Here is a 57,671-nt window from a genome sequence, read left to right as displayed (position 1 = left end):
TTTGTGAGACGTATTTTGCAAAATATTCAGAAGGTTTTTTCTTACTGCTCTATGATTTTGAAAATGAGTATTCATTTAAAATTGATTTTAATCTCCAAAAATACTGAAATTGAACGGAAGATGGAAGATGGATGATGGAAGTTTTTTATAAAATATTCTTAAAGTTTTTTTGTTGTTTTAATATGTTGAAAATCAATGTTTTGATGACTGTTTTTGTACGAAAAAAATATGTCAATTTTTTAACTTCTGACTTCTGACTTCCTACTTCCAACTTTTTTTAACAAACTTTAACCAAAATTTGGCATTAATTGTGTTGCCAATTCCTTGAAAATCGTGAAATTTACAGTCTAATTTTTCAAAAAATTATGCAAGAACTTAATCAAGCCGAAGATATTAAACAACTCACCGAAAAAGTAAAAGAACAGAACGTTTACTTTTCACATTTGAAAAAGGAAATTAACAGAGCAATTATCGGACAAGAATACATGGTAGATAGACTTTTGATTGGTCTATTGGGAAATGGTCACGTTTTGCTGGAAGGTGTTCCTGGTTTGGCAAAAACATTAGCCATTAAAACCCTTTCAGAAGCAGTTCATGGAGCGTTTTCTAGAATTCAGTTTACGCCAGATTTATTGCCTGCAGACGTTATCGGTACGCAGATTTATAATGTGAAAGAAAACGATTTTTCCATCAAAAAAGGTCCTGTTTTTGCAAATTTTGTTTTGGCGGATGAAATCAACCGTGCTCCTGCAAAAGTGCAATCTGCACTTTTGGAAGTAATGCAAGAAAAACAAGTTACCATTGGTGATGAAACCATGAAATTGCCAACACCATTTTTGGTTTTAGCGACCCAAAATCCAATTGACCAAGAAGGAACTTATCTTTTACCGGAAGCACAAACTGACCGTTTTATGCTGAAATGCAAAATTGATTATCCAGAATTTGAAGAAGAAAGGCAAGTCATGAGAATGGTTTCTACTTCGGATATTCCTCAAATAAAACCTGTGATTTCTTTGGAGCAAATTGTGGAAGCCAAGAAAATCATTAATCAAATTTATCTAGACGAAAAAATAGAAAAATATATTCTCGATATGGTTTTTGCAACCAGATTTCCAGAGAAATATGGACTTTCTGAACTGAAAAATTACATCAGTTTCGGTGCTTCTCCAAGAGCTTCTATCAATTTAGCGATTGCTTCCCGAGCTTATGCTTTCTTGAAAGGTAGAGCTTTTGTAATTCCTGAAGATGTAAAAGCGATTGCAAAAGATGTTCTTCGTCACAGAATTGGTTTAAGTTTCGAAGCGGAAGCAGAAGATGTAGATGCAGACGCAATTGTAGATAAAATTTTAGGAAAAGTTTCTGCTCCTTAACGTTGAATTATGATTTGGGAAAAAATCAAAACGGACATTTATTATTCTGATGGTTCTTTAAGAGATATCTATGTACTTGATTCCACAATTGAAGATTGGAAGAAATGGATTGATTTTATTAACGAAAATTATCAGGTGAAATTTGAATATTTTGATAATCAGGGAAATAAGAAAATTGAGTCTAAAATTAATTTTTATGAAGTCTCAAAATATTGGAACAATTATGAAAATTCAATAAGTGCAGAATTTTTAGTTGGAGAAGTTTTATTGAAATGTTATTTTTTCTCAATTGATGAAATTGAAAATGATTTCTTTCCAGAAGAAGTTAAAACTATTGAGCAACATAATTTAATAATAGAATATTTAAAATCAATTTCAAAAATTTTAAACAAAGAAGTTATATTAACTCCAGAAAATTATAGTGAAGGTTTTAGAAAATTAATCACTATTAATGTTTTTGATGTTTTAAATGAATGTTAAAGTGCAAATAAAAGATATCGTCAAAAAAGTAAAACAAATAGAAATCCGTACTCGAAAGAGAACGGAAAATACTTTGATGGGGCAATATCACAGTGCTTTTAAAGGTCAAGGAATGGCTTTTGCAGAAGTTCGTCCGTATCAATTTGGAGATGATATTCGCAGAATTGATTGGAACAAAACCGCACGTTTCAAAGAACCTTATGTAAAGGTGATGGAAGAAGAACGTGAACTCACCATGATGATTTTAGTAGATATTTCTGCATCTATGAATTATGGAACAAAAATTCAACTGAAACGAGAATTGGTGGCAGAAATTTCGGCAAGTTTAGGATTTTCGGCGGCAGGAAATAATGATAAAGTGGGACTTATTTTGTTTGCGGATAAAGTGTATAAAGTAATTCCGCCACAAAAAGGCAGAAAACATATTTTAGCGATAATTTCTACGATTTTGACCGCAGATTATGTACAGGCAGAAACCAATATAGATGCGGCTTTAGAATACATGATGCATGTATTCAAAAAGAAATCTCTAGCGTTTCTTTTTTCTGATTTTGCAGATGAATTTGACGAGAAATTATTGAAAATCGCTTCCAAAAAACATCAATTACTAGGTTTGAGAGTTTTTGACGAAAAAGACAATGAAATTCCAGATGTAGGTTATGCTTTTTTTAGAGATATAGAAACAGGAAAACAAATTTGGGTAAATACGTCTAACCAAAGATGTCGTTACAATTATGCAGAAGCTCAGAAACAAAAAATAAGACATCTGAGAGAAGCTTTTGAGAAAAGTTCTGCAAGTTTTGTAGAAGTAAAAGCAGAGGAAGATTATACCAAAATTTTGTATAATTATTTTCAGAAAAAATAGAAAATAGCAATTAATGAAGAAAAATTTTTTAAAAATTTTCAATCAATATATAGACAGACAACTCGATAATGTTTCGCCAAATCTAAAAAGGTTCAAATGGCCTTTTGTTGCTTTTGGAGTGATTAAAAAATTGGCTTTGTTGTTTGTTTTTGTTGCTCAATGTTTTTCTGCGCAGACGCTTTCTTCTAATTTGTCTAAAGAAAAAATTGCGCTTGGCGAAAAAGCAACTTTTCGAGTAACCATCAATGGTTTAGAAGGAAAAGATGTGATTTCTAAACCTAAAAATGAACTCTTGCCTTTTCACTTAGAAGAAACCAAAGACGAAATCAATAAAACATACGATCAATACACCAGAACTATTGATTTTCAGGTTTTTGAAGAAGGGAAATTTACCATTCCAGAACTGGAGTTTTCGATAAATGGAGCAGAAACCATCAAAACGATTCCTTACGAAATTACGGTTTATAATCCTGTGAATGCAGATGATCAAATCAACGATATTATGAACAATAAGCAAGTTGATTTGGGTTTCAGTGATTATTGGGAAATGTATAAATGGTATATTTTAGGAGGTTTGGTGATTTTTACTTCCCTATTTTTATTTTTAAGTTTCTTTAAAAATGGCGTTTTCAGAAATTCTGGAAAAGAGAAAAGTCCAATTCATAAAACATTACAGGATCTGAAAAATCTAGAAAAGAAAAAATACGCAGAAAAAGGCAATTACAGAATGTTTTATGTAGAATTGATAGACATAACCAGAGCGTTTTTGGTAAAACAGTATCATATTCCTGCAGATGTTTTACTGACCGATGATTTAATCGATGTGATGAAACATACCAATAAAATTTCGCCTGAGAATGAAAAAATAGTGGAAGAGGTTTTTCTGAGAGGAGATTTGGTGAAATTTGCCAAAATCCTTCCAAATCAAGAATTAATGGAGCGTGATTTTTTAGAGATTTATGAATTTGTAGAGCGTTCGGTTACAGATATTGAAGCAGAACATTTAAGAGAAGTGCATTAAGATGAATTTTGAGATAGATAGTCCATATTTTTTATTGCTCTTTTTGCTTTTTATTCCACTTTTGATAAGGGATTTTAGCAAGAAGAAAAATTCGGGAATCAATGTTCCTACTACCGAAAATATGTCTATAGCAGGAAGTTTTTCTTGGGTTCAAAAATTTTTACAATTTTCTAAATACATCATTCTTTCTGCGCTGATTATTGCTTTGGCAAGACCTAGAACTTACACCATTTTTAGCGATAGAGACGAAACCAAAGGGATTGATATTTTCTTAGCGATTGACATTTCGCCAAGTATGTTGGCCAAAGATTTAGAGCCTGATAGAATTACAGCTTTGAAAAAAATAGCAACGGATTTTGTCAAAAAAAGGGAAGGCGATAGAATAGGAATTGTGGAATATTGGGGAGAAGGAATTACAAAAGTTCCGCTCACTTCTGACCATCAAGTGGTTTTAGATGAAATTAGAGACATGAGTCCGAGTGAAGAACTTACAGGAACAGCAATTGGAGAAGGACTTTCTGTAGCGGTAAATCATTTGAAAGACAGTAAATCGAAATCTAAAATCATTATTTTAATGACTGATGGTGTAAATACGGTTCCGAATGCGATGCCACCACAGTTTGCAGGTGAATTGGCAAAATCCTACGGAATTAAAGTGTACACGATAGGAATCGGAACGAATGGTTTTGCGCTATTTCCGCAGATTACATCTTTTGGAATACAATTTTTCGAACAAGAAGTGCAAATTGATGAAGCTACGCTTTCTGAAATTGCGACTTTAACAGGTGGAAAATATTACAGAGCCACTTCTAATACGAGTTTAGAAAATGTATATAACGAGATTAATTCTTTAGAAAAATCGAAAATTAAAACCAATAAAATTTACAATTACGAAGAATATTTCAGGGTTTTTCTTTGGATTGCCTTGGCGTTTTTATTGATAGATGCAGTTTTACGATGGAGAATTTTCAGAATTTTTAATTAAAAATAGAAATGGATTTTACTCTAGGAAATATTTGGTATTTATTGTTGTTATTGCTTTTGCCAGTAATAGCGTGGCTTCTTTTTGGTTTCAAAAAATGGAAATCTGAAAGGAGAAATATTTTTGCTGAAACTCAATTTCAAGAAGATTTGTTTCCGAAAAATCATCAATTTTCTAAATTTTTTCCAGTTTTATATTTGTTGGGTTTTGTGTTTTTGATTTTAGCAATGGTAGATTTTCTGGGAGGAAAAGAAGAGATGAAAATCCAACAAAAAGTGAATTCTGTAATTTTTTTGCTAGATGTTTCTAACTCTATGAATGCGCAAGATGTGCAACCTTCTAGATTAGAACAAGCCAAAAATATTTTGATCAATACCATACAAAATTTGGGTGATGATAAAGTAGGAATCGTAGTTTTTGCAGGAGATGCACAATCTATAATGCCTTTGACTACAGATTATTCTGCCGCCGAAACGTATATTGGAGCGATAGAAACCACTACGATTGGGAAACAAGGGACAGATTTTCTAAAAGCAATAGAAGTAGCTACAGAAAAATTTAAAAATGTTCCAAAAGGTGCTAGAAAAATCGTATTAATTAGCGATGGCGAAGACAATGAAGGAAATGACAAAGCGGCGATAGATGAAGCATTGAGACAAGGAATAACCATCAATTCCGTAGGAATAGGAAAAGATGATGGAGCGCCAATTCCTATTTATGAATTTGGGCAATTAATGGGCTATAAAACCGATATTCTCGGCGAAACGATTATTACCAAAAGACAAACAGAAGCATTGATGTCTCTCGCTTTTGATACCAACGGAGAATATGTAGACGGAAATGATATGGAAGCAGCAGTCAATAAAATTGTTTTGCAACTCAGAAACCAGAAAGGAGCTTCGGAAACACTGGTAAATACGCAATCTGCGGTGCATTATTACCAGTGGTTTTTAGGCATTTCGCTTTTTATATTTGTGATTATTTTTCTTTTTAATCCTAAAAAAGATTTCAATTTTTAAAAATGAAAACTTTAGAAAACGCAAAACCTTGAATTTTAGTTTCAAAAAACTACTTTTTTATCAATTATTTAACATATCTAGGATTTAATTTTAACAATTAAAGCGATATTTTTGTACCAACAAATGTTGAGAAAGTTTTTTGTACATATTAGCTTATTTTTTCTTGGTCTAATTGCCGTTAAGGCCCAAGAAAGTTTAAACACCTTAATCTTCAGAGGAAACCGAAGCTTCGACAAACAAAAGTATGGCGAAGCTACTTCCACATTTTCGGAAGCGGTGAAAAAAAATGAAAAAGATTTTGGTGCGCATTATAATTTGGGCAATTCTTTGTATAAAATAAAAAAGTACGACGAAGCGATTGCCGAATATCAAAAAGCTCAAAAAAACACCAATAATAAAGATGAAAAAGCTGCTTCTTATTACAACGAAGGAAATGCTCATCTTCAAAATGGTGATGGCGAAAAAGCAGTTAATGCTTATAAGAATGCTTTGAAATTCGATCCAGATAATGAAGCGATTTTAAAAAATTTACAAATTGCAAAGAAGAAGCAAAAGCAAAAAGACAATAAACAAAATCAACAAAACCAACAGCAAAATCAACAAAATAAGCAAAATAAAAACCAAGATAATAATCAAAATCAGCAAGGAGACCAAAATCAAGAAAATAAAAATAACAATACCAAAAATCAACCGAACGGTAATATAGGCGATCAAAATAAAGGAAAAGGAAATCAAGGAGCGGAAAAGCAAAACCAGAAAAACGAACCGCAAGATCCTAATGACCCAAATAAAATCCCTAAAGATTTGCAAAAATTAATTCTGCAAAGAAGTGCAAATCAAGAAAGAGAAACCGCCAAAAAATTACTCAATAAAAATGGTTACTATTCACCAGAAAGCAATACAAAAGACTGGTAATTAATGCAAAAAATTCTCAACATATTATTTTTTGTAATGTCTGCAATTTCTTACGGACAAGTTACCGTTTTGACTGATGTCAATACCAAAGAACCGAAGCAAAATGAACCCGTTGTTCTCACCATTGTACAAGAAGTGGTAGGCGAAAACATGGAACAGCAAAGTCCGCTTCGTCTTCCTGATTTATCAAAATTCGATATTGTAGGAAGTGCTTCCGAACAAAATACTTTCATTGACCAAAAAAGGGGAATTAGAGTAAACCAAATCATTTATCAATTATATCTTCAGCCAAAAGTTACGGGAAAAGTAAAAATCGGCTCGGCTTTACTTACCGTAAATGGTAAAATTTATAAATCAGAACCTTTTGATATTTTGGTGAAAGAAACGTCACGAGCTGAAACCGAATATCTTTCTAAAGATGTGTATCTGAATGTAGAAGTTCAAGACAAGGAGGTTTATGAAAATCAGCCAACTGTAGCGGTTTTGAGAGCTTATAGCAAGAATTATGATAACTTCAGAAAGTTAGAAAATATAAAATTTCCGCAACAGAATAACGCGAGAATTAAGCCTATCAGTTACAAAAAACAAGACATAGAAAATGTAAATGGCGAAATGGCTTCGCAAGTGATTGCTATGTTTATTATTTTTCCAGAAGAAGCGGGTAATGTAGAAATAGAGCCAGTTTCGGCAATGGTGAAAACTCCAGAAATCAGTAAAATTGTTTCGAATAAGGTTAAAATTAATGTAAAAACTTTGCCGAAAGATTCTCCAGAGAATTTTAAAAATGCGGTAGGGAAATTTCATGTTTCCATTAAAGAAATTCCAAAAACAGAACCTCTGGAAGTAAACAAACCGATTGACGTTTTGGTGAAAATTTCAGGTTTAGGAAATTTAGACGAAGATAAATTGCCGAAATTAATAGAATCTAAAGATTATACTTTTTTCAAACCTCAGATTATAAGCAAATTATCTACCAATAAAGAAGGAGTGAAAGGTTCAATTACTGCAAAATATGTGGTGATTCCTAAGCATGAAGGGAAAATCAATATTTCTACTGAACCATTTTCGTTTTTCAATCCAGAACTGAATCAGTACATTGATTTGGGTGTGAAAAGTATTGTGTTGAATGTCCTAAATTCAGCTCAAATTGCAGCGCAGAAATCAACTATTGATATTGTGGATGATTATACTGCTAATGTTTTAAATAGCGTTCCTTTACCTGTTATCGAAAAAGAAAAACATACACAGTCTTACCGTTTTAATTTTAAAAATTTATTTTCTGGTTTGGCAGTGCTTGTAATGGGAACTTTCCTTTTCTTCTTGTGGATTAGACCAAAGAAAAAAGCTTTGGTTACTGTTGAAAATAAACCAATAACTACAATTAGAGAAGAAGAAGAAAAAATTAAAAATCTTCTAAAACCAGGCTTTGAAGCGAATTTAGAATATATGAAAACGCTTTTGTCTAACAGAGACTATTCAGCATTTTTTGCTACTTATGAAGAGTTGCAACAAGATGCAGAACAGCATATTCAGCAAAAATTTGGAATGGGATTGAAAGCTTTTTTAGAAAATTACAAAGGTTCTCAGTTCACCGAAGATTTCAGAAATTTAGAGCAACAAATTTCAATAGAAAAATACTCGCCTATTCATGACGACTCACATTTAGAAGAGCTTTACAACTCTATAACTGCGATGTTTTCTGAAATTATGGAATAATAAAAGTATTTCATACTTTTGTGAAAATAATAAAAAAATCACACTATGTTAGAATCGTTTTCTTTTAAAGAAACCTTGACTTGTTTTATGGTTTTGTTTGCAGTAATTGATATTTTAGGTTCGGTTCCTATTATTGTTTCTCTTAGAAAGCAATTCGGGCATATTGATGCAGAAAGAGCATCGATTGTTTCTGGAGCATTGATGATTGTTTTTCTTTTTGTGGGAAAAGAAATGCTAAAATTCATCGGGATAGACGTGAATTCGTTTGCGATTGCGGGAGCTTTGGTTATTTTTATTATTGCTTTGGAAATGATTTTGGGAATAGAAATTCACAAAGTGGAAAACGTGAAGGCAGCTTCTATCGTTCCAATCGCTTTTCCTTTAGTAGCAGGAGCTGGAACATTGACGACTACCTTATCACTTCGTGCAGAATTTCATGTAGTGAATATAATTTTAGGGATTTTGCTCAATACCATTTTGGTTTACATCGTTCTAAAATCTGCCAATTTCTTAGAAGAAAAAATAGGAGATGCTACGCTGATGATTTTCAAAAAAGTTTTTGGAATTATCCTTTTAGCGATTTCTATTAAATTATTTACCGCTAACTTTGCGCAGTTATTTTCTACTTATGTAAATTTTTAAAATTATCAATATTAAATCATAAATCTCATACCAATGACAACGTTTTACAAAGTTTTTTTAGTGCTTTTTATTATATTTTTAGGAGTTAATCTTTATGCAATCGACTGGAATTTAGGTTTTATGCATTCAGAAAATAATAAATTCTTATTCTCTATAGTCGCATCTATTATAGGAATTTTAGTTACTCTGGTTATGAATACTTGGAAAAAACTTTCACAGAAAAATAGTTAATGAAAAATCCGCTTCTAAAAGCGGATTTTTTTATTGTAAATGATGAAGAATAGCTTGAGATTTTAGTTCGGTTTCTCGCCATTCTTTTTCTGGCGAAGAAAGTGCCGTAATTCCGCCACCTGCAAAAGCGATTACTTGATTTTTGTAAATTTTTGCACATCTAAGATTCACAAAGTAATAAATTTCTTCCTCGGTTTCTATTTTAATGTAACCTGCGTAAAATTCACGGTTATATTGTTCGATTTCTATAATTTTTTCTTTGCAAAAATCTTTTGGAATTCCACAAACTGCAGGAGTAGGGTGGATTTCTTCAATTAATTCTTCAAGTCTATTATCTCCAATTTTTGCAGTGAAATCAGTTCTGAGATGCTTAATATTCCCCGAAATATGATTGTATGTTTCAGACTCTTCGACTTCGCTCAGAGTGACATATTTTTTTAAAATTTCAGAAATATAATGGGTAACAGGTTTTTGTTCTTCGATTTCTTTCTCGCTCCATTCTTCATCTACGGGAAGTGTTCCTGCCAAACTCATGGTGAAAAACTCATGTGTTTTTTTATTGAATTTTCCTAAAATTTCTGGTGTTGCACCGATCCAAATTTCTTCATCAGTAATGAGAAGATAACAAAGTGTATTTGGGTATTTTTTGCAAAGTAGTTGGTAGGTTTCTTCTAAATTGATAGAAGAAATTTCTTTAGCAATAGGTCTAGAAATAACCAGTTTTGGCAAGTTGTTTTTCTTGATGATTTCAATCGCTTTTTCTAATTTTTGGAGATATTCCTCATGCTGAGGAATATTTAGTTCAGCATTATTTTCAGGAAAATTTTCTACCTCAAAAAAAGAAGATATGAGCTCTTCTGAAGTACAGATTTCTAGATTTTCTGCTTGTAAATGAATGGCTTTCCCGTTAGTAAAAGGAAAAAAAGAAGCTACATTTCTTGCAGCTTCATGATGATGTATTAGGATAAATTTTTCTTCAAAAGGCAATCTGAAAATAGCTTTCATTACTTTTCTATTTTTCGGTTAATCACCATATTCGTCATCGTAGAATGACACAGTAAACTTCCGTTTTCGTCTTTTATTTCTATTTCTAAAAAATGGAGTGTTTGTCCTTTTCTAATCATTCTAGCTGTTCCTGTAACGGTTCCTTTGGTTTTACTTTTCAGGTGATTAGAATTGATATTGGTTCCTACAGCAGCTTTTCCTTCGTGAGCTACCAAAATATTAGAAAGACATGAGCCTAAACTTTCTGCAAATGCAATATTAGCACCACCATGCAATAAACCTAATGGCTGATGAACTCTAGAATTTACGGGCATAGTTCCTACCAAATAATCGTCTCCTAAATCGGTGAAAACGATTTCTAAAGTTTCCATTAAAGTGTTTTTATTCCAAAGGTTGAGCTGTGCTAATTTTTCTTCGTTGGTCATCATAAAAATTCAACTTTTAGATTAGTAGATTTTTGGATTCCACTTTTCTGGATATTTTGGAGTAATTTTTTTGTAATATTCTTGTAATTCTTCCATGATGCTTTCGTAGCTTCTGGTCTGAATGTCTTCTACTGAAATTTGTTTTCCTAAATGAATACTTTTGGTTTTAAAATCTCCAGCAGCAATAACGATAGGAACGTTTGATTCTTTTGCCATGTGATAGAATCCTTTTCTCCATTTGTTAACAAGACTTCTGGTTCCTTCTGGTGTAATTACTAAACTGAAATCATCTTTTGCAAATTCATTTTTTACAAAATTAACCAAGTCATTTCTTTGGCTTCTATCGATTCCAACTCCGCCCAATGCTTTTACGATAAAACCGTACCAAGCCTTTGTGTGAGCATCTTTTATGATTACTTTTAGTTTCTTGTCTAAAACCCAATAAGCTAGATTTCCTAAAATGTATTCATCATTGGCAGTATGTGGAGCTACGACTAAAATGCATCGGTCTAAATTACTTGCGGGACCTTCTAACACAATCTTCCAACCCCAAACCCAAAGGATAAACTTTGCAATAATTTTCTTAATAAATTTCATATTTTTCTCTTTAAAAAACAAAACAAGTAACCCTAGCAAAAAGGTTACTTGCAAATATAATTATTTTATAGATTATAATCTTTCTAAAATAGACTGCTGATGAACTCCATTATTTTCATCACGATTTCTAAGACAAATTGTATCATAATTTCAAGTGTTTTTTGTTTGTTTTATGTGAGTTTCATTCACTTAGCGAAGTTATTAATTATTTTTAATTTTAAAATATTTTAAATGTTAAAATTTTATAAAATCTTGAAAAATATCTTTCACTTCGGCTACTTAGTTTCTAGTGTAGGGTTGCGGAAGTTTCTGTTGTTATCATCAGCAACCCAACTAAACTAGAACTATTTATTTTTGGTGTTAATTTCTATCTTAGAATCGCCATCTTTAATTGAAATATTAAGGTCTTTTAAGTTTTCTAAATCTTTTAGACTGTTAATATTTTTGATGTCTTTTTCTAAAATGCTGTCTGCGACTTTTTTAGGATATTTTTTTCCGTTGATAATTACACTGTCAGCATTTTCAGAATCATATTCTATCGTAGTTCCGTTGATGTTTATTTTATTTTTTTCAATAACGATATCTCCATTTTCATTGTTGTTATTTTCTTCGTCATCATCTATTCCGTTTGCATTTAGGTCACCATTTACATTCAGATGTTCGTTTCCTTTTGCAACTTTCATGTCTTTAGGAACCACCAATTCATAATCTACACTGTAATGTCTGAATCTGTATTGGTAAGGATAGCTTACGAAATTTGGTAATAAAATTTTGTTGCCTACCACTTCTACAGGAACATTAAGTTCTAGAGGTTTGTTATAACCTTCCGCATATTTTTTGATGATGAGGTAAGGCTGAGTAATATTAGCATTTCTTACTACTTCTACGTTTGGATAATCTTCTTCGAAAACCATTTTCTTGTCAGAAAAAATATCATCATCATAAGCAGTATAATTCGCTGGGATATTCACTTGTTTTTTGTCAATGATAAGGCTGTCAGTTGGCTGAACATTGATAGAAATATTTTCGGTTTCTTCTTTGTCGCCTTTATAAGACATATCTATTTTTGCCATGTTTACTCCGAAATAAGTTCCTAAAAGAACAATTGCTAAAAATAAACCACCCAATACATATCCTAAGTTTCTTAATTTAGTTTTAGGAGATAATAATTTGATGCTGATTAAGCTGAAAAGAACTGCTGGGAATAATGTTAGGAGTACAATGAGTGAAGAAAGGATATATTTCATTCCGCCATCGTCAAACAAAAAGTTCATTTTGCTTACACCAGGAAAATCAGGATTTCCAAATAAATTGAAAAAGAAGAATAAAAAGATGATTACTCCAAGTGCTAAGAAAGCGAAAATAGCACCAAAAAGAACTCTTAAAACGTTTAGCAATCCACTACCAGCAGAAGTTACTACAGGTTTAGCTTCATTGTACATTTCACCCACTTTTGCAGTAGATTCATTGGCAAATTTTACGATATTGCTAGATTCTTCTTTTAAGTTGTCAAAATTCAAGGGTTTACCTTTCATTTTAAGGAAATCTGCTGCAGTTTCTGCTTTTGGAAGGATAATCCAAAATACTAAATATAAGAATACGATGAGGGTAGTAGAGATTCCAGCGGTGAACAATCCTAAAAATGCAACACCAAACCAGATCACTCTCATCCAAGTTACATCCATCCCGAAATAAGCAGCCAGACCAGAGCAAACACCTGCTAATTTCATATTTTCTGGATCACGGAACAGTTGTTTTTGCTGTGCCGAAGAAAATGAAGGTCTTGATTTTTTATTGGCAGTTTTATCAGAGAAATAAGCTTCTTCTTGTTCTTCTATTACTTCTGGTTTACCAATTTGGGCAATTACTTTTTCTATATCATCATCATTTACCACTTCTCTTTTTCCCATGTTATCTTTTAGAATTTCTACAATTCTAATTTCGATATCATGCATAATTTCGTCTGCTTCTGATTCCTCTAGAGAACTTCTCAGTGCAGTGAGGTAGTCACTCAGTTTTATGTATGCGTGTTCTTCTATTACGAAAGAAAAACCAGCAAGTCCTATTGATAATGTTTTGTTCATAGTTTAGTTTTTATGATGTTTTGGTGATTTGGTTTACAGATTCTGTTAATTCATTCCAAGTATTTTGTAATTCTGCTAAAAAGGTTTTTCCTTTTTCAGTGATTTGGTAGTATTTTCTTGGCGGTCCACTGGTAGATTCTTCCCATCTGTAAGCAAGAAATTCTCCATTTTTCAATCTTGTAAGTAGCGGATAAAGAGTTCCTTCTACTACATCTAGCTTTCCTTTTTTGAGTTCGTCTATTAAATCAGAAACATACATTTCTTTATTATTGATTAGGCTCAAAATACAGAACTCTAGAATTCCTTTTCGCATTTGCGCTTTGGTATTTTCTGTGTTCATGTTTTTTAGTTATTAGTGGTTTTTATAATTTGTTGTAACATTCATTTTACGAATTTTTTTCTGTTGAACAAAAATAGGTATTTTTTAGTAATATGCAATGCAAAGTAGTAATGCAAAAAAATATATTACTATTTTCTTTCTTCGAAGTAGTGAATCGTTCTCGTTTTTGGTAAAAATAACCAAAGTAAAAAATAGACGAATACGACCATAAACGTAGAAATTCCCGCCGAAAATATTCCGAAGAATGCCAGTAAGAACCATGCAACTCTTACTAAAGAGACATCTATCCCGAAATATCTTCCAAGTCCTGAACAAACCCCAGCGATTCTTCTATTGTCTCCATCGCGAGTTAGTTTTGCTCTGCAACCAGTGTAATATTGGTTTTCATTTTGTTGATAAGTTTTCATTTTAATGATTTTTGTGATTTTCTTATGCAAAGATATATATAAAATTTAGTATTATGCAATACAAAGTAGTAAATATTTTTTATTAATTTAGTTAAGTTGTTGATAATCAGTTATAAAAATTTCAAGTGTAAATTTTAATAATTTTTGTTTTTGACAAAAATCACTTTTTCATTGTAACATCTGTTACCGAAATTGGTGAAAACCAACCGTAAGTTTGCAGTATCAATTTTGTTTCACTTTAGAAATGAAGTTTTTTAATCCATTAAAGATTTATAGATGAAAATACTAATAGTAGGAGGAGTTGCAGGAGGCGCAACAGCAGCAACCAGATTAAGAAGACTCTCAGAAGAAAACGAAGTCATAATTTTTGAAAAAGGACAATATGTAAGTTTTGCGAATTGCGGTTTGCCTTATCATATCAGCGGAACGATTGACAAGAGAGACGCTCTTTTATTACAAACACCAGAATCTCTTAAAGAAAGATACAACTTAGATGTAAGAGTTTTTACAGAAGTTTTATCTATTTATACAGTCGATAAAAAAGTTTCAGTAAAAAATTTACAAACCGGCGAAATTTACTTAGAAAACTATGATAAACTATTGCTTTCACCAGGTGCAGAACCTATAAAACCACCTTTTGAAGGAATTGATTCTGATAAAATTTATACGCTCCGAAACATTCCAGATATGGATAAAATCGTGGCAAAAACCAAAAATGCGCAGAATTTTGTAGTTGTAGGTGGTGGTTTCATTGGTTTGGAAGTTGCCGAAAACTTGATTGAAGCTGGAAAGTCTGTGAAATTGGTAGAATTGGGCAATCAAGTAATGGCGCCTGTAGATTTTGATATTGCCAGTTTCGTTCACGAAAAAGCCAAACAAAAAGGGCTTGAATTGTTGTTAAACGTTGGCGTAGAAAAATTTAATGACAAAGGCGAAACCATAGAAGTATTCTTAAACAATGGAACTTCTTTAGAAACAGATGCGGTAATTCTTGCAATCGGTGTAAAACCTGAAACCAAATTAGCAATAGAAGCGGGTTTGGAAATCGGGGAAACTCGTGGAATTTTGGTGAATGAATTTATGCAAACCTCTAATCCTGATATTTATGCAGTTGGAGACGCAATAGAAGTAGCGCATTACATCAACAATAAAAAAGTGTTGATTCCTTTAGCTTGGCCAGCGAATAGACAAGGTAGAATAGTAGCTGACAATATCGTTCTAGGAAATCAATACAAATATACAGGAAGTTTGGGTTCATCAATTTTGAAATTTTTCGAACTTTCTGTGGCTTCAACTGGACTCAATGAAAAAACTTTGAAAAAATTCGGAATTCCTTATAAAACTGCCATTGTAACTCGCGGTCATCACGCAGGTTATTATCCTGGTGCTAAAAATATAGTTCTAAAAGTTATTTTCGATGAAAATGGTAAAATTTTCGGAGCGCAGGCTGTTGGCGAAGCTGGAGTTGATAAAAGAATTGATGTCATTGCAACGGCTATCAAAGGAAATCTCACGGTTTATGATTTACCAGAAATTGAAATTACTTATGCTCCGCCTTTTAACTCTGCGAAAGATCCTGTAAACATTGCTGGTTATGCTGCGGAAAATATTTTGAAAGGGGATTTAGAAATGTTGAATTATGATGAATTTTGGGATTTTGTGAAAGAAAATGATGCAGTAATTTTAGATGTAAGAACTTCCAAAGAATTTTCAGGAGGAGCAATTGAAGGAGCAATTAATATTAACGTAGATGATTTACGAGCAAATCTCGAAAAATTAGATAAGAATAAAATGTATGCCATTTATTGCCAAGTTGGTTTGCGTGGTTATTTAGCGAATAGAATTATGAGAAATAACGGTTTTCGAGCCGTGAACTTAAACGGAGGGTACAATCTTTGGTCAAAAGTTCAATCATAGTAATAGTTTTTTGTTAACAAGAAGGCTTCAATTTTTATTGGAGCCTTTTTCATTTAAATAATTGTTCAATAATAATATGATTTTAATCACAAATCTCCAAAACATGACAAATGTATGCTTATAAAACTCAAAGTTCTTATGCGTTAATTAATAAATTTGTTAATTGAACTTTTGTGACCAATCTTTTTTAAAAGTCACTTTTTATAAATGTAGATAACATCAAATAAACACATAAAATGAGTTTTATTAAAACGGATTTAACCAAACTTGCAAACCTTAATAAAAGCAAGGGAACTGGTTCTATTAGGAAAAGTAAACCAGAATACGTTGATTTTTTTCCACCTTGTAATAACGCTTGTCCAGCTGGCGAAAATATTCAGGCTTGGCTTTCTCTGGCTCAAGAAGGAAAAATAGAAGACGCTTGGAGAAAATTAACCGAGCAAAATCCTATGGCTGCGATTCATGGGAGAGTTTGTTATCATCCTTGCGAAAATTCTTGCAACAGAAAAGATTTAGATTCTTCGGTGAGCATTCACGCTGTAGAAAGATTCTTAGGAGACGAAGCACTTAAAAATAATTGGCAATTTTATCCTCCGAAAACGCTTACTGGTAAGAAAATTATGATTGTAGGTGCAGGTCCTTCTGGACTTTCGGCGGCATATCATCTTAGAAAATTAGGCCACGAAGTCACTATTTTCGAAGCTGGCCCAGTTGCTGGTGGAATGATGAACTTTGGGATTCCTGCTTACAGAATGCCTAGAAATATTCTTCAAGCTGAAATTAAAAGAATTGAAAATTTCGGAGTGAAAATTGTTTTGAATTATAAAGTTCAAGATATTCTCAAAGAAAAAGAAAATGGTGGTTTTGATGCGGTTTTTGTAGCTATTGGAGCACATTTAGCCAAAAAAGTAAATATTCCAGCTCAAGAAGCGAGTAAAATTTTAGATGCGGTTTCTTTCTTGAAAGAAGCTGATGAAAATAGCGATAATAAACCACTTTTAGGAAGAAGAGTCGCCATTTACGGAGGTGGAAATACTGCAATGGATGCAGCGAGAACTGCGAAAAGATTAGGTGCAGATGAAGCCATGATTATTTACAGAAGAGATCGCGAACATATGCCTGCTCACGAATTTGAAGCAGATGAAGCTTTAAGCGAGGGGGTAAAAATCCATTGGTTGAGTACCATTAAAAATATGGAAACTTCTTCTATCACCGTAGAAAAAATGCAAGTGGTTAATGGAAAAGCCGTTCCAACTGGTGAATACGAAACTTTGGAAGCTGATTCATTAATTCTAGCTCTTGGACAAGAAGCAGATACCGATTTCTTAAAACATATTGAAGGAATTACCTTCAAAGAAGACGGAACTACAGTTGAGGTAAATCCTTCAATGATGACAGGTTATCCTGGAATTTTTGCAGGAGGAGATATGGTTCCTAGTGAAAGAACGGTAACGATTGCTACTGGTCATGGTAAAAAAGCAGCAAGAAATATTGATGCTTGGCTTAGAAATACCACTTACGAAAAACCAGCCAACAATCCTTTTGTTACCATTGAAAAACTACAAATTTGGTTCAAAACAGATGCTGAAAAGAAAGCACAACAACATTTAGAAATTGAGAAAGCAGTAGAAACTTTTGATGAAATTGTTGCAGGTTATACTACTGAAGAAGCAGTTTACGAAGCACAACGTTGTCTTTCTTGCGGTAATTGTTTCGAGTGCGATAGTTGTTATGGAGCGTGTCCGGAAGGTGCGATTTCCAAAAACGGAAAAGGTGAGGGTTACACCATCAATTACGATTTGTGTACAGGTTGTGGCGTTTGCGCAGAACAATGTCCTTGTCACGCTTTAGATATGGTTTTAGAACATTAATCAATTGAAAAAAATGAAAAATCAAAATAAAATAATAGCAACCATAGACGGCAACGAAGCTGCAGCGTACATCGCGTACAGAGTAAACGAAGTTTGTGCCATTTATCCTATTACGCCATCTTCCACAATGGCAGAATTGGCAGACGAATGGGCGTCTAAAGGAATTAAAAATATCTGGGGAAACGTTCCCGAAATTATAGAAATGCAAAGTGAAGGCGGTGCAGCAGGTACTGTTCACGGTTCACTTCAGGCTGGTGCGCTTACAACCACTTTTACCGCATCACAAGGGTTGATGCTCATGCTTCCGAATATGTACAAAATTGCAGGGGAGTTAACCAGCGCAGTTTTTCACGTAGCAGCACGTTCTTTGGCAGCGCAAGCTTTGTCGATTTTTGGTGACCATCAAGATGTAATGGCAGCCAGAACTACTGGTTTTGCGATGCTTTCTTCTGCAAGTGTTCAAGAAGCACACGATATGGCGCTTATTGCCCAAGCTACCACTTTGAGAGCGAGAATTCCCTTTATTCATTTCTTTGACGGTTTTAGAACTTCTCACGAAGTGAACAAAATTAATCTTTTAAATGACGACCAAATTCGTGCAATGATAGATGATGAATTGGTGATTGCACACAGAAATAGAAGTTTAAATCCTGATAAACCTTTTGTAAGAGGAACTGCTCAGAATCCTGATGTTTATTTCCAAGGAAGAGAAACTTCTAATCCTTATTATGCTAAAATTCCTACCATTTTAAAGGAAGAAATGAAGAAATTCTCTAAAATTTCAGGTAGAAATTATGCTCCTGTAACGTATTTCGGACATCCAGAAGCAGAAAATGTTATCGTAATTATGGGTTCTGGCGTAGAAACCGTGATTCCAACTTCAGAATTTCTGAATAAAAATGGAGAAAGAACAGGTGTTCTGAAAATCTCGTTGTTTAGACCATTCCCAAATGAAGATTTTATTTCGGTTTTACCAAAATCAGTGAAAAAAATTGCTGTTTTAGACAGAACCAAAGAACCTGGAAGCAATGGTGAACCAATGTATCAAGATGTTCTGGTTTGCCTTACAGAAGCACTCACCAATGGAACTTTAGAAAAAATGCCAAAAATTATTGGTGGTAGATACGGACTTTCGTCTAAAGAATTTACACCAGCTATGGTAAAAGCGGTTTATGATAATTTAAAAACCGAAAATTCTAAAAACCATTTTACGGTAGGGATTACAGATGATGTAAGTTTTACTAGTATTAATGTAGATTATAACTTCAAATTAGATGATTCTGGATGGAACCAAGCGCTGTTTTTCGGTTTGGGAGCAGATGGAACGGTTGGCGCGAATAAAAATTCAATTAAAATTATTGGAGAAAACACGGAACTTTCTGCACAAGGATATTTCGTTTATGATTCTAAAAAATCTGGAGCGAAAACCGTTTCTCACCTTCGTTTCGGGCACGAACCGATTGAGGCGCCTTATTTGATTTCAAAAGCAGATTTCATCGCTTGTCATTTCTTCAAATTTTTAGAAAATGAAGATATGCTCAGTTTTGCTAAAAATGGAGCTAAATTTTTATTGAACTCGCCTTATTCTAAAGATGAGGTTTGGGATAAATTGCCTTACCAAGTTCAGCAACAATTGATTGAAAAAAACATTAAATTTTTCGTTATAGATGCCAATGAAGTTGCCGAAAAAACAGGAATGCGAGGCAGAATTAATACCATTATGCAAACGTGTTTCTTTAAGCTTTCGGGAGTTTTATCAGAAGAAGAAGCAATTAAACAAATCAAAAAAGCGATTGAAAAAACATATATCAAAAAAGGGCAAGCTGTAGTAGACAAAAACTTTGAAGCGGTAGACCAAACTTTGGCGAACTTGTTTGAAGTTAAAATTCCAACTGCGGTAACTGCCGAAAAAGGAGAGGAGCAAACTGTTGACGAAAATGCGCCAGATTTTGTGAAAAATATCACTTACAAAATGATGATTGGCAAAGGTGATGATTTACCTGTAAGTGCTATTCCTGCTGATGGAACGTATCCAAACGGAACTACAAAATGGGAAAAACGTAATATTTCTGAAAAAGTAGCCCATTGGGATTCAGACATCTGTATTCAGTGTGGTAATTGTAGTTTTGTGTGTCCTCATTCTGTAATTCGTTCTAAATTTTATCACAAAGACTTATTGACCGAAGTTCCAGAAGGTTTTCAATCAGCACCAATTAATGCAAGAGGTTTCCCTGAAACCAAGTTCACGCTTCAGGTATATGAAGAAGATTGTACTGGTTGTAAATTATGCTACGAAGCTTGTCCTGTAATCGACCAAGAAAATGAAGAATTGCGTGCGATTAATATTTTACCAAAAAATCCAGACCTTAAAAAACATAGAAAAGTGATTTCTTATTTCGAGAAATTGCCAATTCACGATAAAAATATGGTGAATTATTCCACAGTTCACGGCGTACAATTTTTAGAACCAATGTTTGAGTTTTCTGGAGCTTGTGCAGGTTGTGGAGAAACACCTTACATTAAAGTTCTCACTCAACTTTTCGGTGATAGATTAATGGTAGCTAATGCAACGGGCTGTTCATCTATTTACGGAGGAAATTTACCAACTACACCTTGGAGTTCTAATTCTAAAGGAAAAGGACCGGCTTGGAGCAATTCTCTCTTCGAAGATAATGCCGAATTTGGTCTGGGAATGAGACTTTCAGCGGATAAGCAATTGCAAATGGCTCATTATTACGCCGAAAAATTAAAACCAGAGTTGGGCGAAGATTTTATTAATGAAATTATCCATGCACCTCAAAAATTAGAAAGTCAAATCATCAAACAAAGAGAAAGAGTAGAAATTCTAAAAAATAGATTGCAATTTTCTGAAAATCCAGATGCAAAACATCTCTATTCTTTAGCAGATCACTTGGTTCACCGTGCTGTTTGGCTTATTGGTGGCGATGGTTGGGCTTATGATATTGGAAGTGGAGGTTTAGACCATGCACTTTCTACAGGTAGAAATATCAATGTTTTGGTTTTGGATACCGAAGTTTACAGTAATACAGGTGGACAAAGTTCTAAAGCAACGCCTACAGCTGCTTCTGCGAAATTTGCAACTGCAGGAAAACGTGTTGGCAAAAAAGATTTGGCGATGCAAGCTATTTCTTATGGAAATGTTTACGTAGCAACCGTGGCGATGGGAGCAAATCCTCAACAAACATTATTGGCAATGCGTGAAGCAGAAGCTTATGACGGACCTTCATTAATTCTAGCGTACAGTCATTGTATTGCACACGGAATTGATATGGAAAAAGGTTTGAACCAACAAAAAATGGCTGTAGCAAGTGGTTATTGGCCATTGATTAGATTCAATCCTGTGTTGAGAAAAAACAATAAAAATCCGTTTATCTTAGATTCTATTCGTCCTACAATTCCTTTTGAAGAATATGCGTACAACGAATTGCGTTACCGAGTTCTAAAACAAACGCAACCGCAAGATGCAGAACATTTGATGCAATTGGCACAAGAAATAGTTGACCTAAGATGGAAAACGTATGAAGATATGGCTTCATTAGGAGCCGAAAACTTCCAACCGACTTTTTAAGTTGAAAATTGAAAGTTGAAAATTGAAAATGAAAACCTCCCGAATTTTGGGAGGTTTTTCGTTATTTTGTCTTTTTAGGTTTTTCTTTGGCAAATAAATCTGCGGTGTATTTTTCATAGAGTTCAAAAAGAAACTCCATGCGTTTTGCTTCTGTAGTGAAGGTTTGTTTACTGTAGGCGGAATCTACCGCTTTATCTAGCTCGTTGTGTGCTTTTACTAAAGCTGGTGGCATAGTAAGAGGATTGTATAAATCAGCCAAAGAACTGTTAGGGAAAGAAGCTCTAACATCTAAAACTTTTTGTGCTTTTTCTTCTATCAGTTGTATCTGTTTTTCGGTAGGATTTTCTGGCCAAGGATAGTTATTGTACACAATATCTTTTGAATATCTGTAACGACTTTCTAATCTACCGCAAGTAGTTTTAACCCAAGCCATATGCATGGTTGACATTAAAATTCCAAAATGGAAAAGTTTTGCATCTGGCATTATTAAATTACCATTTGTAGAAATTGTATTTTTATCAATAAAACCCATTGGGATATAATTTCTTCTCTCTGAAGAAACTACTGGGATTACTAGACAAGAATCTGGATTATTGGTTTCTCTAAATAAAGTTGGTGTCATTGCTAATTTCTGCATTGACTTATCTCTACTTGTTAGCCTATCAGCCTTTACTCTATTAACCCTTTCAATAACCAAAGGCATTTTTCTTAATTCATCTGGAGGGCAATCAACCAACCATAAACAGAAACGTTTTTTATTGTTAATAAACTCATCTGAACCAATTAATCTTTTTATGTATTTTTTTGAGTTAGGTTCATTTTTTATAAGAGATTCTAAATCATTTTCTTCAATAATTAATCCTTCACTTTTTGCATAGTAATTACCTTTTAAAATTCTTGGTACATCACACAAAGGTTTAGTTCTTTTAGTTACAAATATATCCTTTGCATCCACTAAATACGGATTTATATTTTTAACTTTTAATTCATGGGCTTCACCTCTAATATCTTCATAATCAAAAATACGTTTATTTAAAATTTCAAAATTTGTAAATCCAATAATTACACAATCAACACCTGCATTCCCCTTTGCTTCATTACTCCATTTAAATGTTCTGTGAGCAAAATGAATTTTAATTGCGTATTTATTAATCATTTGTCCCCATAAAATACTGGTTTGTTCTCCTTGAACAATTGAATTTGTAGAAACAAAAGCTACTTTTATTTTGGTGTTTTGAATATATTTTGCTGCTTTTAAATACCAACCCGTTACATAATCTAAAACTCCACTTCCTTGAATATTATCAAATTCTTTTATAATTTGATTTCTTTGAAATTGACTCATAATATTTGAACCAATGAATGGAGGATTGCCAATAATATAAGAAAGTTCATTTTTAGAAACTACTTCTTCCCAATTTACTTCAAGAGCGTCACCATGCACAATTTTAGCAGATTTTTTTAATGGTAAACGCGCAAAGTATTGTCCGAATTCATTACTAATGAGCATGTTCATTTGGTGGTCGATTAACCACATGGCTACTTCGGCTATTCTTGCAGGAAATTCTTCGTATTCTATACCGCACATCATATCCACATCTAGCCAAATAATATCGCTCACGTCTAAAACGCCTTGTCCGTTTTTATAAGTAGCACGCAGAATTTCTAATTCTAGCAAACGCAGTTCTCTGTAGGTAATCACCAAGAAATTACCACAACCACAAGCTGGATCTAGAAATTTCAGTTGGCTTATTTTTTTATGAAATTCTGGGAGTTTGTTTTTATTGCCTTTGATGCTTTCAAATTCTGCCCAAAGTTCATCTAAAAACAGTGGTTTAATGAGTTTTAAAATATTGGTTTCGCTAGTATAGTGTGCTCCTAAGTTTCTGCGTTCTTTAGGATTCATTACGCTTTGGAACATAGAGCCAAAAATAGCAGGCGAAATTTTACTCCAATCGATGTAACAACAATCGAGCAGTGCCAATCTCATTTTGCTATCAAAACTAGCCATAGGTAGAATTTCTTCAAATAACTTACCGTTTACGTAAGGAAATTCATTCAGTTGTTCGTCTAGATTTTTAAATCTTTTGTCTAGAGGAGTATTGAGAACCTGAAATAGTTCTTGTAGTTTAGAAGCCAAATCACTGCCATCTTCGGCAGTTCTTTGTTCTATATAATCTTGAAACTGTTGTTTATTGAAAATAGTAGTATCTTCTGCAAAGAGACAAAATAAAATCCTTACCAAATATACTTCAAGAGGATGTCCTTCATACCCTATTTCTTCTAATCTGTCATGAAGTTTTCCCATTAATTCTGCCGCTTTTATATTGGCGGGATCTTGTTCTTTATAAGTTTTCTTTTGGTAGCCCAATAAATAACCGAAACTTTGTACATGGTTTACCAATTCGTCTAGGGTAAATTCTAGAGTAGATTGTTCTTCGGTATCATATAATCTAAAAATATGGAAATCAGAGACTAATACATATTTTGGGAGTTCGTTTTGTTTAAGACCATGTGTATAATCTATGGCTTGATTGAAAGCTTTGTCTAGGTTTTTTCCTCGGCTTTTCATTTCTACCAGAATAGTACCTTTCCAGAGCAAATCTATGTAACCGTCTGCTTCAGAAAGTTTTTTTACTCTGTGTTCGAAAGTTCCTATTTTTTTTCTTGTAATCCCAAAAACATCAAAGAATGCATCTAAAAAAGGTTTAGCATCTGCTTCTTCATTGGTTGTATTTTTCCATTCTTTTGAGAATTGTAGCGCTCTACTTTTAATTTCGTTCCAGCTTAATGGCATTATTAATTTTTTTAAGATTTAAAAATACAAAATTTAGGCGTAAATCAAAAATCCCCACCAATTTCTCGGTGAGGATTTAGATAATAATTAAAATTATTTATTTAGATAAAAATAATTTGAGTGCCTTCTCCAGCTGCTCTTGCGTAGAAATCTCCTACGGTTAAGATACCTTCCACTTCTGGAGTTAAGTCTTCTTCTTTTAAATCAAACATTTCAAAAGCCAGTTTACAAACCCAAAGTCTGCAACCAGAAGCTGATAAAATTTCTATAAATTCATCAATTGGCGGAATGTCTAATTTTTCCATTTTAGATTTCATCATTTTGGTAGCAAGAGCTTCCATTCCTGGTAAACCTCCTAACATGGTAGGCATGTGCATTGCAGGATTTCCCACAGTAGCCACATGAATGTCTTTTAGTCTGTCTTTAATTACAGCATCTAGTCCGAAGAAAGTAAAGAAAATTTCTGCTTCCATACCTTCCATTCTCGCACCGTTTGCCAAAATAAAACCTGCGTAAACACTTTCTAAAGTCCCTTTAGAAATGATTACCATTACTTTTTCTATAGGTTTTAGAGATTTATCTAAATCTGCTAATGGATTTTTTAATAATGTAGTTTCCATATTTTTTGTTTTATTTATTGAGGGATTAGGTCTTTAGTATTTGAAAAAAAATCAATTTACTAATCCCTTCATCCTAATTCCTAAATCCTTTTTAAATACAAGATTTTGGTTTAGAAATTCCTGCCAATCTACTAGAGATTTTTAGTGGTCCTTTTGGGAACAATTCATAGAATTCTTTAATATCTACTACTCCAGATTTTCCCACGCCTCTTATGGTTAATGCTACATCTTTTTTCTGTTGGTCTCTTAAATATTCTAACACGTCGAAATGTCTGTTTCCTAATTCTAAACCGTCTTCTTTAGCCATTTCTTTAGCTACTTCGTGATTCCATTGGTTCATGTCTGTAAGGTATCCCTCGTCGTTTACATTGATTGTAAAACCTGCATAAGTTTTTTCCATTTTGATAATATTTTTTTGTTAATTTTTTTTAAATTTTAGAAATTCACCGTTCACAGCCCAGCGAATTCACTATTCACTTTTATACTGTTTCTTTGTCAAACTTCTTTCCTGCTCTGCTCATTGTAGGCGTTACGAAAGGTATTTTTCTAGCTGGAAGAAGCATATTCCAATACACCCATTTGAAAGCCATTTTTCCGAAGTGGTTGAAAGCACTTTCTTCTAATAAATTAAGTGGACCGATTCCAGCAAATGGGAATTTTCCTTTTAATGGTTCTACATCATAATTGAAGTCAATCAATAATGCTTTTCCTTTTCCTGTTTCTATGAAACAATTGGCATGACCGTCAAATTCTGGATTAAGTGGTTTTCCTTCTATATATTTTAGAATATTTTCAGTAAGAATTTCGGCTTCGAAATGTGCTACAGAACCAGCCTTAGAAGCAGGAACATTCGTAGCATCACCGATTACGAAGATGTTTTCTTTTACTTTACTTTGTAAGGTATTTTTATCAGTAGGAACATAGTTTAGATCATCTCCAAAACCTGAACGAAGAATACATTCATCTCCCATATTGGTAGGTATGGTTACTAATAAGTCAAAATCTACCACTTCGCCACCGTAATCGAACATTTTTCCGTTTTCTCCTTCTATATGTTCTACTGCGAAATCTGGAACAATTTTTATATTTTTTTCCTCTAATAAATAATTGAGCGTTTCAGTAGTTTTAGGCTTTGTAAATGCGCCAGAAAGTGGAGTAACGTAAGAAATTTCTACTTTGTCTCTCATTCCTTTTTTGGTGAAGTAATCATCTGCTAAAAAAGCAAATTCTAGCGGAGCAACAGGACATTTTATTGGCATTTCAGTAATGTGAACTACTAATTTTCCTCCTGGCCAAGTTTCTAATTTTTTAGCCAAAGCACAACTTCCCTCGAAAGTATAGAAATCGAAAATATTTTTTTGCCAAGTGTCTCCTTTCATTCCCGGAACTTCTTCTGGAGCGATTTTACAACCTGTAGCAATGATGAGAATGTCATATTTTACATTTCTTCCGTTTTCTAAAATAACGGTATCTGTATCTTTATCTATTCTGTCGATTTTTTCACGAATAAGTTGAATTCCTTTTGGTAAAAATTCATCAATCGTTCTTTTAACATCTTCTGGTTGATAGGTTCCAAAAGGAATAAATAAAAATCCTGGCTGATAGTAATGAGACTTAAATTGGTCTACCAAAGTAATTTGCCAATCTTTTTTATTCAGTTTTTTTACTAGGTGATTCGCCATCATGGTTCCGGCGGTTCCTGCTCCTAAGATTACTAAATTTTTCATATTTTCTAAGTTTATAAGAATGAGTTATTCTTAATTTTCTTGTACAAATTTACATCAGCGCAAAATGGACTTGTGTAACTTATATTACACAACCTCAATGACTTTTGTCATTAAAATCGAAATAAAATCCGTTATTTTTATTTGACTTAAATTTGTAAAAAATTTGAAAATGTACTTAGAAAAAGAGATAGAGTTCATCCTTACTTTAGACCAACTTAAAAATGTAATCCGTAGAAATTTTAATCATGACAATTCCCGTAGAGAAAATACAGCAGAACATTCTTGGCAAGTGATTGTTTTTGCACAGATTCTCTTTCCTTATGCTCGAAACAAAGAAAAAATAGATTTAGGAAGAGTGATTAAGATGCTTTCTATCCATGATGTGGTAGAAATAGATGCAGGAGATACTTTTTTCTATGATGAAAAAGCAAATGAAGGAAAATTCGAGCGTGAATTGGCTTCTGCTGAAAGAATTTTTGGAATTTTAGCAGAACCTATGAAATCAGAATTTATGAACCTTTGGTTAGAATTCGAAGCTGGAGAAACAGAAACCGCCATTTTTGCAAGTGCTGTAGACAGAATGATTCCTTTTGTGATGAATTGTTTTAACAATGGTTTAAGTTGGATAGAAGCTGGAGTAGAGTTCGAGAAGGTGCAAAAAATGCTTCGTCCGAGAATAGAATTGGCTTCAGAAGATATGCTCGATACCTTTGATGTGTTGATTAGAAAGGCTTTTGACGAAGGGAAACTTTTATAGCAGTTATTCAATAAATTTCTTTATTTTCGCATCCCGGAGATTAACGATTAATTATTTAAAAATGAATAAAATTCCTAGCGTAGATTTACGCGATTTTCTTTCGGGAGACGAAACAAGAAAACAAAAATTTGTAAACGAAATTGGTAAAGCATACGAAGAAATAGGTTTCGTAGCGCTAAAAGGTCATTTCTTAGACCAAAATTTAGTAGACCAATTGTACGCCGAAATCAAAAACTTCTTTAGCCTTCCTGTAGAAGTAAAATCAAAATACGAAATTCCTGGAATTGGCGGTCAAAGAGGTTATGTAGGCTTCGGAAAAGAAACTGCAAAAGGCTTCAAAGCAGCTGATTTAAAAGAGTTTTGGCATTTCGGACAATATTTACCAGAAGGTTCTAAATATTTAGCAGAATATCCAGAAAATGTAGAAGTTGCAGAAGCGCCAGAATTTAACAAAGTAGGAAAAGAAGCCTATAAAATGTTAGAAAAAACTGGAATTTATGTATTGAGAGCTTTAGCATTATATGTAGGTTTAGATGAGTTTTATTTCGATAAATTCGTAGCAGAAGGAAACAGTATTCTTAGACCAATTCACTATCCACCGATTACGGAAGAGCCAAAAGATGCAGTAAGAGCAGCAGCTCATGGTGATATCAATTTAATCACTCTTTTAATGGGAGCTCACGGAAAAGGTTTACAAGTGAGAGACCACGAAGGAAATTGGGTAGATGCAATTGCGCAACCAGACGAATTGATGATTAATGTAGGCGATATGCTTTCTAGACATACCAATAATAAACTGAAATCTACGATTCACCAAGTGGTAAATCCAGAGAGAGAATTATGGGGAACTTCTAGATATTCTATTCCGTTTTTCATGCATCCAGTAAGCGAAATGCCGTTAAACTGTTTAGAAAATTGTATTGACGAAGACCATCCTAAATTATACGAAGACACCACTGCTGGAGAATTCTTGCACGAAAGATTAGTAGAATTAGGATTGATTAAATAAAATTTAATAAAATCTTAGATTTAAAAATCATTGGTCATCAACTTTTATTTAATTTAATCGCAAAGTTTTTCAAATTTAAAATAAACCATTTAAGAAAGCAAAGGTAAATTCGCTAGCGAATTGATGAAGCGTTCGCTTAAAAAACGAATTAATTCGTTAAACTTTGCTCACTAAAATAATGAGCAAGTTTTTATTAAACCTTTGCGTTTCAAAAAAATAAATAATAAAATTTAAAAATCGAACCTTTTTTAAGGTTCGATTTTTTCTTTTTTAAAGGCAAAAATCAAATAAATAATTCCGAAAATAATGGTGAGAAAAACCAAGAAAACTTGCCAATCTAATTTCTGTAAAATCACACCGCTGAAACTTCCTAAAGTACTTGCACCAATGTAATAGAGCAGCAAATAAAACGCAATGGTTACCGTTCTTTTTTCTTTTGAAAAATTCCCCACTGATTTACTGCAAACGGTATGCGCTACAAAAAAACTATACGTGAAAACGGCTAATCCTACAATCACAGCTATCGTATTTTGTAGGAAAAAGAAGAGAATTCCTAGAATTCCTACTAAACTCATGGTTTTTAAAACATTTTCAGAATTTTTGAGTTTTCTTTCCCAAAAACTGACATTCATAGAACCAAAAACGCCAGAAATATAGAGTACGTAAACATAAGAAATCCAACTTCTGGAAATGTTAAATGGCGCTTTGACCAAGAAAAAAGCCATGTAATTGTACAAACTTACAAAAGTGCCCAGCAAAAGAAATCCTGTTATGTAATAAGGCAATAATTTGGGATGCGTGATGAGTTTGAAATTTGGTTCTATTAAAGTTTTAAAAGATTCTTTTTTTGGTTTGAAGTTTTGTGATTTAGGAGCGAGTATAAAAAATAAAATCGCAAAAATAAGACACCAAATTCCAATAAATTCTGACGCAAATTGCCAAGATTTATAATGCGAGACTTGAGAAGAAATCACTCTTCCTATCATTCCGCCCACTGCATTTCCTGCGATATAAAACCCTGTAATTCTCAATTTTCTGTTTTCTGAAACTTCTTCTGCGATGTAAGCCAAACAAACAGAAGTAGCACCCGAAAGCAAAAATCCTTTCAAGAAATTGAGTGCAATCAACACGTTGAAATTTTCAGAAAATGATGAGGTAAAAGCTAAAACTGCCGATGCAAATAAACAATATCCGATGACTTTTTTTCGGCTGTATCGGTCTGCTACGAAAGTGGAAGTGATTAAACCAAGAGCCATTCCCAAAGTCGCCGAAGAGACTGCAAAACTGCTTTTGGCTTTATTGATTTTGAAGTATTCTACCAAATCAGGAAGCAATGCCTGATAATAATACAACAATCCAAAACATGACAATCCCGCCAAAAATACTGCAATAGCAATTTGTAAATCACGATTTTTGATGGTATTTGATTTCATATTAATGTTCATGCAGATTTTAGTAATCATGCATATTATTGGAAAAATTAATCTGCCCAATTCGCTCAATCAGCGAGAGTTTTCAATTTTTCATTATTAAATTCTCTCCAGTTCGTCTTTAGAAATTTGCGTTTTAAAAAGTCCGTAATTCACGGTTACTTTTCCGTTTTTGTGAATGGTTTCTATGGTTCCCACAGATGTAGAACCCGCAATACGTACACGTTGACCAACTTTCATCCAAACTGCGCGTTCTTTCTTGGTTTTTTCTTCCAATTTTTGGTTGGTTTCTGCAATTTGAACTTGTATATTTTCTTTTTTCAGTTGTTGTTCTACTTTTCGTTTGGTGACTTTCAGTTTCTCAGATTCTGCTTTGTCTGAACCGAGTTTTCGGAATTTTTCCTGCTCCAGAATTTTTACAAAATCTTTTACGATATCTTTTCTGGATTTTCCTTTCAGATAACCATCAATAAAGGCTTCTATCTTATTTCCGAACTGTAATTTTCGGTGTTCTTCTTCATATAATTTTTGGAAATTATACAGTTTTTGTTGAAGTTGCTCATTCAGTTTTTGCAGATTTTCGCGTTTATCTTCTACCGATTCTTTTTGCTCGACAAGGTTAGATTTCAGTTTTTCAACCTCAAATTTTTCTTGTTGCAATTTCACGATGGTTTTATCGAGATTTACCACGTCTTTTTCTACTTTAGAACGAGCATTTTTAATGATAAATCTTGGAATTCTATTTTTTTCTGCCACTTCAAAAGTGAAAGAACTTCCAGCTTGTCCCACTTCTAATTTGTACAAAGGTTCCAATGAATATTCATCGAAAAGCATCGCCGCATTCGTTGCATTTGGCAATTGTTCTACCACCAATTTAATGTTGGTGTAATGCGTGGTAATAATCGCGAAAGATTTTTTTTCATAGAAAAATTCCAGAAAACTTTCTGCTAAAGCGCCACCCAATTCTGGGTCAGAACCCGTCCCGAATTCATCAATCAAAAGCAAAGTATTATCATCAGCTTCTCTGATAATTCCAGACATTTTTTTGAGTCGAGAACTGTACGTAGAAAGGTGATTTTCAATCGATTGATTGTCACCAATATCCGTTCTGATTTTTTCAAAAAAGAACATTTCAGATTTCGGATGTACAGGCACCAAAATTCCGCTCTGAATCATCAATTGAAGCAAACCAACGGTTTTCAGTGTGATAGATTTTCCACCAGCATTTGGTCCAGAAATACAGAGAATTCGGTTATGCTCTGTCAAAGTCAATGTTTGCGGATAGATTTCCTTTTTTTCTTCTCGGTTTCTCAATAAAAGTAACGGGTGAAATGCGTTGACCAATCTCATAGTTTTATGACGATTGATTTTCGGCAAAACGCCACCAATTTTTTCTGCAAATTTGGCTTTTGCTCTCGTAATATCTAAATCGAATATATATTTTTGATATTCTTCTAATTCTGGAGCGAAAATGGCAATTTCTGCCGTAAGTTTTCGCAGAATTTTATCCACTTCTTTCTTTTCTTCTTCTTCCGCTTCACGAAGTTTAAAATAATGTCTAGAAACACTTTCTGGCTGAATGTAAGTGATAGAACCTGTTTTAGAAACGCCTAAAACTCTACCAGGAACACGTTTTTTGAAGCCAGATTTTACTGCCAAAACTCTTTGGTCATCAATCACCGTTTCTTTAATTTCATCTAAAAAATCGGTTGAAGAAAGGTGAGAAAGCGTTTTGCTAAAATTCTCTTGAATGTGTTTTTTGGCGTGCTGAATTTCGGTTCTCAAAGATTTTAAAATGGGTGAAGCTTCAGATTTTACTTCACCAAAACGATTAAAAACTTTGTCGATTTTATCTACAATTTCCTTCTTGAAATCCAATTGCATCACTTCTTCCAGCAAAATAGGGAAGGTTTCGGAAAGCACGGGAAAGAATTTCTGCAATTTCCCGATTTGTTCCGTAAGGTTTTTAATCTTGATAAAAGCAGCGTTTTCTAACCTGAAATTTTCGATATGCATTACCTTGAGTTCTGCTTCTATATCTTCGTATTCACTAAACGGAATTGCGTTTGAACTCTCGTAACTCGTGAGATATTCGGCAGTTTTTTTCAAAGTAATTTCTGCTTCATCTATTTTTAAAAGTTTTAGATGAAGGATTTTTTCTGCCACTTTTGGAGAATACGCATAAGGAGAAATTTCCGCGAGCAATTTCGGGAATTCTAATTCTTGTAAATTTTCTTTGGTTACTTGCACAATGCAAAGATAATGTAAAGTCGTTGAATTGTAAAGTTGTAAAATCGTTCCGATGATTTTTGTAAATTTGAGGAAATGAATTTTATGAAAAAACTAATAGCGATTTTTATGGTTTTGGGATTGGTCTCATGTAAAACAAATAAAATTAATAATGAAAATATTTCTTTTTTAAATGAATTTAGAACTATAAAGTTAGATACATTAAAATATATTGATGTTGATTATTTTGCAAAAGAAAATATTGTAAAAAAATTGAAATCTGAATATAATAATCTTTATCCCACAAATTATTTATTATCTCAATCAATAGAAACGCCGATTGAAGCAATTGTAAAATTTAAACTTGATAAAAATAATTGGGGATTAATTATAAAAGGAAGAGGAGAAAAAAAAATTAATACGTGTAATTTTCTATTATATAATAAAAAACTAAAGAAAATAACATCTTTTCTTGAAATATTAAATTCTACAAAAACTGATGAGTATTATTTCTTAAAAAAAGGGACAATTTTTAAGCCAGATTCTAATAATATTATTGGTACATATTCTTATGAAAGTATTTTTTTAGATGACAAAAATAATATTTATAAAGATTTTTATATAATTAAGTTATTACCTACAGAAATTAATATTGTTAAATTATCTGGTAAAGAATTAAAAAATTACCAAAGGTTTTTTGAAAATAAATAAAAAAATGACTTAATTCAAAATATATACATTGAAAATCAAAAGTCTAAATAAAACTATGAAAAAACTAATAGCGATTTTTACTGTTTTAAGTTTGATTTCTTGTGGAAATACTTTTCCTGAAAAGCAAAGTTTTGATAAAATAAATTCTATCGAAATTGAAAACATTCAGATAAAGAAAAATTTGAATGATTCAATAGTTGTAGATTTTAGTAAAAATGATATTGAAAATTTCGTAAATGAGATTAATTCTTCAAATAAGTTAGAGTTAAGAAAAGCAATTCCAAATTATTGGATTTTTGTGAAATTTAAGAATGGAAATGAGCGTAAATTTAAATTAACTGATACTTATATTGGAGAAAATGATTGGTATATGAAGACTAGAAAAACTAACTTTTTTCAAAATATATACATTGAAAATCAAAAGTCTAAATAATAAAACTATGAAAAAACTAATAGCAATTTTTATTGTTTTAAGTTTAATTTCTTGTAAAAAAGAAGTTCCAAAAACTGAAATTAAAAAACAAAAAGTACCAGAAATGAAAGTTTGGGTAAGTAAAAATCAAAAATTTTTAGACCAATTTAAAACTGTAGATTTTGATACGCTTAAAGTATTTTCAGCGGAAGATATTTATGATGAGAAATTTGAGTATAAAGGAAAATTATTAAATATTGCTGATTCAATATTTTTTCCAAAAGAAATTTCAATTTTTGATATGAATAAAGTTGATGCTTATGCGGTATATAAATTTGATATAGACAAAAATAATTTAGGATTAATTGCAAGGGTTGGTGGAGAATATGATGCTTCTTCTGTGAAATTTTTTAACTATAACAAGCAAAAAGAAATAATAACAGATTATAGGCAATTAGCAGATTTTGGTGGAGATGCAGGTGATATTTGGGAAACAAAATCATGGATTTTTAAAAACAATCAGCTATTCAATTTTTTTGTTTGGGAAAAATTTGAGCATGATAACTCGGTAGACGAAGAACCTAAATTGCCAAGTTATAAAGAAAATCATTACTTTCTATTACAATTCAATAATGGAAAATTAGACACAATTAGTAAAAATAATAAACAATTAGAAAAACAATTTTCTAAAATTATTAAGAAAGAAAGTTTGTAGTTTTTGCAAAAAAATGCAACTTTACAACCCAACAAATTCACAACTTTACAACAAATCATGACTTGGACAGAGATTCTTGCCCCAATAAAAAATACTGAATATTTTGAAACGCTTTGGCAAAAAGTGAAAAATGAATATGCTACCACAAAATGTTTTCCGCCAAAAAATCAGATTTTCCGAGCGATTGAACTTACGCCTTTTGATGAGGTAGAAGTGGTGATTATTGGTCAAGATCCGTATCATAATGATTTTCAGGCAAATGGTTTGTGTTTTTCGGTTTCTGATTTGGTAAAAGCGCCGCCTTCTCTCAAAAATATTTTTACAGAACTGAAAGAAGATTTGGGAATTGAAAAAACCTCCAATGAATTGGATTCTTGGGCGAAACAAGGTGTTTTATTGCTCAATGCTACTTTAACAGTTCGTGCGCATGAACCGAATTCTCACAAAGATTTGGGCTGGGAAAAATTCACAGATTTTATCATCAAAGAAATTTCTGAAAAGAAAGAAAATGTGGTTTTTGTTTTGTGGGGCGCATTTGCACAAAAAAAAGCTTCGCTCATAGATGAAACGAAGCATTTTATTATTCAGTCGGCGCATCCTTCTCCGTTTTCGGTGTACAGAGGTTTCTACGGAAGCAGACCTTTTTCTAAAATTAATGAATATCTGATTTCTAAAAATAAGAAACCGATAAACTGGTAGTGAATTTTATAAGTTACCGTTCTTTTGCGTGAGCGATTGCAGTGGAAATCCTTTTTAAAATTTTTTGTTATGGCAACCCTTTTTGCGTTTTGAACGCAGAAAGGGTTTAAGCTCTGGGAAAAATTTTAAAAAGATTGTAACGGAAAGCGCGGTCTTTTTTCGGTTGTTGGCAAAAGTTTTGGCGAAAAAGACACGCGCAAAAATTATTCTACTTTAATATCTACCACGTATTTTCCTTTCAGTTTTTCAAAGTTTACTTCTGTAGAATTGGCAGGATAAAAATTAACAAGCGTGTATTTGTGACCATTAAAAACGAAAGAATTTTTAAGGTTTTTTCCAGCATCATCTATTGTAGAAACGATGAATTTTCTAGGTCTAGAATGCACACTCATCACTTCTATTTCTGCAGAAGCATAACCTGCCCAAACACAACGAGCGTTCATAGGACATCTGTTGTCTTCGGTCACTTTATTGAAGGTGATGTTTACTTTTTCATTTTCTAAAAATATATTTTGTTTTTCTATCAAACGAGTAACGCCAGATTCTGGTTTTTCTGTAGGATAGGTAGAATTTACTTCTTGAGAGCTGGTTACAGGCATTTTCATTTCTGTAGATTTTTGTTGACAAGTGCATTGAGTTACCAAAAAGGTAGCTGCTGCTAATATTAAGAATTTAGTGTTCATGTTTTTAAGAATTGAAGATGTTAATAAGTACTACCAAAAACATTGCCAATCCTACCATAAGATTAAAACCCGTTCCGTAGATGAAGCCAATGAAAGCACCTTTTGTAGCTTTGAGTGCTTTTTGTTTGTCGTTTCTGTCATGCAAGAGTTCTCCTAAAAAAACACCTAATAACATACCAATAAGAAAACCAAGTGGTGGAAAAAATAAACCTACAATCGTCCCGATGAAACCTCCATATTTTCCGTAATTGCTGCCACCATATTTCTCGGTGGTTTTGATGGGTATAATGTAATTAAGCACCAATGAGATGAGTGTTAAAATCCCAAAAATGACAATATACCAAATAGAAAAATCTGGATTTGCGCCGTATTTGTAAAGAATTAATCCTACAAAACTCACCGCTAATCCTGGTAAAACAGGCAAGAAAGTTCCTAGAATTCCTATTGCTATGATGATAAGTGAGACAATGGTAATAATATTTTGTTCCATAAATCCTTAATTAGTTTGGTTAAAAGTAATAAATAAAAGCAAATTCCCAATGATATTTTTTATTTTTGCGTAAATTTAGCTTTATGGGATTATTAAGAAAATGGAGTTTAGAAATTGGTCAGTTTGTAAAAGAAAATTTTACAGAAGAATTGACTTTGCCGGCTACTATTGGATTTAAAATCCTTTTTTTATGCTTGGTTTTTATCGTTATTGATTTTATTTCAGTAATGTTTTGGAAATTATTTTCTAGGTTTTTGGTCAATGTTTTTAAAAGTAAACCCATTCTAAAAGAAGCATATAAACAAAAAGCTTGGCGTTCTATTGGTCATTTTTTCTCTTTGTTTTTTGTTTACCTTATATATGATGAAATTTTTGCGGTTATTCACCCAAAAACACATATTTATGTAGGAAGATTAATCGTTTTCGGGCAAGTGATGGTCATCGCTTTCTTGGCTTATCGTTTCGCCAAAGCTTTAGAAAATTATTACATTCAAAATAAAGATAATTATAGAATAACTGCTATTAAAGCGCTTTCTGAAACCATTAGAATTTTTGGAACTGTTGTTTTTTCATTAATAGGAATTTTTGTAATTTTTGGAATCAGCCTTAATACGGTAATTACCTTTTTAGGAGCAATTACAGCGGTTATTCTATTGGTTTTCAGGGATACCATTTTAGGATTTGTGACAGGAATTCATGTTTCTACTTCTAAAAATCTTAAAATTGGCGATTGGATTGGAATTCCGAAGTATAATATCGAAGGAAATATTCAAGATATCAACTTATTGACGACTAAAATTGTCAATTTTGACAAAACTATTTCCACAATTCCTACCTACGATTTGCTTTCTACGGAAATCAGAAATCACCAAGTAATGTACGAAGGTAGTAGCCGAAGAATTAAGCGTTCGATTTATTTTAATATCAAGTCTTTCAAATTTGTGGATGATGAATTCTATGAAAAAGTAAAAGACATCAACTTGATTTCTGAATATTTGGATAGAAAACTTCGCGAAATTGCAGAAAGCAAGAAGAATATTCCACATGCTGAAAGAATTATCAATGGTCAACAGTTAACCAACATCGGACTTTTTAGAAATTATGTATTGAATTACCTCAAAAATAATCCAAAAGTAGATCAAGACGAAATCGTTTTGGTTCGTCAGTTAGAAATTTCTCCTCAAGGAATGCCTTTAGAAATTTATTGTTTTGCCAACAAAGCAGAATTGGTAGATTACGAAAGAATTCAGGCAGATATTTTTGACCATATTCTTACCGCAGCACAAGAATTTGACCTTGAGATCATGCAAGTAGCAAAAGCATAAGTCAAAGAGCCAATTAAAAAGTAAAAAGAACCAAGTATTAAATTACCAACAACAGAAAATGACAAAATTATCAGTAAATATCAATAAAATTGCGACCATCAGAAATGCAAGAGGCGCAGAAACTCCTAGTGTAACCGAAGCCGCAATTAAAATCCTAGAATTTGGCGGACAAGGAATTACCATTCATCCAAGACCAGACGAAAGACATATCACCAGAAAAGATGTGTACGATTTGAAACCTTTGGTTTACACAGAATTTAATATCGAAGGAAATCCTCATCGTCCTTTTATTAATATGGTTTTAGAAGTAAAACCAGAGCAAGTTACCTTGGTTCCAGATGCAGATGATGCCATCACTTCTAACCAAGGTTGGGATTGCGAGAAAAATCTAGATTTTTTAAAATCTGTGATTGCAGAATTTAAAAATGCAGGAATTAGAACGTCTATTTTTCTTGACCCAAATCCAGAAATGGTGAAATTTGCGGCAGAAACAGGAACAGACAGAATAGAACTTTATACCGAAGCTTACGCCAGAAATTACGAAACCGACAAAGAAACTGCCATAAAACCGTATTACGAAACCGCTTTAGAAGCTACAAAATATGGTTTGGGAATTAATGCAGGTCATGATTTGAGTTTAGATAATTTGAAATATTTCGCAGATAATATACCGAATTTGTTAGAAGTTTCTATTGGACACGCTTTAATTTCTGAAGCATTGTATTTGGGTTTAGAAAACACCATTCAAGCGTATTTAAAGAGATTGGCGAAATGGTAAATTCAATTGAAAGTTGATAGTTGAGAATTGAAAATTTTAAATCTGCTGAAACAGCAAAATCAGCGAGAAAAATTGTATTCTAACGATTGATTTTTCTTTGCGAGTTTTAGAAATAAATAAAAAATTCTGCGCACTTTGCGTGAAAAAAATATGCAAATTTTACATTCAAAAATATACGGACAAGAAAAAAACGGAACGCCATTGCTCGTTTTTCACGGACTTTTCGGGATGCTAGACAATTGGGGAAGTTTCGGAAAAGAGTTTGGAGAATTGTTTCCAACTCATTTGATTGACTTAAGAAATCATGGAAAAAGTTTTCATTCAGATGAGATGAATCATCAAGTTTTGGCAGATGATATTCTCAATTATATGAATTTTCATGGCATCGAAAAAGCCAATCTTCTCGGGCATTCTCTCGGTGGAAAAGCCGTGATGACTTTTGCGATTTCTTATCCAGAAAAAGTGGAAAAACTGATTGTAGCAGATATCGCTCCAAAAGCGTATCCTCCTCATCATCAAGGAATTATCAAAGCACTTCAATCGGTAAATTTCGATGAAGTAAAATCAAGACAAGACGTGGAAAACGTTTTGGCTCAGTACATTCCAGAGAAATTTGTGATTCAGTTTTTGACTAAAAACTTGTATTGGACGGAAGATAAAAAACTCAATTGGCGTTTTAACATCAATACTTTGGCGGAAAAATACAATGATTTCGTTGCCAATGCCATAAAATTTGGAAAATTCGAGGGCGAAACTTTGTTTTTAGCAGGTGCAAAATCTCATTATATCCTTCCGCAAGATGAATTATTGATGCGCCAACAGTTCCCAAAATATCAATTGGTTTCTATTGCTAATGCAGGACACTGGCTTCAAGCCGAAAATCCAAAAGATTTTAATCAAGCGGTAAAAGAGTTTTTAGCTTAATCCACTGTTGCTTTTACAAATTTCGAATTATAAGCATTCCCCAAAATACAATTGGTGGTAATGCCGAAATTGTAATCGCCAGCTTTTAGGTTTTGCGTGTTGATTTTAATCTGCGTTTTGAAACTTTCTCCAGGTTTTAAAACGGTTGGCATTTTTTCAATTTCTGTAGGAATATCCGTTGTTTCTCTGTGCGCCAAAAATACAGCAGTAATGGTCACTGGAATTTCAGGATGATTGAAATTTACCACGTTTTTTGTAGGATTATAAATCGTAATCGGAATAATTTGATTGTTTTTGAGTTGTTCAGATGGAAGCTCAAATTCTATTTTTAAACGGTTGGGTGTTTGGAAATGTTCTACATAAAAACCATTAAAGCTAATGTGTTCTTTATCTAATAATTTTATCGCTTTTGGAGATTCTGGTTTTTCTACAAAAACTCTTTTTCCAAAATAGTTTTGTTCTCTTTGCCAAATGTCAAATTGTGTTTTTTTAACATTTAAAGAACCTAGAGTAGAAGATTCATTTCCTGTAAAATAGTTGTACAAAGAAGTCGATTGGAATGAACCGGTAAATAAAACGGGAGTTTTTCCTATTTTTTTAGCTAAAGCCTCATATTTTTGTTTTTTGCCAGTAAATTCTAAAGTTTTAGGAAGAAGGTTTGTTAAAATAACTACTCTAGCGAGAAAAACTAAAAATATAGAACCCAAAACATACGTGCGCACATATTTTTTCCAAGATGGCTTTTCTTTGATAAATTGTAAGAATAAAATTAACATCGGAATAGAGGCAATTACTGTCCAATGTGGCTCTACATGTCCTCTAAGACTCGTTAAAGCAAAGAAAACCAAGAAACCTACACTTACAAAATAATAGGCTTTTTCTTGAAGATTTTGGTATTTATTTTTAAAAAGTAAAATAACAAAAGGAATTAATATAAACGGATTGAAAACCGCAAATTGGTTGGGTAGATATTCTAGAAAATAAATAAATTCAAAATCTTCTGAACGATCTACCAAGTGATACTGAAACGTAGGGAAATTATGCTCAATATGCCACATTAAATGTGGAATCATCAATAAAGAAGTTATAATTCCAGCAAGATAAATATAAGGTTTTGTCAGCATTTTTAAGTTAGAAATCACCACGAAAAACACCAATAAAACAGCTTGATATTTACTGTAAAAAAGCAATGCAACAGAAATTCCTAGTAAAACTGCATTCCAAAAATTTTGTTTTTCGGTAAATCTTTTATACAAAATAAAAAATATTGTCCCGAAAAATAGCAAAGGAACATCTGGTGTGGTGATGAAGGAATAAGCATTCATCATGACTAAACCTAATGACAGAATGATAAATTCATTTACATAAGAAGCTTTGTCTTTCGGTAAAAGGTATTTCCAAATGAGAAATAAATTTCCAGAAAATAGTAAAACGGTTAAAAATCTTACTCCCAGATTTCCATTAAAAAAAAGTTGAGAAATCTTAATCACCAATGCTACCATCGGTGGATGATCATAATATCCCCAGTCTAAATCTCTCGCATATTGGTAATAATAGGCTTCGTCTAAAGTAATTTCGGTAAAAAATGCCTGTAAAAGATTGATGAAAGTAATAATGAGTATGAAAAGATAAATTTTTTTAGATGAAGTTTTAGGGGTTTCAGACATTCCTTTTTTTTGCAAAAATAACAAACTTTATCATCAAAATTCAAACATTAATTGTTTAAGTTAACATAATTCTTTATAACTTTATTATTTGTATGTTTGGGTAAATTTTTATTCAAAAATTTACAATTAAAATTTACAAGAATTGGATTAATTGTTTTTGCAATTATAAATGTTATTTTTGCAAGGAATATTTTCCAAAATCATCCATCATCTAACATCCATCACCCTTCATAAAAATGATATTAGTTACAGGTGCAACAGGAATCCTCGGAAGAGTAATCGTTTTAGAACTGCTAAAACGTGGCAAAACAGTACGCGCTACAAAAAGAAAATCCAGCAATCTGCAGGAGGTTAGAAAATCATTTCAATTTTATACAGAAACTCCTAATGAATATTTTGATTCCATAGAATGGATAGAAGTAGATTTTGAAGATATTCATTCGCTACAAAACGCCTTAAATGGAGTAGAAGAGGTTTATCATTGTGCCGCTAAAGTGAGTTTTCATCCTAAAGATGAAAAAGAAATGTATCAAACGAATATTGAATGCACCAAACAACTTCTGTTTGCTTGTCAAAATTCTTCGGTGAAGAAATTCCTTTTTGTAAGTTCTATCGCAGTTTTAGATGGATTGAATGAAAACGGAGAATTAGACGAAAGTTCTGATTTTAACCCGAAAATCGACCATTCTGCGTATGCAATTTCTAAACATTTTTCGGAAATGGAAGTTTGGCGTGCATCAGCAGAAGGTTTAAACACGGTAATTGTAAATCCGGGAATCATCATCGGTAGCGGAAATTGGAAAGAAAGCAGTGGAACTTTATTCAAAGAATTGGGAGAGAATGCCTATACATTTTCTGGAGGAACTTCTTACGTAGATGTTCGAGATGTGGCTCAGATTTCCATTGAATTGATGGAAAAAAATATTTTTGGCGAAAGATTTATCTTAATTTCTGAAAATAAAAAATACCAAGACGTTGCCAATTTTATCAAACAAAAGTTAGGAAAACAAGGAGTAAAACTTGTTCCAAATGGTTTGTTGAAAACGGGAGTTTTCTTAAATTCAATTTTAGGTTGGCTTATTTCTCCACTGAAAATGGCGAATAAAGTAAACGTACAATCGGTTACCGAATTCAATAAAATATCAAATAAAAAAATCAAAGAAAAGCTCAATTATCAGTTCATTCCACTGGAAGAAAGTTTAGCTTTTCATGTAGAAAATTATAAAAAAGAAAGGAAGTAGGAAGTTAGAAGCTGGAAGTCCGAAGATTTGAAAATCTTTGATTTTAACTTTGTCTAACTATGCAAATTCGCTTTAGCGAATTCTTAAAATATTTTCAAAGAATTATAAAAAAATCTTTGCGTTTTAAAAAAAATATGGAAAATCAATTTTTAGGAAATCAGCATTTCAATATATCTAATCAAGTGGTTTCTGCAACTTGTCCATCCAACATTGCGTTAATCAAATATTGGGGAAAATATGCCAACCAAATTCCTGCAAATCCAAGTATTTCATATACTTTGAATCATTGCAACACCCAAACTTCAATGGAGTTTTTGGCAAACGAACCATTTTCTGTTCAGACTTTTTTGGCAGGAAATGAAGAACTAAAATTTGCAGAAAAAATCGAAAAATATTTTAAAAATATTGAACAATATTTGCCTTGGATTCTCAAAGGGAAATACGTTATTAAAACTGAAAATACATTTCCGCACAGTTCAGGAATTGCAAGCTCTGCTTCTGGTTTTGGAGCGATTGCAAGTTGTTTGATGAGCTTAGATGAGATTTTCTCTACTGACAACCATCAACCATCAACCATCAACCAAAAAGCTTCTTTTTTAGCAAGACTAGGTTCTGGAAGTGCTTGCAGAAGTTTGTATAACGGTCTTGTAGTTTGGGGAAAAACGGATGAAGTGGAAGGAAGTTCTGATTTATACGCGGTAAAATATCCCGATGAAGAAATTCATCCGATTTTTAAGAATTTCAATGATTGGGTTTTACTCATTCACGAAGGCGAAAAATCGGTAAGTTCTACTGTTGGTCACGGTTTGATGAATACCAATCCTTATGCAGAAAGACGTTTCCAAGAGGCGAGAGATAATTTTGTTCCATTAAAAGAGATTTTAAAAACAGGAAATCTTGAAAAATTTATCACACTCGTAGAACACGAAGCATTGACGCTTCATGCGATGATGATGATGAGCGAACCGGCTTTTATTTTGATGAAAACAGGAACGTTGGAAGTCATTAATAAACTTTGGAGTTTCCGTAAAGAAACAGAGCATCCATTATTTTTTACGCTAGATGCTGGTGCAAATGTTCACTTGCTTTTCCCAGAAAACGAAAGTTCTGATGCTATCAAAAATTTCATAGAAACAGAATTATTACAACACACTCAAAAAGGAGGAGTAGTAAAAGATGTGATGAAGTTTTAAAAATAAATAAAAACGGGCTTTGGCTCGTTTTTTTGTTTTAATCTTAAAAATAAAATCGGTTTTCAATAGAAAAAGTAGCCATTTCTTACCTTACATCAATTCATTCGCTTCTCAGAAATGGTAATTTTGAAGAAAATTTAGAAAATGAAAAAATTCGAAATAGGAGTTGGAATGTTTGGCGATTTGGCTTTTGATAAAGAAACCAGAAAATTTGCTGATCCTCAACAAAAATTACAGGAAATTTTAGCGGAAATAAAATGGGCAGATGATTTAGGAATTGATGTATTTGCTTTGGGCGAACATCACCGTCCAGATTACGTAGTTTCTTCCCCAGAAATGGTGCTTTCTGCAGCTGCTTCTATCACTAAAAATATCAAGTTAATGAGCGCTGTTACGGTGTTAAGTTCAGCAGAACCTGTAAAAGTGTATCAAGATTTTTCTACTTTGGATTTAATTTCTGGTGGAAGAGCCGAAATTGGCGTAGGTAGAGGAAGTTTCATTGAATCTTTTCCGCTTTTTGGTTATGATTTAGATGATTATCACGAACTTTTTGAAGAAAAATTAGATTTATTACTCAAAATAAATACTCAAGAAAACGTAACTTGGAAAGGCAAACTCCGTGCTCCTATGGAAAATCAAACGGTTTATCCTAGAGCAACGAACAACGGAAAATTACCAGTTTGGATTGCAGTTGGAGGAACTCCAGAATCGGTTTTGAGAGCTGCTAGATTAGGTTTGCCGTTAATCGTGGCGATTATTGGTGGTTTGCCAAGACAATTTAAGCCATTAATTGATTTTTACAAAAAAGAATATTTGAGACACGGTCACAATCCAGAAGAAATGCAAATTGGGATTCACTCTCATACTTTAGTCAGCGAAAATCCTGAAGTAATTGATGGATATTTTGAAAATTATGCCGCTCAAATGAACAGAATTGGCAGTTCTAGAGGTTGGTCTGCTTACACCAAAATGCAATATGAAGGCGGCAGAAGTAAAGAAGGTGCTCTATTTATTGGTAATTCTGATGAAGTAGCTGAAAAAATCAATAGGGTGAAAGAAATGTTTGGTTTGACCAGATATATCGCTCACATGGATGTTGGTGCGCCTAATCACGAGGTGATGATGAAAAGTATAGAATTATTCGGAACGAAAGTTGCGGAAAAAGTAAGATAAAAAATGAAAATTCACCACATTGCCATCATTTGTTCTGATTATCAAGTTTCTAAACAGTTTTATACTGAAGTTTTAGGACTCAATATTATCAGAGAAGTTTACCGAGAAGAAAGACAATCTTACAAACTAGACTTGGCGATTGGTGATGATTATGTTATTGAATTATTTTCTTTTCCAAATCCACCGAAAAGACCTTCTAGACCAGAAAGTTGTGGTTTGAGACATTTGGCTTTTGCAGTAGAAAATGTGGAAGAAAAACGAACAGAACTATTGCAAAAAGGAATCGATTGTGAAGAAATCAGAATAGATGAATTTACTGAGAAAAAATTCTTTTTCATCGTAGATCCAGATGATTTGCCTTTAGAATTTTACGAAATGTAACTTTTCAAAATCTCAAAAGACTTATTTATTGAATTTTTAAGAAATTTTTGTGATTTATGAACAAATATTTCTGAAACGCAAAGTTTTATTTTAACAGCAATCAAACAAAGAAAGCAAAGTTTTTTCGCTTTGCGAATTTTTAAGCGTAAGCTTCAAGCGAATTATTTCGCTTCTTTGCTTCCTTAAAATAGATTTAAATTTTTTATCTTCTTTGCGTTTATATAAAAATAATATGTAATAAATTTTGACATGAAAAAAATCTTCTTTCTCCTGATTTCCAGTTTTTCTTTTGCTCAAAACGCATCAGAAAAAGAAATCGTAAAGCCGATTGAAAACCTTTTCAATGCAATGAAATCTGCAGATTCTCTTGGAGTGAAAAACGCTTTTTCTGGTTCTGCAATTATGCAGACTTTTGGGAAAAATCAAGAAATAAGAACGGATAAAGTAGAAGATTTTGCCAAACAAGTTGCCGCATCTCAAGCTGGCGATTTAGACGAAAGATTCACTATTTCTAAAATTTTGGTTGATGGAAATATGGCTTCGGTTTGGGTTCCGTATCAGTTTTATTATAAAGGTAATTTTTCGCATTGTGGGGTCAATAGTTTTCAACTGGCGAAAATCAATAACGAATGGAAAATTCAATATATCATTGATACTCGAAGAAAAAAATGTGATTAGATTTCATCTTCTGTAGCGAATTCCTCTCGGTTGTCGCTTTTTTCTTTTTTGCCTTCTTCAATCAGTTGGTTTACTTCGTGAATCTCGCCATTTTCTAAAGTTTTAATTTCCTCTTTTTGTTCGTCTTCTTCTCGGTCAATAAAAAAATTGAATCCCAATGGAAAATGGTCTGAACCAATGCTAGGATAAGTGAAAATTTTTTTCACAAAAATCTCTTTGCTGTGATATAATAAATCAAGCGGAACTCTGAAAAACCAATGTTTGGCATGAAAAGTGGCGAAAATTCCTCTTCCAATTCTCGCATCTATGAGTTCGCTGGTTTTTCTAAATAATTGAGAAGAATATGCCCAAGCTACATTATTGAAATCTCCCGAAACTAAAACGGGAATTTTATGACTTTTTACTTTTTTGGCAATGCTTAATAAATCGCCATCTCTTTCTTTAGACGTTTTTTCTTCAGTAGGACTTGGTGGAGGAGGATGAACACCAAAAAATACAAATTCATATCCATCTTTGGTTTTTAATTTTGCTTCAATACTCGGCAAATCATCGGCAACAAAATAATGCGTTTTTACTTCTAGAATTTCCAATTTTGAATAAAAATGCATTCCGTAAGTGTTTTCTAAGGTCACTTTTTCAGAAAATGGATAATCTTTTTCTACTATTCGCATTGCATTTTCCCAATCCGAGTTACTCTCCATCGTAATGAAAAAATCGGGTTGTTCTTTCGCAATTAAATCTATTAATTTTTGAAATTGAGTATTGAATTGATAAACATTTACAGCAATTCCTCTTACCAATTCTGAAGCGTGTTTTGGTCTGCGATGGTCTTTGTTTTTATAAAATTTAGTAAATCGAATAAGAGTAAAAACGTGATAAATGATAAATCCTAATTGAAAAATTTGTAAAACAAAAAGTAAGGTTTCTCCTTTTGCCCAAAACCAAGAAATCCCAAAAACAATGACTTGTAAAATGGTGATTTGAAGCATCAAAAATTCAGGAACTCTAAAAATCCAATGCTGGTTTTTACTGAACGGTAAAACGCTCAATATCAAAAGAAAGATTGAGAGAAAACAGAGAAGTTCTATCATTTGCCTTTAAAGTTTATGCTAAATTATTCATTTTCCGTATTTTTACGCAGTAAATCTGAAAATCTAATAAAATAAAAAGTAAATTATGAAAATTGGAATTCTTGGTGGAGGCCAACTCGGAAGAATGTTCATTCAAAATGCATTAAACTACGACGATGAATTTCACGTTTTAGACCCCAACTCTGATTGTTCTTGTGCTTATATTTCACATTTTTCTCAAGGAAATTTTAATGATTATGAAGATGTTTTGGCTTTTGGTCAAGATAAAGATGTGATTTCCATAGAAATAGAACATGTAAATGTAGATGCGCTTTTCGAGTTGGAAAAACAAGGTAAGAAAGTGATTCCCAATGCGGAAATAATCAAAACCATCCAACAAAAAATCCTACAAAAAGAGTTTTATAAAAAACACAATATTCCAAGTCCTGATTTTCAGATAATTTCAAATGCATCAGAAGCTACCTTTGCTTTACCTTTTGTTCAAAAATTGAATACTGGTGGTTATGACGGAAAAGGAGTACAAGTCATCAAAACCGAAGATGATTTGAAAAATCTTTGGGATGCTCCTTCTGTTTTAGAATCTTTGATAGATATAGAAAAAGAACTTTCCATTATCATTGCCAAAAACGAAAATGGAGAAACCAAAACTTTTCCCGTAACAGAAATGGTTGCCGATGAAAAACTGAATTTGTTGGATTTCAATATTTGTCCTGCCGATATTTCAAAAGATGTTCAATCTCAAATTGATGCCATTGCAGAAAAATTCATCAATGCAGCTAATTCTGCTGGACTTTTTGCCATCGAATTATTCCTCGATAAAAACGGAAAAGTTTGGGTGAATGAAACAGCACCAAGATTGCACAATTCTGGTCATCAAACGCAAGAAGGAAACGCTAATTCTCAGTTCGAGCAATTTTACAGAACTCTGAAAAATCTTCCTTTGGCAGATACAGATGCTTTTGGTTTTTCTGGAATGCTTAATTTAGTTGGAGAACAAAACTACAGCGGAAAAGTAAAATATGAAGGTTTAGAAGAGATTCTGAAACTCCCAAAAACCTATGTTCATCTCTACGGAAAAACAGAAACCAAACCTGGTAGAAAAATGGGGCACATCAATGTTTTAGCCAATTCCAGAGAAGAATTATTAGAAAAACTGAATCATATTAAAACTTTGGTAAGGGTGATTTCTTAAGTGGGAGAGTTTTAGAATTGTAGAGTGGGAGAGTTTTAAACTTTCATCATTAATCTTCGGACTTCAGACTTATAGCTTCGGACTTTTTAAACATTTCCTTTTTTAGGTTCATAATAAAGACTCCAGAAATAATAAGAATAGCCGCAAAAATAAATTTTGTGGTTATTTTTTCATCTAAAATCAACCAACCTAAGAAAATGGCGATAATCGTATTCACGTAATTCAGCATTGAAATTTGTGATGGATTTACCCTTTTTAGTGCATAAAGAAACGCATAATAAGTAATCACCGAGCCAAAAACACCCAAATAAATCACGTAAGCAAAAGATTCTGCACTCCATTTTTCGAAATCATAATTTTTGGTAAAAGTAAAGGCGAAAATAAGTTGAACAACTCCAGCAAAAGCAAATTGATAGAACAAATTCAATAAAATATTATCAGAATGAATCGTGATTTTTTTGGTGAAAAGGGTTCCAGAAGCCCAACCTAAAATCCCGATGAATAAAACAATAAGTCCCAATCTGTAATCAGGATTCAGCAATTCTTGTAAACCATCAGAAAAAATGAGCAAAACACCACTAAAACCTAGAATTAATCCTAAAACAGATTTTAGTTTAAATTGTTCTAAGCCAATGAATACACTTCCCAGAAATACAATTATCGGCGAAGTAGCAGTAAGAACCGAAGCGAGGCTGCTATTGATGTGTTTCTCGGCAATGGTTGTCATTCCGTTAGCAATGATAATCATTAATGTAGAAAGAATGATTTGAGTTTTAAGATTTTTCAAACCAATCCATTTCAGTTGTTTTTTATAGACCAAAAAACCTAACAATAAAAGTGCAGCAATGCTTTGTCTGATTCCGGTAACAAACCAAGGTGGTATGGTTTCTACAGCAACTCTAATTCCTAAATAAGTAGTTCCCCAAACTATTGCAACCGTAAGAATGGCTAAAATAAGTTTGAAATCTTTTTCTGTGTTCATAATGATTTTCGCGGTACGAAGATATTCAATTCTAGCGTAAAAACGATATTTTTTTCTATCTTTGAAGGAGTAAAAATGTAAAAATGGTTTCAATTATCATGGGCAGTCAGAGCGATTTGCCAATTATGCAACAAGCTGCTGATTTTTTAAAATCTTTAGAAATTCCTTACGAACTTACGGTGGTTTCTGCACACAGAACACCAGAACGCATGTTCGATTTTGCAAAATCTGCCAAAAACAGAGGCGTGAAAGTCATTATTGCAGGAGCAGGAGGAGCAGCGCATTTACCAGGAATGGTGGCGAGTTGTACTACTTTGCCGGTGATTGGCGTACCTATTTTGTCGTCTAATTCTATTGATGGTTGGGATTCTGTATTGTCTATTCTGCAGATGCCTTCAGGAATTCCTGTGGCGACTGTTGCTTTGAACGGAGCTACCAATGCTGGGATTTTAGCCGCTAAAATTTTAGGAAGTTCAAACGAAGAAATTTCTACAAAATTAGAAATTTATCAATTGAGCCTGAAAGAAAAAGTGCTTTCTACCATCGAAGAAATCAAAAAAGAACACCCGAATTCTTACGATTAACTCGTCATTGCGAGGAGTTTTATGAAATAAGACGACGAAGCAATCTGTTTTCGTCAGTCTGAGCGGAGTCGAAGACAGGAGCAAGACGCTTTCGTTTCTTTTCACTTTCAGTCCTGCTTTTCGTTGCAATCTTTTTCGGTGGCTTCGGCTACGCTCAGCCTCCAAAAAAGGATTTCCACTGCAATCAGGGCTAGGATTAACTTTTATTTTTTTATTAAAACTTTACCATAAAGTTTGTCATTCCGTAGGAAACTAAATTATAAATTTCAGTGAATGTTTGTAGAGATTCCTACAGAAATCGAAGATTCGACGAAGTCAATGACAAGGAAACTGCTAAAAAATCTGTGTAAATCTGCGAAATCAGCGAGCAATAAATTAGAATTGCACTTTTAGATATTCTTCACAAGACTTTTAGTGTTTTTTAAATAATGACAAATAAACTGCTAAAAAAAATCTGTGTAAATCTGCGTAATCTGTGGGGAATAAATATTTTTAATCTGTGAGAAACAAATCATTTAAACCACAAAACAGCTCCCTCAAATTCTCTGCGCCAATAGATTTCGTTGTGTTTTCCGTCTTCGTCTATTTTTAGGAAAATATTTTTAGATTTTACGTTTTTAGATTTCAGATTTTCAATGACACGTTGGGTTTGCGCTTCCATGTCTTCATCTTCGTGTTTTCCTTGGGCAAAGTAATATTTCTGATACTTTAAATTGACTTTAGAATGGGTAATAAATGCATTCAAATCTTCAGCATTAAACCAAAAAGCAGAAGAAAAAGCCAACACTTTCCCGAAAGTTTCAGGATATTTCACCGCGGCATAAACAGAAATCAGCGCTCCGAGTGAACTTCCACCAATCGAGGTGTTTTTTTTGTCCGTTTTTGTTCTGTAATTTTTATCAATGTAAGGTTTCAATGTTTCCACGATAAATTTCACGTAGTTTTCGCCATTTCCACCGCCGTATTTTGCATTTTTGAAAGGAGAGAGTTCTTCAATTCGTTTTTCGCCACCGTTATCTATTCCTACAACAATTAAAGATTTTCCGGTTTTTTCAAAAATTTTGTTCAGTGTTTCATCTGCTTGCCATTCACCAGCGTAAGAAGTAGCGTCGTCAAAAAGATTTTGGGCATCTTGAAGATACATGACGCTATATTTTTTGCGAGAAGTTTCGTAATCTTTAGGCAAATAAATCCAAATTCTTCGTGTGGTTTTAAGTTGAGGAAAGTCGAAATTTTCAGAAATTATCTTCACATTTTCTGTCGCCGTACTTTTCTTTTCTTGACTCCATAAAAAAGTACAACTGATGATAAACAGAAAGCGAAAGAAATTTTTCATGACGAATTATTTTAAGATGCCTCGGATTTTATTGGCGTTTTTGATGAGTTCTTCCAGAAGTTCAAAATTCTCTTTTTCTAGAGCAGACTTGAATTTTCTGAGCTGTGTAATGTGTTCATTCAGAACGTCTAACAGGTTTTCTTTGTTTTGTTTAAAGATAGGAACCCACATTTCTGGATGCGATTTTGCCAAACGAACCGTACTCGAAAAACCAGAACTCGCCAATTGGAAAATGGTATCTTCTTCTCGTTCTTTTTCTAAAACCGTGTTTGCCAAAGCGTAAGAAGTGATGTGTGAAATGTGAGAAATGTACGCAGTGTGAACGTCATGAGCGTCTGCATTCATGTAAATCAGGTGCATTTCTAGATTTTTGGCGATATTTTCTACCAATGCTAATGCATCTTGCTCAGAATCTTCACGGTCGCAAATTACGGCTGCTCTTCCTGCGAAACTTTCTTTTTGTGCAGCTTTTGGTCCAGAATTTTCGGTTCCCCACATTGGGTGAAATGCTACAAATCTTTTTCGGTTCGGGTGATTTTTGATGGCTTCTACAATTCCAGATTTGGTAGAACCGGTATCCATTACCGTTTGTTTATCGGTAATTAAATCTAGAACTTGTGGTAAAATTTTAACCGTAGCATCTACTGGAATAGCGGTGATGATAAGGTCTGCGTTTTTTATACCATTTTCAAAATCTTCGAAACGGTCTATAATTCCTAGTTCCTGGGCTTCTTGAAGGTGAATTTCTGATTTGTCAATTCCTATAAATTCTGCTCCGAAATTTTTTTCGCGGAGTTTTAGGGCGATAGAACCACCAATTAAACCTACACCAATAATCGCAATCTTCATTTTGAAATTAATTTTTAGAGTTCTTTTTCCTTTTGTTTGATTTGATTAGAAATATTCAGAATATTAATAAAATTGGGAAGTAAAGTAGCCACTGCTACTGCTATAAAGGTTGCAAAAGATTTTCCGTTGTAATACATCATGCTGAGTACAATAATCCAAACAATAACCAATCCTAAAAAGATTCCTAAGAAAACTTTTTGTAATTTTTTTAATTGGGGAACACTCAGGTCTGTGTATTTTTTCTTTTGCATAAGTTGTTATTTTAGTTTTTTAAGACTAATGAAATGGGCATTTTCTTTACATTTTTCAAAAGTAATTTCATAGGTGGGATCTCCTTCTGGAGCGGTAAGTAAATAACTTGGACAAGGTTTTTTCTGTGCATCGCTCTTGTCAAAGTTAATTTCTCCTTTGGTAATAATGCTGTCTTTCAGAAATTTTTCGTCGATTTTAAAGGTTTTCATTTCTGCTTGAAAAGCTTCAGAATACGTGAAGTCTTTCGATAAAGTTTCGGCAATTACTCTAGAATTGGGAAGATAACCGCTACAACTTACCCCTTTTTTGTTCAAAATAAAGAATACAATTAATAATCCTGGAATTAACCCGATGAAAAAGAATTTCAGTTTTCTCATTGAATATGATGTAAAAAGTAAGTTGAAAATTTAAAAAATTAAAAGGTTGATGTCGTGATAAGTAAGGTCGAATTTGTCGCAAATCACTTTTTTGGTATGTCTGCCTTTATACATGTAAAGCGATTGTTTCATTTCGTTTCTTTTCAAAAGCATATTCTCGAAACCACCTTCTTCGTCATAGTTCAGCAGATAACTTAGGAAGAAATTAGAAATAGCTTTCGTAGTGGTTCTCGGCATTCTAGAAGATAAATTAGGTAATCCACAGTGAAGAATTTCGTGTTTGATGATGACAGGATTTTCATGAGTGGTTACTTCTGTGGTTTCTATACAACCGCCATAATCTATCGTCAAATCTATAATTACAGAGCCTTTTTTCATAGCTTTTACCATATCTTCTGTTACTACATAAGGTATATTAAGTCTAGGTAATGCGCCAATCACTACATCAGCTCTTCTCAATGCTTTTTTTAATTCTTTCGGGTCTATAATTGAAGTTGGGACTCTACTGTCTATAAGTGTGTGTAATCTTCTTAATTTAGATAAAGAATTGTCAAAAACTCTTACACTTGCCCCTAAACCGATGGCTGCTTTCGTCGCAAATTCTCCTACAATTCCAGCTCCCAAAACTACCACTTCTGTAGGACGAACTCCGGTAATTCCACCAAGCATTAATCCATTAGATTTCGCCAATAATTCTGAAGCGTACAAAATGGAAATTCCACCTGCTATTTCGCCAATGAGTCTGATGAGTGACAACTGACGGTATTCATCCATAATGAATTCAAAAGCGATGGCATTTACCTTTTTTTCTGCTAATTTTTTAAAATAATCTTTGTCTCTTAAGTTAATTTGAAGTGCAGAAACCAAATAAGCATTTGGTTTTAGAAATTCCATTTCTTCTTCGGTTGGTGGATTGATTTTAAGAACCAAATCTTGTCCGTACACTTCAGCTTGACTGGTTGTAATCTGAGCTCCTGCTTCAGAAAACTGTAAATCGGTGAAAAAAGAGCCTTCACCAGCGCCAGCTTCTAAAATAATATCATGACCATGTTCTACCAAAACTTGTACTGCATCTGGGGTAATACACAGTCTTTTTTCGTGTAAACAGGTTTCTTTTGGGATACCAATGCTAAATTTTTTCCCTTTTTTCAGAACTTCTAATTTTTCCTCTTTAGGAATGAGTTGTTCTTCAGTAAAAGGTGTAAATATGGTAGAACTCATTGTTTTAAATTTTAATCTACAAAGATAGCGAAAAATGGGATAGGTAAAACCTTAGAAATCATGGATTCTTTCTAAGGAAAATTTTAGTGGAAAACAATTTCTCTATAATCACCATGATTGGTAATTGTCATTTCATGATGAGGTAAATCTGCCAATTCTTCTTCATAAATTTCTGGCCATTCTATAATACAAAGAAAAGCATTGTCTAGATACTCTTCAATCCCAAAATCATAGGCTTCTTCTATTTTTTTGAGTCGATAAAGATCAAAATGAAAAACTTTTCCTTTTGGTGAATGGTATTCGTTTACAATAGCGTAAGTTGGCGAAGAAACTTCGTCTGTGCTTCCTAAACTTTTCATCAAGAATTGAGAAAATGTGGTTTTGCCAGCGCCTAAGTTTCCTTTGAGCAAAAGGATATTGTGTTGCAAATTGGGCAAAATTTCATCTACTACTTTTTGCCAATCTTCTATTTTTTCTATTTGAAATGTTTGAGACATGTTTTTTGAAAATTTTTTCAAAAATACGGAATTGTTATGGTGTAAAAAAGCGGAAAAAATCAATTGATTTTTTCCGCTCCATGCCTAAGTATAATAAACTATGAAAAAACTACTTAGGTTCTAAAATACTGATAGGTATAATGATTTCTTCTAGTGAAATTCCGCCATGTTGATAGGTGTCTTTGTAATAATTCACAAAGTGGTTGTAATTTTTGGGATAAGCCAAAAAGATGTTGTTTTTCGCAAAAATATATTTGCTGCTGAGATTTCCTTTGGGTAAAAACAATTTTTCTGGATTGGTAATTGCCCAAACATCTTTTTCGTCATAAGTGAGAGATTTTCCTGTTTTATAACGAATGTTGGTGCTGGTTTCTCTATCGCCTACAACTTGCGATGGTTTTTTCACATAAACCATTCCGTGGTCAGTCGTAATCACGAGTTTGAAGCCTTGTTCCGCTGCGAGTTTGATGATTTTTAAGATAGAAGAATTTTCAAACCAATTTACGGTAAGACTTCTGAAGGTTTTGTCATCTCTAATCAATTGGTCTACAATGTGATTATCCGTTTTGGCATGCGAAAGAATATCAATAAAATTATAGACAATTACCAATAAATCATTGTTTTTATGTTGGTTAAAATCATCTAAAATCTTGCGTTCAAAATCTGCATTCAGAACTTTCAAATATTTCATGGACTTGTTTTGTAGTCCAATTCTTTTCATTTGGGCTTCTAAAAATTCGCGCTCGTGCTCGTTTTTATTGCCTTCTTCATTGTCATTAAACCATTTGTCTGGAAAACGCTTTTCGATTTCTGAAGGCATTAAACCTGCGAAAAATGAATTTCTGGCGTATTGAGTGGCAGTGGGTAAAATGCTGAAATATTCGTCTTCTGAAACCTTGTTGTAAAACCTTGCGAAAAGCGGTTCTATCACTTTCCATTGGTCATATCTCAAATTGTCAACCATCAGAAGTAAAACTTTGTCTTTCTCTAAAACGGGTTTTACTTTTTCCTTAAAAGCAGTGTGAGACATGATTGGTTTTTCTGTGCTGTGAAGCCATTCTTCGTAATTTTTTTCTATAAATTTAGAAAACTGAATGTTGGCTTCTTCTTTTTGAGATTGTAATAAATCTGCAAACTCATTGTCAAAAACTTTATCGAATTTGATTTCCCAATTCAAGATTTTCTTATAATATTCTGCCCATTCTTGGTAAGTATTTACATAGCTAAGTTCCATCGAAAGGTTACGAAAACCTTGTTGATATTCTAATTTGGTTTTTTGCTCTACCAAATCGTCTTCTTGAAGATTTTTTTTCAGCGAAAGCAAAACCTGATTGGGGTTTACAGGTTTTAAAATGTAATCAGAAATCTGCGAACCGATGGCTTGTTCCATGATGTGTTCTTCTTCGTTTTTGGTTACCATCACTATTTTTATAGAAGAATCTAAATCTTTAAGCATGGGAATGGCTTCTAAACCAGAAATTCCTGGCATGTTTTCGTCTAAAAGTGCGAGTTGAAATTTTTCGTTTTCTATTAATTCTAGCGCTTCGTTTACGTTATTCACGGGCGTTACGCTATAGCCTTTGTTTTCTAGAAAAACGATATGTGGTTTGAGTAAATCTACTTCATCATCAATCCAAATTATTTTTGACATAAATTATTTTTTAGGTTAAGATATAGGTTGAGGTAAAGGATAAGGTTAAGAAGTTATAAGTTTCATCTTGCATCTTGTGACTTCCGACTCCAAATTATCTCTCCCAAAAATACGCCAAAACTGTCTTAAATATTGTATAAAATAAATGGAATATGGTTAAAAATCTGTTAAACTGAAAATGAGTCTTGAGTTTATTGATAAAGCGGAGGTTCTTTTATCCCTTGAGAAATTAAAACTGTTTTATTCATTTCAAAATGAGCTTTTGTCCTTTCATTTAAGTATTTTTTTAAAGGTTCTAGCTCATATTTTTTTCTTCGTTCATCTACATTTATGCTGTCTTCTAATCCGTATTTTGGTGTAGCTTGTCCCAATTTATTATAGCTGCATTGAGTTCCAAAATATTGTTTTTGTTTTTTATTAGCTCTTATTCTATCAAATAGATAAGCGTAATTAGATTTGTGAGCATTATTTTTGTCAACTTCCTTTTTCATCATTTTCAAAACTTTTTTCTGAAAATCTGGAAAATTGTCAGAATGCTGAACGATTAACCAAAAATGGTTAGAACCTTCTTCTCCAACTTTATCAAATCCAAGAAAACCATATTTTTTGATGTAGTTATCAATCTTTTCTTTGTTTACTTTATTGATGCTATCTCTATCAGTAAAGAATTTTTCAGTGTTAGTTATGTACGAACCAAAAGGAATTCCAGCATATTTTTGGTCAATTTCTACCATTTCAGAAAGTTCTTTTTTGATGTTTTCTTTTTCAGATTCAGATATCTTCTTTTTTGAAACGCAAGAACTCACCAAAATTATACTAAAAATGAAAATTAAGTTTCTCATGATGATTATTTTTTTCAAAAATATGAAATAGAGACGAATAAAACCATTTTAGCTCAAATTTTATCTCTAAAACAAGGGAAGAACTTTGCTTTTGTAAATAAGTCTTTCCAAGCTTCAATAACTCAATTTTAAGCACACCAAATTTTAGCATTTTTAATTTTAACTAAAAAATAAACCTCTCTAAAATTGCTTCTAAAGAGGTTGTTTTTTATCTTTTTTAATGGTTATTTTCAGAAAATGGTACTTGTGCAACAGTTACCCACGTTAGCTGTAGTCTTTTTCTTGATATGCATTCCAATTTTTTTCAAACTCTGATTTGCTAATTTTTTCAAATTCAAATCCATTTTTAAAATCTTGCAATATGAGATTATTATCTGTCCAAAAACCAAAATTATTTTCATAAGGCATAATCATTATTGGTTCTTGGGAATTATTCATTCCGATTTCACGAACTGGAATATTGTCGTTATCAAATTCAATTAACCAAATATTTGTATCATGTATTTTAGAATCAAAGTCAGGATTTGCTAGTGGTAAAATTTTCCATGCTATTTTTTCCAATAAGTCAAAAAAAATATTTGATTTAGATTTTTCTCTATTTTGAGAATCTAATATAATTTTTAGATAAGTGAAATTATGTGACATTTGGTGAAAGATTAAAACTAACGGTTTGGCGGATATGCGAAGTTCCACGAAGGAAGTTTACTTCCGATCTTGGGATTTTGCAAATTCATAGTGCAAGTTGCATATACTCAAATATACTAAAACTTTTATAAAAACCATATTGTACAACATGAAAAAACACCATTATAAGCGCTCTAAATTTTAATATTTTAAAAACAAACCTCTCTAAAATTTCTTCTAAAGAGGTCTAAATTTTTATTTTTTGAAAACTATTTTCTAAAAAAAGGAGTTGTGCAACAGTTACGGCTGTTACCGGCAGTGCGAATTTATCCGTCAATCACAAAATCTAGTGTTAGTTCCGAGTTTTGATTGTAATTTTTTCCGATTATTTTTTGTTCTATTTTATCATATTTCTCTAAATCAAATAAGCCAATTTCTTTTAAAATTTCAATTTTTCCAGTTTCTTTTGAAAAAGAAATTAATTCAGAAGTTAGAATTTCATTTTCACTCTTTATTCTTTGTAATAAAATTTGATTTTTTAATTCAATTCTGAAAAGTGTGTATGGATAATAATCAAGCATAGTTTCTCCTTTTTCCGAAATGAATTGGATAATTCCAAATTCATCTCCATAATCTGAGACTTTTTCCATAAACTCATTTGCTACTTTTTCAATTTCGTTATCACCATCAAGATATACAAATTTTGAAGTAATTTTAAACTTTTCATTTTCAAGTAAAATATGATCATTCCTGTTTTCTGGATGTATTTTATTTTTTTGAAAAATTGATTTTATTAAACCGAAAATTAACAAAATTGGAAAAACTATAAAAATTAAGATTATTAGGAAAATTGGAAGTAAAATAAATTCAATAATCTTGTTTAGAATTACATTTCCTGTTTTTGGATGTGGTAAATTTTTTATTTTAATATTCCCAATTTTCATTTGTGCGTCGTATTTTTAATCGTATTGTAGATAACGCTTCGGCGGATTTGCGAAGTCCCGAGAAGGAAGTTTACTTCCGTTCTTGGGATTTTGCAAATTCACAGATGTGCGAAG

At 32.7% G+C, this 57,671-nt stretch carries 56 protein-coding genes (1 of these 56 running past the window's edge); 28 read left to right on the top strand and 28 right to left on the bottom strand.

Going from position 1 to position 57,671, the window contains the following annotated elements:
• Positions 1–75, bottom strand: the 5' end (the start) of a protein-coding gene (locus QO190_RS08320; RefSeq protein ID WP_069797034.1) for a DinB family protein. 396 nt of this gene lie to the left of the window's left edge; 75 of the gene's 471 nt are visible here — the first part of the coding sequence; the start codon lies at positions 73–75; its stop codon lies beyond the left edge, outside the window.
• A 290-nt stretch (positions 76–365) separates the two neighbouring features.
• Here QO190_RS08320 and QO190_RS08315 point away from each other — a divergent pair, with 290 nt between their 5' ends.
• The 9 genes from QO190_RS08315 to QO190_RS08275 all read left to right on the top strand — a co-directional run bounded on the left by QO190_RS08315 (position 366) and on the right by QO190_RS08275 (position 9,010).
• A complete protein-coding gene (locus QO190_RS08315) occupies positions 366–1,370 on the top strand; it encodes an AAA family ATPase (protein WP_371462439.1) in 1,005 nt (334 codons plus the stop codon).
• Between the two features lie 9 nt (positions 1,371–1,379).
• Positions 1,380–1,850 carry a hypothetical protein gene (locus QO190_RS08310; protein WP_371462442.1) on the top strand — a complete coding sequence of 157 codons (471 nt, stop codon included), beginning with the start codon at positions 1,380–1,382 and terminating at the stop codon, positions 1,848–1,850.
• A gap of 1 nt (position 1,851) precedes the next feature.
• Complete coding sequence (locus QO190_RS08305; RefSeq protein ID WP_371462445.1) at positions 1,852–2,715, top strand: DUF58 domain-containing protein; 864 nt, start codon at positions 1,852–1,854, stop codon at positions 2,713–2,715.
• A gap of 13 nt (positions 2,716–2,728) precedes the next feature.
• On the top strand, positions 2,729–3,736 hold the full coding sequence (locus QO190_RS08300; protein ID WP_371462447.1) for a BatD family protein: 1,008 nt from the start codon (positions 2,729–2,731) through the stop codon (positions 3,734–3,736).
• A 1-nt stretch (position 3,737) separates the two neighbouring features.
• Positions 3,738–4,721, top strand: coding sequence for a VWA domain-containing protein (locus QO190_RS08295; protein WP_371462450.1), 984 nt, complete (start codon positions 3,738–3,740; stop codon positions 4,719–4,721).
• Between the two features lie 8 nt (positions 4,722–4,729).
• Positions 4,730–5,737, top strand: coding sequence for a VWA domain-containing protein (locus QO190_RS08290; RefSeq protein ID WP_371462452.1), 1,008 nt, complete (start codon positions 4,730–4,732; stop codon positions 5,735–5,737).
• Positions 5,738–5,860: 123 nt separating this feature from the next.
• Complete coding sequence (locus QO190_RS08285; RefSeq protein WP_371462454.1) at positions 5,861–6,652, top strand: tetratricopeptide repeat protein; 792 nt, start codon at positions 5,861–5,863, stop codon at positions 6,650–6,652.
• A gap of 3 nt (positions 6,653–6,655) precedes the next feature.
• A complete protein-coding gene (locus QO190_RS08280; RefSeq protein ID WP_371462456.1) occupies positions 6,656–8,368 on the top strand; it encodes a BatD family protein in 1,713 nt (570 codons plus the stop codon).
• Between the two features lie 45 nt (positions 8,369–8,413).
• Positions 8,414–9,010: a MarC family protein gene (locus QO190_RS08275; RefSeq protein ID WP_371462458.1), complete on the top strand. Its 597-nt coding sequence runs from the start codon at positions 8,414–8,416 to the stop codon at positions 9,008–9,010.
• A gap of 261 nt (positions 9,011–9,271) precedes the next feature.
• Here the strand turns inward: QO190_RS08275 and QO190_RS08270 are convergent, their stop codons facing one another.
• The 6 genes from QO190_RS08270 to QO190_RS08245 form a co-directional block, all read right to left on the bottom strand.
• Positions 9,272–10,246 (bottom strand): chorismate-binding protein, encoded by a 975-nt coding sequence (locus QO190_RS08270; protein ID WP_371462461.1) that lies wholly within the window; start codon positions 10,244–10,246, stop codon positions 9,272–9,274.
• The gene (locus tag QO190_RS08265) at positions 10,246–10,671 is read right to left on the bottom strand and encodes a PaaI family thioesterase (RefSeq protein ID WP_371462539.1); all 426 of its coding nucleotides are present in this window, start codon (positions 10,669–10,671) and stop codon (positions 10,246–10,248) included. Before QO190_RS08265 ends, QO190_RS08270 begins: the two co-directional genes overlap by 1 nt.
• 21 nt (positions 10,672–10,692) lie before the next feature.
• Positions 10,693–11,259 (bottom strand): 1-acyl-sn-glycerol-3-phosphate acyltransferase, encoded by a 567-nt coding sequence (locus QO190_RS08260; protein WP_371462541.1) that lies wholly within the window; start codon positions 11,257–11,259, stop codon positions 10,693–10,695.
• Between the two features lie 353 nt (positions 11,260–11,612).
• A complete protein-coding gene (locus tag QO190_RS08255) occupies positions 11,613–13,352 on the bottom strand; it encodes a PspC domain-containing protein (protein ID WP_371462462.1) in 1,740 nt (579 codons plus the stop codon).
• A gap of 10 nt (positions 13,353–13,362) precedes the next feature.
• Positions 13,363–13,692 carry a PadR family transcriptional regulator gene (locus QO190_RS08250; protein WP_069797022.1) on the bottom strand — a complete coding sequence of 110 codons (330 nt, stop codon included), beginning with the start codon at positions 13,690–13,692 and terminating at the stop codon, positions 13,363–13,365.
• 128 nt (positions 13,693–13,820) lie between these two features.
• Positions 13,821–14,099: a PspC domain-containing protein gene (locus tag QO190_RS08245; protein WP_371462465.1), complete on the bottom strand. Its 279-nt coding sequence runs from the start codon at positions 14,097–14,099 to the stop codon at positions 13,821–13,823.
• A gap of 276 nt (positions 14,100–14,375) precedes the next feature.
• Here QO190_RS08245 and QO190_RS08240 point away from each other — a divergent pair, with 276 nt between their 5' ends.
• From QO190_RS08240 to nifJ, 3 genes are all read left to right on the top strand, one after another.
• On the top strand, positions 14,376–16,016 hold the full coding sequence (locus tag QO190_RS08240; RefSeq protein WP_371462467.1) for an FAD-dependent oxidoreductase: 1,641 nt from the start codon (positions 14,376–14,378) through the stop codon (positions 16,014–16,016).
• 236 nt (positions 16,017–16,252) lie between these two features.
• Positions 16,253–17,887, top strand: a complete 1,635-nt coding sequence (locus QO190_RS08235; RefSeq protein ID WP_371462469.1) for an NAD(P)-binding protein — start codon at positions 16,253–16,255, stop codon at positions 17,885–17,887.
• 13 nt (positions 17,888–17,900) lie between these two features.
• Positions 17,901–21,476 (top strand): pyruvate:ferredoxin (flavodoxin) oxidoreductase, encoded by a 3,576-nt coding sequence (gene nifJ, locus QO190_RS08230; protein WP_371462472.1) that lies wholly within the window; start codon positions 17,901–17,903, stop codon positions 21,474–21,476.
• Positions 21,477–21,537: 61 nt separating this feature from the next.
• Here nifJ and QO190_RS08225 read toward each other — a convergent pair whose 3' ends face one another.
• The 4 genes from QO190_RS08225 to QO190_RS08210 form a co-directional block, all read right to left on the bottom strand.
• Positions 21,538–24,273, bottom strand: a complete 2,736-nt coding sequence (locus tag QO190_RS08225) for a class I SAM-dependent DNA methyltransferase (RefSeq protein ID WP_371462474.1) — start codon at positions 24,271–24,273, stop codon at positions 21,538–21,540.
• A gap of 101 nt (positions 24,274–24,374) precedes the next feature.
• Positions 24,375–24,893: a DsrE/DsrF/DrsH-like family protein gene (locus QO190_RS08220; RefSeq protein ID WP_069797016.1), complete on the bottom strand. Its 519-nt coding sequence runs from the start codon at positions 24,891–24,893 to the stop codon at positions 24,375–24,377.
• 91 nt (positions 24,894–24,984) lie between these two features.
• Complete coding sequence (locus QO190_RS08215) at positions 24,985–25,293, bottom strand: TusE/DsrC/DsvC family sulfur relay protein (protein ID WP_069797015.1); 309 nt, start codon at positions 25,291–25,293, stop codon at positions 24,985–24,987.
• Positions 25,294–25,372: 79 nt separating this feature from the next.
• The gene (locus QO190_RS08210; protein ID WP_371462477.1) at positions 25,373–26,620 is read right to left on the bottom strand and encodes an NAD(P)/FAD-dependent oxidoreductase; all 1,248 of its coding nucleotides are present in this window, start codon (positions 26,618–26,620) and stop codon (positions 25,373–25,375) included.
• A gap of 169 nt (positions 26,621–26,789) precedes the next feature.
• Here QO190_RS08210 and QO190_RS08205 point away from each other — a divergent pair, with 169 nt between their 5' ends.
• Together QO190_RS08205 and QO190_RS08200 are read left to right on the top strand one after the other, a co-directional pair.
• On the top strand, positions 26,790–27,377 hold the full coding sequence (locus QO190_RS08205) for an HD family hydrolase (RefSeq protein WP_371462480.1): 588 nt from the start codon (positions 26,790–26,792) through the stop codon (positions 27,375–27,377).
• Positions 27,378–27,438: 61 nt separating this feature from the next.
• Positions 27,439–28,386, top strand: coding sequence for an isopenicillin N synthase family dioxygenase (locus QO190_RS08200; protein ID WP_371462482.1), 948 nt, complete (start codon positions 27,439–27,441; stop codon positions 28,384–28,386).
• A gap of 248 nt (positions 28,387–28,634) precedes the next feature.
• Here the strand turns inward: QO190_RS08200 and QO190_RS08195 are convergent, their stop codons facing one another.
• A complete protein-coding gene (locus QO190_RS08195) occupies positions 28,635–29,831 on the bottom strand; it encodes an MFS transporter (protein ID WP_371481300.1) in 1,197 nt (398 codons plus the stop codon).
• Positions 29,832–29,915: 84 nt separating this feature from the next.
• Entirely contained in the window at positions 29,916–32,066 is a 2,151-nt protein-coding gene (locus tag QO190_RS08190) for a DNA mismatch repair protein MutS (protein ID WP_371462486.1), read from the bottom strand.
• 84 nt (positions 32,067–32,150) lie between these two features.
• Here QO190_RS08190 and QO190_RS08185 point away from each other — a divergent pair, with 84 nt between their 5' ends.
• Genes QO190_RS08185 through QO190_RS08170 form a run of 4 tightly spaced genes read left to right on the top strand, consistent with a single transcriptional unit; the run spans position 32,151 to position 34,582 of the window.
• A complete protein-coding gene (locus QO190_RS08185) occupies positions 32,151–32,756 on the top strand; it encodes a hypothetical protein (RefSeq protein WP_371462488.1) in 606 nt (201 codons plus the stop codon).
• Between the two features lie 55 nt (positions 32,757–32,811).
• A complete protein-coding gene (locus QO190_RS08180) occupies positions 32,812–33,189 on the top strand; it encodes a hypothetical protein (RefSeq protein WP_371462490.1) in 378 nt (125 codons plus the stop codon).
• A 7-nt stretch (positions 33,190–33,196) separates the two neighbouring features.
• Positions 33,197–33,883, top strand: a complete 687-nt coding sequence (locus tag QO190_RS08175) for a hypothetical protein (RefSeq protein WP_371462492.1) — start codon at positions 33,197–33,199, stop codon at positions 33,881–33,883.
• 3 nt (positions 33,884–33,886) lie between these two features.
• Entirely contained in the window at positions 33,887–34,582 is a 696-nt protein-coding gene (locus tag QO190_RS08170; RefSeq protein WP_371481298.1) for a uracil-DNA glycosylase, read from the top strand.
• A gap of 203 nt (positions 34,583–34,785) precedes the next feature.
• Here the strand turns inward: QO190_RS08170 and QO190_RS08165 are convergent, their stop codons facing one another.
• Both QO190_RS08165 and QO190_RS08160 read right to left on the bottom strand, forming a co-directional pair.
• The gene (locus QO190_RS08165; protein WP_213189613.1) at positions 34,786–35,265 is read right to left on the bottom strand and encodes a hypothetical protein; all 480 of its coding nucleotides are present in this window, start codon (positions 35,263–35,265) and stop codon (positions 34,786–34,788) included.
• Positions 35,266–35,269: 4 nt separating this feature from the next.
• A complete protein-coding gene (locus QO190_RS08160) occupies positions 35,270–35,755 on the bottom strand; it encodes a DUF456 domain-containing protein (protein ID WP_371462494.1) in 486 nt (161 codons plus the stop codon).
• Between the two features lie 83 nt (positions 35,756–35,838).
• Here QO190_RS08160 and QO190_RS08155 point away from each other — a divergent pair, with 83 nt between their 5' ends.
• The 3 genes from QO190_RS08155 (at position 35,839) to QO190_RS08145 (ending at position 38,782) form a co-directional block, all read left to right on the top strand.
• Positions 35,839–37,080 (top strand): mechanosensitive ion channel family protein, encoded by a 1,242-nt coding sequence (locus tag QO190_RS08155; protein ID WP_371462496.1) that lies wholly within the window; start codon positions 35,839–35,841, stop codon positions 37,078–37,080.
• A 58-nt stretch (positions 37,081–37,138) separates the two neighbouring features.
• Positions 37,139–37,858 carry a pyridoxine 5'-phosphate synthase gene (locus QO190_RS08150; RefSeq protein ID WP_371462498.1) on the top strand — a complete coding sequence of 240 codons (720 nt, stop codon included), beginning with the start codon at positions 37,139–37,141 and terminating at the stop codon, positions 37,856–37,858.
• A gap of 150 nt (positions 37,859–38,008) precedes the next feature.
• Positions 38,009–38,782, top strand: a complete 774-nt coding sequence (locus QO190_RS08145) for an alpha/beta fold hydrolase (RefSeq protein WP_371462500.1) — start codon at positions 38,009–38,011, stop codon at positions 38,780–38,782.
• Here QO190_RS08145 and QO190_RS08140 read toward each other — a convergent pair.
• Positions 38,779–40,449: an ArnT family glycosyltransferase gene (locus tag QO190_RS08140; protein ID WP_371462502.1), complete on the bottom strand. Its 1,671-nt coding sequence runs from the start codon at positions 40,447–40,449 to the stop codon at positions 38,779–38,781. The two genes, QO190_RS08145 and QO190_RS08140, sit on opposite strands and share 4 nt — an antisense overlap.
• A 236-nt stretch (positions 40,450–40,685) precedes the next feature.
• On the opposite strand from QO190_RS08140, the gene QO190_RS08135 reads away from it, so the two are divergent.
• The 5 genes from QO190_RS08135 (at position 40,686) to QO190_RS08115 (ending at position 45,115) form a co-directional block, all read left to right on the top strand.
• Positions 40,686–41,690, top strand: a complete 1,005-nt coding sequence (locus tag QO190_RS08135) for an NAD-dependent epimerase/dehydratase family protein (RefSeq protein WP_371462504.1) — start codon at positions 40,686–40,688, stop codon at positions 41,688–41,690.
• 134 nt (positions 41,691–41,824) lie between these two features.
• Entirely contained in the window at positions 41,825–42,883 is a 1,059-nt protein-coding gene (locus QO190_RS08130) for a diphosphomevalonate/mevalonate 3,5-bisphosphate decarboxylase family protein (protein WP_371462506.1), read from the top strand.
• Between the two features lie 144 nt (positions 42,884–43,027).
• Complete coding sequence (locus QO190_RS08125) at positions 43,028–44,056, top strand: LLM class flavin-dependent oxidoreductase (RefSeq protein WP_371462508.1); 1,029 nt, start codon at positions 43,028–43,030, stop codon at positions 44,054–44,056.
• 3 nt (positions 44,057–44,059) lie between these two features.
• A complete protein-coding gene (locus QO190_RS08120; protein WP_371462509.1) occupies positions 44,060–44,437 on the top strand; it encodes a VOC family protein in 378 nt (125 codons plus the stop codon).
• A 249-nt stretch (positions 44,438–44,686) separates the two neighbouring features.
• The gene (locus tag QO190_RS08115) at positions 44,687–45,115 is read left to right on the top strand and encodes a nuclear transport factor 2 family protein (RefSeq protein WP_371462511.1); all 429 of its coding nucleotides are present in this window, start codon (positions 44,687–44,689) and stop codon (positions 45,113–45,115) included.
• Here QO190_RS08115 and QO190_RS08110 read toward each other — a convergent pair.
• The gene (locus QO190_RS08110) at positions 45,112–46,206 is read right to left on the bottom strand and encodes an endonuclease/exonuclease/phosphatase family protein (RefSeq protein ID WP_371481295.1); all 1,095 of its coding nucleotides are present in this window, start codon (positions 46,204–46,206) and stop codon (positions 45,112–45,114) included. The genes QO190_RS08115 and QO190_RS08110 overlap by 4 nt on opposite strands.
• 85 nt (positions 46,207–46,291) lie before the next feature.
• On the opposite strand from QO190_RS08110, the gene QO190_RS08105 reads away from it, so the two are divergent.
• Entirely contained in the window at positions 46,292–47,398 is a 1,107-nt protein-coding gene (locus QO190_RS08105) for a 5-(carboxyamino)imidazole ribonucleotide synthase (RefSeq protein WP_371462513.1), read from the top strand.
• 49 nt (positions 47,399–47,447) lie between these two features.
• Here the strand turns inward: QO190_RS08105 and QO190_RS08100 are convergent, their stop codons facing one another.
• Entirely contained in the window at positions 47,448–48,380 is a 933-nt protein-coding gene (locus QO190_RS08100; RefSeq protein WP_371462514.1) for a DMT family transporter, read from the bottom strand.
• Positions 48,381–48,463: 83 nt separating this feature from the next.
• Here QO190_RS08100 and purE point away from each other — a divergent pair, with 83 nt between their 5' ends.
• Positions 48,464–48,964: a 5-(carboxyamino)imidazole ribonucleotide mutase gene (gene purE / locus QO190_RS08095; protein WP_371462515.1), complete on the top strand. Its 501-nt coding sequence runs from the start codon at positions 48,464–48,466 to the stop codon at positions 48,962–48,964.
• 511 nt (positions 48,965–49,475) lie between these two features.
• Here purE and QO190_RS08090 read toward each other — a convergent pair.
• From QO190_RS08090 to QO190_RS08045, 10 genes are all read right to left on the bottom strand, one after another.
• Positions 49,476–50,300 (bottom strand): alpha/beta hydrolase, encoded by an 825-nt coding sequence (locus tag QO190_RS08090; RefSeq protein WP_371462517.1) that lies wholly within the window; start codon positions 50,298–50,300, stop codon positions 49,476–49,478.
• 6 nt (positions 50,301–50,306) lie between these two features.
• Entirely contained in the window at positions 50,307–51,149 is an 843-nt protein-coding gene (locus QO190_RS08085; protein WP_371462519.1) for a prephenate dehydrogenase, read from the bottom strand.
• Positions 51,150–51,163: 14 nt separating this feature from the next.
• Positions 51,164–51,400: a hypothetical protein gene (locus tag QO190_RS08080; protein WP_371462521.1), complete on the bottom strand. Its 237-nt coding sequence runs from the start codon at positions 51,398–51,400 to the stop codon at positions 51,164–51,166.
• Between the two features lie 6 nt (positions 51,401–51,406).
• A complete protein-coding gene (locus QO190_RS08075; protein ID WP_371462523.1) occupies positions 51,407–51,778 on the bottom strand; it encodes a hypothetical protein in 372 nt (123 codons plus the stop codon).
• Between the two features lie 30 nt (positions 51,779–51,808).
• The gene (locus tag QO190_RS08070; RefSeq protein ID WP_371462525.1) at positions 51,809–52,999 is read right to left on the bottom strand and encodes an alanine dehydrogenase; all 1,191 of its coding nucleotides are present in this window, start codon (positions 52,997–52,999) and stop codon (positions 51,809–51,811) included.
• Positions 53,000–53,082: 83 nt separating this feature from the next.
• Positions 53,083–53,496 carry a tRNA (adenosine(37)-N6)-threonylcarbamoyltransferase complex ATPase subunit type 1 TsaE gene (gene tsaE / locus QO190_RS08065; RefSeq protein ID WP_069796963.1) on the bottom strand — a complete coding sequence of 138 codons (414 nt, stop codon included), beginning with the start codon at positions 53,494–53,496 and terminating at the stop codon, positions 53,083–53,085.
• Between the two features lie 109 nt (positions 53,497–53,605).
• Positions 53,606–55,147, bottom strand: coding sequence for a PglZ domain-containing protein (locus QO190_RS08060; protein ID WP_371462527.1), 1,542 nt, complete (start codon positions 55,145–55,147; stop codon positions 53,606–53,608).
• Positions 55,148–55,338: 191 nt separating this feature from the next.
• A complete protein-coding gene (locus QO190_RS08055) occupies positions 55,339–55,989 on the bottom strand; it encodes a DUF6624 domain-containing protein (protein ID WP_371462529.1) in 651 nt (216 codons plus the stop codon).
• A 264-nt stretch (positions 55,990–56,253) separates the two neighbouring features.
• Complete coding sequence (locus QO190_RS08050) at positions 56,254–56,634, bottom strand: hypothetical protein (protein WP_371462531.1); 381 nt, start codon at positions 56,632–56,634, stop codon at positions 56,254–56,256.
• Positions 56,635–56,939: 305 nt separating this feature from the next.
• Positions 56,940–57,557 carry a hypothetical protein gene (locus tag QO190_RS08045; protein WP_371462533.1) on the bottom strand — a complete coding sequence of 206 codons (618 nt, stop codon included), beginning with the start codon at positions 57,555–57,557 and terminating at the stop codon, positions 56,940–56,942.
• Positions 57,558–57,671 lie beyond the last annotated feature (114 nt).

This window comes from Cloacibacterium sp. Arc13 (genome assembly GCF_041431305.1).
GTDB lineage: Bacteria > Bacteroidota > Bacteroidia > Flavobacteriales > Weeksellaceae > Cloacibacterium > Cloacibacterium caeni_B.
The sequence above is the reverse complement of the archived record's forward strand: the minus strand, read 5'-3'. Positions and strand labels throughout refer to the sequence as shown.

What these genes read in the sequence shown, in the direction of transcription:
- QO190_RS08220 (WP_069797016.1), bottom strand. Translation starts at nt 24,893, where the DNA reads ATGGAAACTACATTATTAAAAAATCCATTAGCAGATTTAGATAAATCT.
- QO190_RS08125 (WP_371462508.1), top strand. Translation starts at nt 43,028, where the DNA reads ATGAAAAAATTCGAAATAGGAGTTGGAATGTTTGGCGATTTGGCTTTT.
- QO190_RS08050 (WP_371462531.1), bottom strand. Translation starts at nt 56,634, where the DNA reads ATGTCACATAATTTCACTTATCTAAAAATTATATTAGATTCTCAAAAT.
- QO190_RS08145 (WP_371462500.1), top strand. Translation starts at nt 38,009, where the DNA reads ATGCAAATTTTACATTCAAAAATATACGGACAAGAAAAAAACGGAACG.
- QO190_RS08150 (WP_371462498.1), top strand. Translation starts at nt 37,139, where the DNA reads ATGACAAAATTATCAGTAAATATCAATAAAATTGCGACCATCAGAAAT.
- QO190_RS08255 (WP_371462462.1), bottom strand. Translation starts at nt 13,352, where the DNA reads ATGAACAAAACATTATCAATAGGACTTGCTGGTTTTTCTTTCGTAATA.
- QO190_RS08135 (WP_371462504.1), top strand. Translation starts at nt 40,686, where the DNA reads ATGATATTAGTTACAGGTGCAACAGGAATCCTCGGAAGAGTAATCGTT.
- QO190_RS08080 (WP_371462521.1), bottom strand. Translation starts at nt 51,400, where the DNA reads ATGCAAAAGAAAAAATACACAGACCTGAGTGTTCCCCAATTAAAAAAA.
- QO190_RS08315 (WP_371462439.1), top strand. Translation starts at nt 366, where the DNA reads ATGCAAGAACTTAATCAAGCCGAAGATATTAAACAACTCACCGAAAAA.
- QO190_RS08280 (WP_371462456.1), top strand. Translation starts at nt 6,656, where the DNA reads ATGCAAAAAATTCTCAACATATTATTTTTTGTAATGTCTGCAATTTCT.
- QO190_RS08200 (WP_371462482.1), top strand. Translation starts at nt 27,439, where the DNA reads ATGAATAAAATTCCTAGCGTAGATTTACGCGATTTTCTTTCGGGAGAC.
- QO190_RS08235 (WP_371462469.1), top strand. Translation starts at nt 16,253, where the DNA reads ATGAGTTTTATTAAAACGGATTTAACCAAACTTGCAAACCTTAATAAA.
- QO190_RS08115 (WP_371462511.1), top strand. Translation starts at nt 44,687, where the DNA reads ATGAAAAAAATCTTCTTTCTCCTGATTTCCAGTTTTTCTTTTGCTCAA.
- QO190_RS08100 (WP_371462514.1), bottom strand. Translation starts at nt 48,380, where the DNA reads ATGAACACAGAAAAAGATTTCAAACTTATTTTAGCCATTCTTACGGTT.
- QO190_RS08180 (WP_371462490.1), top strand. Translation starts at nt 32,812, where the DNA reads ATGAAAAAACTAATAGCGATTTTTACTGTTTTAAGTTTGATTTCTTGT.
- QO190_RS08310 (WP_371462442.1), top strand. Translation starts at nt 1,380, where the DNA reads ATGATTTGGGAAAAAATCAAAACGGACATTTATTATTCTGATGGTTCT.
- QO190_RS08070 (WP_371462525.1), bottom strand. Translation starts at nt 52,999, where the DNA reads ATGAGTTCTACCATATTTACACCTTTTACTGAAGAACAACTCATTCCT.
- QO190_RS08085 (WP_371462519.1), bottom strand. Translation starts at nt 51,149, where the DNA reads ATGAAGATTGCGATTATTGGTGTAGGTTTAATTGGTGGTTCTATCGCC.
- QO190_RS08250 (WP_069797022.1), bottom strand. Translation starts at nt 13,692, where the DNA reads ATGAACACAGAAAATACCAAAGCGCAAATGCGAAAAGGAATTCTAGAG.
- QO190_RS08225 (WP_371462474.1), bottom strand. Translation starts at nt 24,273, where the DNA reads ATGCCATTAAGCTGGAACGAAATTAAAAGTAGAGCGCTACAATTCTCA.
- QO190_RS08140 (WP_371462502.1), bottom strand. Translation starts at nt 40,449, where the DNA reads ATGTCTGAAACCCCTAAAACTTCATCTAAAAAAATTTATCTTTTCATA.
- QO190_RS08120 (WP_371462509.1), top strand. Translation starts at nt 44,060, where the DNA reads ATGAAAATTCACCACATTGCCATCATTTGTTCTGATTATCAAGTTTCT.
- QO190_RS08175 (WP_371462492.1), top strand. Translation starts at nt 33,197, where the DNA reads ATGAAAAAACTAATAGCAATTTTTATTGTTTTAAGTTTAATTTCTTGT.
- QO190_RS08300 (WP_371462447.1), top strand. Translation starts at nt 2,729, where the DNA reads ATGAAGAAAAATTTTTTAAAAATTTTCAATCAATATATAGACAGACAA.
- QO190_RS08090 (WP_371462517.1), bottom strand. Translation starts at nt 50,300, where the DNA reads ATGAAAAATTTCTTTCGCTTTCTGTTTATCATCAGTTGTACTTTTTTA.
- QO190_RS08215 (WP_069797015.1), bottom strand. Translation starts at nt 25,293, where the DNA reads ATGGAAAAAACTTATGCAGGTTTTACAATCAATGTAAACGACGAGGGA.
- QO190_RS08045 (WP_371462533.1), bottom strand. Translation starts at nt 57,557, where the DNA reads ATGAAAATTGGGAATATTAAAATAAAAAATTTACCACATCCAAAAACA.
- QO190_RS08295 (WP_371462450.1), top strand. Translation starts at nt 3,738, where the DNA reads ATGAATTTTGAGATAGATAGTCCATATTTTTTATTGCTCTTTTTGCTT.
- QO190_RS08265 (WP_371462539.1), bottom strand. Translation starts at nt 10,671, where the DNA reads ATGACCAACGAAGAAAAATTAGCACAGCTCAACCTTTGGAATAAAAAC.
- QO190_RS08105 (WP_371462513.1), top strand. Translation starts at nt 46,292, where the DNA reads ATGAAAATTGGAATTCTTGGTGGAGGCCAACTCGGAAGAATGTTCATT.
- QO190_RS08060 (WP_371462527.1), bottom strand. Translation starts at nt 55,147, where the DNA reads ATGTCAAAAATAATTTGGATTGATGATGAAGTAGATTTACTCAAACCA.
- QO190_RS08165 (WP_213189613.1), bottom strand. Translation starts at nt 35,265, where the DNA reads ATGAACACTAAATTCTTAATATTAGCAGCAGCTACCTTTTTGGTAACT.
- nifJ (WP_371462472.1), top strand. Translation starts at nt 17,901, where the DNA reads ATGAAAAATCAAAATAAAATAATAGCAACCATAGACGGCAACGAAGCT.
- QO190_RS08185 (WP_371462488.1), top strand. Translation starts at nt 32,151, where the DNA reads ATGAAAAAACTAATAGCGATTTTTATGGTTTTGGGATTGGTCTCATGT.
- QO190_RS08155 (WP_371462496.1), top strand. Translation starts at nt 35,839, where the DNA reads ATGGGATTATTAAGAAAATGGAGTTTAGAAATTGGTCAGTTTGTAAAA.
- QO190_RS08055 (WP_371462529.1), bottom strand. Translation starts at nt 55,989, where the DNA reads ATGAGAAACTTAATTTTCATTTTTAGTATAATTTTGGTGAGTTCTTGC.
- tsaE (WP_069796963.1), bottom strand. Translation starts at nt 53,496, where the DNA reads ATGTCTCAAACATTTCAAATAGAAAAAATAGAAGATTGGCAAAAAGTA.
- QO190_RS08275 (WP_371462458.1), top strand. Translation starts at nt 8,414, where the DNA reads ATGTTAGAATCGTTTTCTTTTAAAGAAACCTTGACTTGTTTTATGGTT.
- QO190_RS08195 (WP_371481300.1), bottom strand. Translation starts at nt 29,831, where the DNA reads ATGAACATTAATATGAAATCAAATACCATCAAAAATCGTGATTTACAA.
- QO190_RS08240 (WP_371462467.1), top strand. Translation starts at nt 14,376, where the DNA reads ATGAAAATACTAATAGTAGGAGGAGTTGCAGGAGGCGCAACAGCAGCA.
- QO190_RS08205 (WP_371462480.1), top strand. Translation starts at nt 26,790, where the DNA reads ATGTACTTAGAAAAAGAGATAGAGTTCATCCTTACTTTAGACCAACTT.
- QO190_RS08210 (WP_371462477.1), bottom strand. Translation starts at nt 26,620, where the DNA reads ATGAAAAATTTAGTAATCTTAGGAGCAGGAACCGCCGGAACCATGATG.
- purE (WP_371462515.1), top strand. Translation starts at nt 48,464, where the DNA reads ATGGTTTCAATTATCATGGGCAGTCAGAGCGATTTGCCAATTATGCAA.
- QO190_RS08245 (WP_371462465.1), bottom strand. Translation starts at nt 14,099, where the DNA reads ATGAAAACTTATCAACAAAATGAAAACCAATATTACACTGGTTGCAGA.
- QO190_RS08110 (WP_371481295.1), bottom strand. Translation starts at nt 46,206, where the DNA reads ATGATAGAACTTCTCTGTTTTCTCTCAATCTTTCTTTTGATATTGAGC.
- QO190_RS08130 (WP_371462506.1), top strand. Translation starts at nt 41,825, where the DNA reads ATGGAAAATCAATTTTTAGGAAATCAGCATTTCAATATATCTAATCAA.
- QO190_RS08075 (WP_371462523.1), bottom strand. Translation starts at nt 51,778, where the DNA reads ATGAGAAAACTGAAATTCTTTTTCATCGGGTTAATTCCAGGATTATTA.
- QO190_RS08285 (WP_371462454.1), top strand. Translation starts at nt 5,861, where the DNA reads ATGTTGAGAAAGTTTTTTGTACATATTAGCTTATTTTTTCTTGGTCTA.
- QO190_RS08270 (WP_371462461.1), bottom strand. Translation starts at nt 10,246, where the DNA reads ATGAAAGCTATTTTCAGATTGCCTTTTGAAGAAAAATTTATCCTAATA.
- QO190_RS08290 (WP_371462452.1), top strand. Translation starts at nt 4,730, where the DNA reads ATGGATTTTACTCTAGGAAATATTTGGTATTTATTGTTGTTATTGCTT.
- QO190_RS08160 (WP_371462494.1), bottom strand. Translation starts at nt 35,755, where the DNA reads ATGGAACAAAATATTATTACCATTGTCTCACTTATCATCATAGCAATA.